Raw genomic sequence first — 54,837 nt, forward strand, 5'->3', positions numbered from 1 at the left:
GATGTGATGCGCTGCTGTCCGWCAATTATCTCGAGTTGATCATCATCATTTACATATAGAAAAACTTGCGGAACAGGCAGGCCCATCAAAAATGACTCAATAAGACGTGAGGCTTGTTCGATCTTCCAAACGTATTTCCGTTGATAGAATGGGACTATTATGTCGCCTTCATTCATCTTGTTTGCCAGAAGCTCGAGCGTCGGATCCGCCGGTGAAACAGATATGTCAAACTCAACGAATGGTGTTTCGTCGTTCTCTTCTTCGGTGGTGAGTTCTTCACCCTCGATCTGTTCGTTCACTGTATCGCCTCCTTGATAGGAATTTCCTCACATTCACGAGTTTCCATGCCGCCGTCAATGAGCAGACGCCAAGCAGCAGCGACAGCCTCGCGAGGCTGCTTGAGGCCATGGTGAGCGCAAGGCGGGCGTGAACAAGCTTGATGCAGCGGTCGAAAACTCGACGGGCGGGAAGCAGCGCCCCCCGCAGCCTGAGCGACAGTTTTCGGGAATGCTGCCTCACATCGGAGGTTGCGCCTGGCCGGCCGAAGAAGGACCGGCTCCGATCTCTTGCCGTGCCCGCCGCCATCATTCTCTTTCGGATACGCGACCTCGTGGCCCCCGACCGTCTGCTACGGGCCGGTCGGCAGGAAACCCGTCGACCGGGCTTCCAGACTACAGGTCTATCCCCTCTGACAGGGTTAGCGCGTCGTCAAGGTCGACACCGAGGTATCGAACAGTGCTGTCCATCTTGGTGTGACCCAGCAGAAGCTGAACTGCACGCAGGTTACCGGTCTTCTTGTAGATTTGCGCCACCTTTGTCCGACGCATCGAATGCGTGCCATAGGCGCTCGGCTCGAGCCCTATCGATGTGACCCATTCACGCAAGATGCGGGCATACTGTCGCGTCGACAGATGAGCACTGTGGTGGAGACGGCTGGGCCAGAGATGCTCCAGCCCAAGCATCTCTGGATCGGCGATCCAGCGTTCAAGCGACTGGCGTGTCGTTTCGGTGATCTCGAAGCGGACCGGCTTGCCCGTCTTGCTCTGGGTGACCGAGGCGCGCTCCTTCACCCTCCCCGCTGCGAAAACGTCCCGGACCTTCAGGCAGACCAAGTCGCAACCCCGAAGTTTGCTGTCGACCGCCATGTTGAACAACGCTAAGTCGCGTCGGTTATCCGCCATCTCTAGGCGGACGCGGATCGACCATACGTGTTTCGGCAGCAGGGGGCGCTTCTGGCCGATGATGCGCCCCTTGTTCCAGGCAGGACGTTCGGGCCGGATCGCAGGAAGATAGTCGGTGGACATAGCGTTACCTCCTGTCCTCCAGCCCCACCCTGACTTCGGATGATCCGACAGAATCGATAGTATCACGAGATGCCTGAGTCGTTCCGTGCAGTCTCGCGGGCGGGAAGCGGCCCTTCGCTGCGGCAAGGGTGAAGGGCCGGTTGATCTTTCCTCACAGGACCAGGACCTCCGTCCTGCAGCAATCGGCATTTAGGCGGCGCGACCTACTTGGACTTTGGCTTCAAATTCAAATTGATCTTGGTACACCCGCAGCGTGCAGATTCCTTCGTTTTGCCAGCCTTTACAACATATATATGTTCGCCGCAGGTAGGGCATTCAAATTCGAGCTCTAACTGTTTGAAAGCGGCAACTACCGGCTCGAAATCCTGCCGCTGGAGGTTGACCCACTCGTTGTAATGGACTGCCGGATTGATTTCCCATTGCTCACTTTGAGATTGGGTAACGGCATTGGCGAAGGTCACATGGCAGGCATTGATCTCGTCAAAGCGGGTGTTGTCGCTCCAGCTTTGCGCGGTCACTTTGGCTTTCTTGTAGACTTCGTTCATTGCACTGATCGCGGCGGGCATTAGGTCGCCCAAGTCGTATTTACCATCGCTGCGATATTCGACGCGCCCGCCCAGCCGAGCAGACCATTCCGCTGCAATATATTCGAGGTAATGCCGCAGCTGACTGGCAGCGGCGCGTATCTCATTCGCCGCGACCAGCGCATCAACCTCGGCCCATACATCGGTCTGTTTCCATTCCTTCGGGCCATGATCGACATGCCATTTGCGAAAGGTTATCGCGCTCTTGGCCGGGATGAGCTTGCTACTTTTCATGTGGTTGAGCCACACCGGGTCGTGTGTGGTGAGCACGAACTGGGTGGTGGGGAACTTGGTTCTGAGCAGTGTGCAAACTTCGCGCCGGTGCCCAGCATCGACCGACATTAATACATCGTCCAGAACGGCGAACGTGAACTGATTGCCGAGCAAATGCTTCATCAAAGCGAGGTAGAGACACAAGCCCATACCGTCCTGATGGCCTTCGCTGTGATACGCACCCGGAGGGAAGAAGCCCTTGCCATAGAAATCGACCTCGAAGCCCAGTTTGCCAAGCGAGGGCGTAAGCTGAGCCTCAAACTTGCTTTCATCGTCGCCGTTGATGTCACGATAATAGCTTCGAAATTCCGCCTCTACGTCTTTGTAAATGGCCTCGAGTGCCTTGTCGGTAGTTGTGCCATACAGCGCATGGACCTTGGCGGCGGTGTCGGCCTTGGCTTTCCCCGCCGCATATTTCGTCATCGCCTGACGCCACGCTTCCAAGCGTTCCTGCCCGACGGTCAGGTAATCGCGCGCCGCATCGCGGTCGGTCGGCTCCGGCAGTGCCTCCACGCTCGCGGTCAGCGTCGCGATATGGTCTAGCGCAAATTGGATGTCCTCCCAATCTGTATCGAGCGCCGCGATAGTGGCGTCCAGCGGCAGAAAGTTGCGCAACACTTCGGCGCGGCGGTCGGCTTCTTTGGCCACTACCGCGAACGGCTCAAATGCGAGCGGGGTGGGAAGGTCACGGGCATAGACCGCCAATTGCCGCAACATCGGCCGCAACCCTTCCAACACTGACCTGCCCCTGAACTTTCATCCAGCCGCGACCGGAGCCCGGTTAGTGTTTACGCCAATTGGCGCAGGTTGAGCAATCGCCCGACGCGCGGAGCTTTCATCTCGCGCAGCGGGGCGGGCGATTGCGGCGGTCAGGGTCCGCGCGTAGTCAGCCGGGGCCTGGTAGTCCAAGGCCGAGTGCGGGCGTTCGGTGTTGTAGTCGGCAGCCCAGGCGGCGATCACGATACGGGCATGGGCCAGGTTGCGGAACATGGTCTCGTTGAGCAGCTCGTCCCGCATCCGCCCGTTGAAACTTTCCACAAATCCGTTCTGCATCGGCTTGCCCGGGGCGATGTAATGCCACTCAATGTCGCGATCGGCGGCAAAGGTTAAGATCGCGTTACTGGTCAGTTCGGTGCCGTTGTCAGAGACGATCATCCCGGGCTTTCCGCGGCGTTCGATCAGGGCGGCCAGTTCTCGCGCCACGCGCCGCCCCGAGATTGAGGTGTCCGGGATCGCCGCCAAACATTCCCGGGTCACGTCATCGACGATGTTCAGCACCCGGAATCTTCGCCCGCAATCGAACTGGTCATGGACGAAATCCAGCGACCAGCGTGCATTGGGCCGCGCCTCGACCAGGATAGGGGCCCGTGTTCCGACCGCCTTGCGCCGCGCCTTCCGCTTGCGCACCGTCAGCCCTTCTTCGCGGTAGAGCCGATAGATCCGATTGATCCCCGAGGGCTCGCCCTCGCGGCGCAGCAATACGAACAAGCGCCGGTAACCGAACCGCCGGCGCTCGTTGGCCAAGTCCCGCAACCGACCGCGTAACGCCGTATCCGGCGCGCGTCGGGATCGATAGCGGATCATCATTCGATCCGCGCCGACGATGTGACAGGCCCGCCGTTCCGAGAGGCCATGCTCGGCCCGAAGATACGCAACGGCTTCACGCTTCACGGCGGGCCCTACCACTTTTTTGCAACCAGGTCCTTCATCGCCGCCAGATCCAGCATCTGCTCGGCCAGCAGCTTCTTCAGCTTGGCGTTCTCATCCTCGAGCCCCTTCAGCCGCTTCGCCTCCGACACCGTCATGCCGCCGAACTTGGCCTTCCAGTTGTAGAAGGTGCCTTCCGACATGCCGTGCTTGCGGCACAGGTCAGCGCACTTCGCGCCTGCCTCATGCTCTGCCAGGATGCCGATGATCTGTTCGTCCGTGAATCTCGTTCGCTTCATTGTCCGTCCTCAAGTTGGGCCGGACTCTAATCGCATCTGGAGGAAAAATCCCGGGGCAGGTCACGGCGCATAACGGGGATCGCGCAGCCACTTGAAGATCAGGTTCGCGTTCACCGCGTAGCGCCGCGCCACCTGAGCCACGGAAACGCCCGGCGCCGCCGTCTGGAAACAGATAGAACGCTTCTCCTCATCCGTCCAAAGTCGCTTCGTCCGACGCGCCACGCCATCACCATAGTGTCCACTATCAATGGTGGACACTATCCGCCTCTTTCACCACGCGGCAGGGCGGTCAGGCCGGACGCTTACGCGACTACACAGGCGCCGCGGCTCTTCTGGGCAGTCTGCCGAAGGCGGGTTGGCTGCTGGCTAACAGGGGCTACGACGCTGATTGGTTCAGAGAAGCGTTGAAAGACAGGGGGATAAAGGTCTGCATCCCCGGTCGAAAGTCCCGCAGGAAGGCCGTCAAATACGACAAGCGGCGCTACAAACGGCGCAACCGCATCGAGATCATGTTCGGCCGTCTGAAGGATTGGCGGCGCGTCGCCACCCGATACGACCGCTGCCCGGAAACCTTCTTCTCCGCGATCATGCTCGCCGCAACCGTCTTGTTCTGGCTGTGAAATTCAATGAGTCTGGACCCTAGCTGACAATCCTCATTACTCTCAAAGAAGCGGTGCCCAAAGCCGCGCAAGAGGCGAACTGATCCGGATGTGAAGCGGCTGATCGACAAGCGCGCTGATCAGTTCATCGCTCTGTACAAAATCGTCAGACAGCATGCGCTCCACGTCGGACGCAAAGGCCCCGTCTGCGACGAAGACCATGCTCTCGAAATTGAGCCGGAAGGAACGGTTGTCGAGGTTCGCGGTCCCGACCGCTGCCAGATCGTCATCCACGAGAATGACCTTCTGGTGCAAAAAGCCGTCGCAATAGCGGAAGAACCGCACGCCTGTTGCACGCAATTCGTCGAAATAGGCGTGCGAAGCGAGCCACGGCAGATAATGGTCGATCGTGGAGGGGAGCAGAATCCGCACATCCCGACCTGCAAGGGCCGCAGAGACGAGCGCGGACATGATGTCGGTGTCCGGTACGAAATAGGGCGAGGCGATCCAGATCCTGTCCCGGGCAGCCGTGATCGCGGTGAAGAACATCAGGCTACCGCTGTCGATCGGGTCTCCGGGCCCCGTTGGCACTAGGGCTGCAAGCGTCGCGTTTTCCGGGTCCGTCGCGTCACCCGCCTCCCATGGCAAATCGTCCGTCAGGGACTCGCCGCTGGCCCAATGCCAGTCCTCCGCGAAAACGGCTTGTATCTGCCCCGCGACCGGCCCCCGGATCTCGACATGTGTGTCTCTCCAGCGGCCGAACTGCGGGTCAAGGCCGAGATACTCGTCGCCCACGTTGTGCCCGCCGACAAAGGCCACGTCACCGTCGACGACAACCGTTTTGCGATGATTACGAAAGTTGATCTCCAACCGCGATGTTGGACCTCTGGAGTGATCCGGGTTCAGCACGGCGACACCGGCGTCGCGCAATCTGGCGGCCCAGGCCTCCGGCAGTTTCTGGCTGCCCACCCCGTCATACATCACGCGGACCTTCACGCCGCGCGCGGCGGCAGCAACGAGGTGATCCGCCAAGCGCCGTCCAAGCCCGTCGTCTCGTATGATGTAGAACTGCACACATACGCTTTCGCGCGCGCTGTCGACCACTGCGCAGATGGCATCGAAGGTCGCGCCGCCGTCGATCAGCAGCCGGACCTCATTTCCGCCGGTAAAGGGCAGTCCCCCGATGCGTTCGAGCGCGCGCAGCGTTTTCTCCCGTTCAAACGGGAGGGTGCCTCTGCTCGCTTCGGTATCTTGTATGCTGAACAGGTCATGGCTTTCTCGCCATGCCGCGCGATAGTCGCGGACTTTGCGGCGACCGAGCACAAGGAAGGCTGGAACGCCGAACCACGGCGATGAAACGAGAAAGACGACCCAAGCGGCTGCACCCTGTGGCGTGCGCGCCGATGCAATCGCGGCCCAGACGCAATAGGCGACTGCCAAGGCGCCAAAAACAGCCAGTATTGTCGCAAGAACTGTCGTCACCTGGCGAGCGGCTCCCGAGTCAAAGAGTAAAATAGCGCGCTTATCGTAGCAGCGATTTTAGAAACGGAAATGGTCGTGTCGCGAAGGTGGTGGAAATTGCCGAGCAGCGGGCTCCGGGCATGTAACGTTGGCTCCAGTCAGGGGCGTTGATGATGTGACCGCCCCCCGACGGCATCGCTGTGCCAAGGTGGGTCTGCGAGGATCCACAGAGAGGAGCGGTCATGTCGGAGATTATCACGGTTGGGCTCGACCTGGCGAAGAATGTGTTTCAGGCGCATGGGGCTGATGCATCCGGGCGCGCGTTGCTGCGCAAGAAGCTGAGACGGGACCAAGTGCTGGCGTTTTTCGGTCAGTTGCCGCCCTGCGTGGTGGACGACGCCATCGGTGCAGGAGCGGCAGGCATACTTCGGGCGGCGGGTGACGATGACACGGAACTGGGCGGGCACGATGTCGAGCCGTTCCGAGACATCTTCCCCGATGCAGTGCAAGCAGCCGCCGCAGGCGCAGGTCAGGCTGTCCGGTTCGATGACCTCCTCGATGCGCGGCAGGTGCTTTGGCAGCGATCCACGATTGGCGGCACGCGGTTTGGCAGGGCGCTTGGCGGCCCAATCCTCGGCATCCTCTTCGGCATGGATCACCGCCATCGCAGTTTCCAGATCTTCCAGCGCCAGTTCGAACGTAAGCGTCCGGCCTGAGCGCTACCCGGGCCATTTCCAAGGCAGCAGGTCATCGACCTTTGTGATCTTGTAATCAGGGATACGGGCCAGGGTGTCGGCGAGCCAGGCATGGGGATCGCTGACGTTGAGCTTGGCTGTTTCGATCAGGGTGTAGGCGATGGCGGCGGCCTTTCCACCTGCCTCGGAACCGACGAATAGGTAGTTTTTCCGCCCGAGGGCGATGGCGCGCATGCCGCGTTCGGCGGCGTTGTTGTCGAGTTCGAGGATGCCGTTGTCGAGGTAGGGGCGCAGGCGTTCCATCCTGGTGAGGGCGTATCGGATGGCGGCCGCTAGCGGGGATTTCCCCGAGATCGTGGTGAGTTGCATGGCCAGCCAGACTTCCAGGTCATCGAAGACCGGGGCGGCATGTGCCTTACGGAGTTCGGCGCGGCGGTCCGGTGGCGAACCTCGGGCTTCCTTCTCGACGGCATAGAGCCGGGCGATGCGGCCGATGGCCTCCTCAGCGATCGGCGAACCTTGCGATCGGTGGATGTCCACGAACTTGCGCCTGACATGGGCCATGCAGGCGACCTCGCGGATGGCGCCGGAACGGTAGAGATCCTCGAACCCGGCATAGCCGTCGGCATGCATCCAGCCGCGGAAACGGGCCAGATGATCCTTGGGGTGCTGACCCTTGCGGTCGCCCGAGAAGCGATACCATGCGGCAGGCGGAGCATCGCCATCCCATGGGCGCTCATCGCGGGCATAGGTCCAGAGCCGGGCCGTCTGGGTCTTGCCGGTGCCGGGCGCCAGCATCCGCACCGGCGTATCGTCGGCGAAGATCGCCTCGGCCGACAGGACATGGCGCCCGATGGCCTCGGCCAGTGGCTCCAGAAGGGTGGTGGTCTTGCCGACCCAGTCGGCCAGGGTCGATCGGTCGAGATCGAGCCCTTCGCGGCCGAAGATCTGGCTCTGGCGATAGAGGGGGAGATGGTCGGCATACTTGCTGACCAGCACATGGGCCAGCAGACCCGGCCCGGGGCGACCGCGCTCGATCGGGCGCGACGGCAGCGGGGCCTGGACGAAGCGTTCGCAGCAAGCGCAGGTCAGCCGGGGGCGGACAATCCGGTTCACGATGAAGCGCCCAGGAACATACTCCAGCTCTTCCGTGACGTCCTCGCCGATCCGGCGCAGGCGACCGCCGCAATCGGCACAGGCATCGGCGCCGGGCATCAGTTCCACCTCCATCCGGGGGATATGATCCGGGATCGGACGGCGCTTGGGTTTGCCCTTCTCCTCGATGTCCGGCAGACGCATCCGCGCCGTCATCGCGGCGGCCGCGATCTCGCTGGCCTCAAGAGCCAACTGAAGCTGTTCTGCCGTCTCCGAGGACGCGCCGAACCGGTGTGCCCGGTGCCCGGCCAGTTGGTGCCGCAGCCTCTCGATCAGGATCGCCTGCGCCTTCACCTCGGCCAGAAGCCGCGCGGTGAAGCTGCGCAACTCCTCGGGATCTTCCGGCAGGGTCAGGGTCTGATCGAGCATGCAAGGAGTTTATCCCACGGGATTCCTTATGGGAATCATTCTCTTGTGGCCCCCCCCTGATTATCCCGCTGCCAAGGGCCGCCACGTTCGCTCCGGGGCACGCCAGTCGATCCCTTCCAGGAGCATCGACAACTGCGCCGGTGTCAGCGCCACCTTCCCCTCCTTGGCCGAGGGCCAGACGAACCGGCCCCGCTCCAGCCGCTTCATGAACATGCAGGCCCCCTGGCCATCCCACCAGATGACCTTCACCAGATCACCGCGACGGCCGCGGAAGACGAAGAGATGCCCGCCGAAAGGATCCTGCTTCAGCACCGCCTCGGCCTGCGCCGCCAAGGAAGCAAAGCCCTTGCGCATGTCGGTGACCCCGGCAGCCAGCCAGACCCGCGTGTTGGCCGGAACCGGGATCACGCCGAAAGTCCCCGGATCAGCCGCGCCAGCGCCTCAGGATCATAGCTGCCGCTGATCCGCATCCGGTGACCGCCCGCCAGCTCGATCTCGATGTGGTTCTCGGCGGCAGGTGCCGCCGGAGTAGACCTGGTCTCCGCGACGATCTCTACGGGCAGAAACCGCGCCTCCTCTGCTGGGCGCGCAACCGAGGTGGGGTCCGGCGCATAACGGGGATCGCGCAGCCACTTGAAGATCAGGTTCGCGTTCACCGCGTAGCGCCGCGCCACCTGAGCCACGGAAACGCCCGGCGCCGCCGTCTGGAAACAGATCGAACGCTTCTCCTCATCCGTCCAAAGTCGCTTCGTCCGACGCGCCACGCCATCACCATAGTGTCCACTATCAATGGTGGACACTATCCGCCTCTTTCACCACGCGGCAGGGCGGTCAGGCCGGACGCTTACCGTCCAAAGTCGCTTCGTCCGACGCGCCACGCCATCACCATAGTGTCCACTATCAATGGTGGACACTATCCGCCTCTTTCACCACGCGGCAGGGCGGTCAGGCCGGACGCTTACGGAGGGGATGGGTCTGAAAGACAACCTTCTCCACTGATTTACTTTACAAAGCAATGACTTACGTGCGTTTCCGTCAGCCGTCCGGCTGCCTTACCAATAAAATCCGAAGGACCTGAACCGCGGTTGAGCCTGTGGCGACGTCAGTGCGGGCATCGCGTGCCCGGCCATCGGCGGGACGGAAAGCGTTCGGCTGGGGGCCAGCGCGCGGAGCCTCGCGATCCGGCTTTCTACCGGCGGATGCGTCCGCAGCAGCGAGGGTTCGGGGATGCGTCTGCCGGGCAGGAAGATGTCCTCCCAGAACCGGCCGACGCGGCGCTCGAGCTTGCCGAGCGCGCCGATCAACCCCTCGGGGTCGCCGGTCAGGTCCGCCGCCACCCGGTCTGCATCGTATTCGCGGGTGCGCGACAGCCCGAGCTGGATCAGCGCCATCAGCGTGGGCGCGAAGATCAGGAGCACCACGACCGACCAGGGCACATGGACCATGCCCGCCATCACGAGCGGCAGGTTCACCAGCACAAGCAACTGTCCCATCCAGCTTGCCAGCGACACCAGCCGCGACATCACATCTGCGAGCCCCATGATCCAGAGGTCGCGATGGGCGATGTGGCCGATCTCGTGCGCGAGGACGCTGGCAAGTTCGCGGCCGTCGAGGATCTCGAGCAGCCCGTCGGTGACGCAGATCGTGCTGTCCTCGGGGCTGCCCATGGCAAAGGCGTTCGGCAGCCGGCTCGGGACGCGATAAAGCGCCGGGGTGCGCGGCAGGCCGGCGCGGCGCGCGAGCTCGGCAAGTGCTGCGATGAGACCGGGGGCCTCGCGCCCCGTCAGACGCTGGGCGCGATAGGCCGACAGCAGCATTCGTCGGGACAGGTCGGGGGCCAGAAACAGGCCGGCGACCATGCCGAGCGCGACGAGCAGCCCCGTTCCGGGCCCCAGGATCACGGTGACCGAAACCCAGGCGAGCGCCGCCATGAGTCCGAGCAGCAGCGCCGATTGCACGAAATTGAGCAGGCGGTGGCTGGCGGAGGCCGCGGTCATCGCGTCTCGTGGCCTCCGAGTTCGCGTCGGTCCTGATCGCGCACGAGCCAATGGACAACCCCGAGCGCAAGCGCCGCGCCCGCGAGTGCGGCAATCTTGGATGATTCCGTCTCGCCGACGTCCAGGATGATGAATTTGCGCGCGATGGCGAGGAGCGCGATCAGCACGATCGTGCGGACCTGGAGGATCCCAAAGCTGCGTTCTGTCGCCACAAGAAGGGAACGCTTGAACTCGAGCGCAATTACAACGGTGAAGATCATTCCGAACACCACCTGGAAGGTGGCGTAATCGAGCGTGTTGAACGCTCCCAAGACCAACCGGTTCACGACCTCGCGCATCAGCGCCCAAACCGACGCCACGACGATAACCGCAATGATGGCGCTGAGGACGAAAATGACGACCTGTTCGAACTTCTCGTAGAGCGTCATCGCCGACCATTGTTCACGGGTCAGCCCGGATGGTTTCAGGTCTTTCATCAGTACCCCTCGAAGTTCCCCCCGAATAGACAAGCTCTCCCTGGCTTCGCCGCAGACCGGGATCATTCGGGAATTCTTTACCTGCGATGGAGCCAGGAACCAATTGTTATGTGTCGAGAACCGGGACTTTGGGCCCAGACTATCGATCGTTCCTCAGTCTTCCTGCGAAAGAGCCCCGCCGCTGGTCTCGTTTGCGGCGGGGCTCCATTAGAGGTTCTCTTTTAGTTGAAGATGCGCGTTCGAAGTTCCTCGAACCGGGTCGCAATCGTTTCGAAGATCCCTCCGGTATCCTCCTGCGCCTCAATCTGACGGTCCAACTCATCCAGCGCCTCATGCAGATCCTCGAAATCGCTTTCGCGGCCGTAGCCGAGCGCTTCGGCGATTTTGAGTTCCTGGCGTGCCGCCTCAACATAGTCGGCGGCCGTCAGATCGGCATCTTCAGTAGCGGCTTTATCTTCAGTAGCGGCTTTATCTTCAGTAGCGGCCTTGTCGTTTGCCGCCTCACCGTCGTCATTGAGCAGAGCTTTGGCCTTCTCGATCATCGCTACGGCTCTGAGCGGAGGCAGGGCGACCACTGTGTCGGTCACCACCTGGGTGCTCAGTGCGGCGTTGAGTACCGTCATCGCTTCGTCGGTCTTTCCGTCATCAAGCAGTGCCGTCGCTGCAAGGATCGCGTCGGGATAGGTCGCAAGCGGAAGGCTGGTTGTCCGGATGACAACCTCGGACGCGAACCCGCTCAGCAGCGGTCTCGCTTCCTGGAACTTCCCATCGTCGACCAAGTCCTCGATCTGTTTGCCGAGTTCTCGGACGGCTTCGACGCTGCCCAGAACGTCATAGGTGATATGATCGACCCGTACGGGCGCCAAAGCGAGATCCGGTTCACGCGCGACGACGGTCTCGAGCTTCCCCGTGGCCAACGCGAGCGCAGCAATCGCCGCATCTGTATCGCCCTTCTCGATCGCGGCGATCGCAGCGTTCGTTTCATGGAGCGCGTCGACCGCCTCCTGGATCACGGCGGTGCGTTTATCGGCGAGCTGTGAATCGGTTTCGGCGGTCACGCTCTCTTCGACCTGCTCCCGGTTGACCGCCTGCGCTTCAGCTTCCGCCTGAGCCGTATCCTGAGACCAGGAAGGGCCGGCGCTGACAATCAGCAGGGCCAAAGCTGTTCCCGCGTAAAGATTCCTGAGTTTCATCAGTCTGTTCCTTTCGGCTGCGATTGGTTCTACGGCGGTTTCGCCGCAGAGTTGGTACGATCAATGCCCGGCTCAGGCCTCCTTGACCGCGATTTTCCTGACCTTGGCCTGCGCCTCGGGAGTCTGGGGCAGCTTGATCGTCAGAACCCCGTTCTTGAAGGATGCCTGCGCCTTTTCGCCATCCACACCGGGAGGGAGCGGAATTGTCCGGTAGATCGCGCCGTAGCTGCGCTCGGACAGGTAATACCCCTTTTTCTCCTCCTGGCGCTCGATCTTCTTCTCCCCCTTCACAGTCAACATGTCATCGTTGACCGTCACCTCGATGTCCTTCATCTCCATGCCCGGCAGCTCGATCGATACTTCGATCGCCTTGTCGGTCTCGACCACGTCGGATTTCGCTTCGCCGCTGCCAAAGGGCCATTCGAAATGACCGACGCGGTTCCAGAAGTTCTCGAACACATGGTTCATTTCGCGCTGGAGTGTCGCGATCGGGTTGTCTTCGCTGCTCTTGGCATCTGGCGCGCCGTCCTTGCGCGCCCAGGGAATGAGGTCTTTGATCTGCATGATATGGTCTCCTTCGGTTTTCAGGCGCCCTTGACGGCGATCTTTTTCGGCTGCGCTTCAGGGGCTCGGGGGAGCGTCAGGGTGAGGACACCTCCACGCATCTCGGCTTCGATCCTGTTGGGGTCGAAGTCCTCGGAAAGCGTGAAGGCACGCTCGAAATCGCCCTCGCCATATTCGGCATAGGCAAGTTCGAGGTTTTCCGGCCGCACCGGGTCAACTTTGCCGCGGATCGTCAACACACGATTTTCGAGCGTGATCTCGACCGCATCGGCGGCGACCCCAGGCATTTCAAGCATCATGGAGACACCCTGATCGGTCTCGACGATATCGGTCAACGGGCGGTAGATGCGTCCGCCGCCGGTGGTCTCGGGCGAGTCGGTCGGCGTCTTTTCGGCGGCTTGCGTGATGTCGGTGCTCATCGTTCCAGCTCCTCTCAGGCTGCCTTGATCTCGATTTTCTTCGGCTTTTCTTCCTCGGGCCGGGAGATGACGATCCGCAATACGCCGTTCGTCATCCTCGCCTCGACCTTGTCATCCGAGGCCGCGAACGGCAGGCGGATAGTGCGGGAAAACCTGCCGAAACTGCGTTCGTTGCGGTGCCAGCGCGCACCGTCGGGAACCTCGGGCGCCTTGCGTTCGCCCGAAAGCGTCAGGACGTTGTCCTTAACCGAAATCTCAATGTCGCCCGGTTCGATGCCGGGAAGTTCAGCGGTGACGGCAACGGCCTCGGAGCCTTGCCACACATTCACCGCCGGGAACGCCGCGCGGGACGGGGGCAAGAAGCCGCGGTCGAGATCGCGCATCATGGAGCGCATCAGCGCGAAGGGATCGCTGCGGCGCAGATATGTCGGATAGAGCATTGCTGGCCTCCTGTAGCTGATCGATGCCCCCGAACCGGCGGCATGGTCCGACCGGGCAACGGTGCCGGCTGGATGTCGGTTCGGAGACCGCCCATCAAGATAGGCAGATCCATTTATTATGCAAGCATGTATGATGCTTGCATTGCACTTTGGATGGAGTGCGGTCTATCCTGTGTCTCATGCCACCGGAGGAAGGATACCTATGATCTCTTCGGACATCGCGCTGATCGGGACGACGATCCACCGGGTCGCGCAGCTCATCCAGCAGCGGATCGACCAAGACATCCGCGACAGCGGCCTGACCCGCCTGTCCTGGATGGCGGCGGCGCATGTCGAGGATGCGCCCGGGCTGACCATCGGCGATCTGGCCGACCGACTTGAGGTCGGCCCGGCCACTGCGGGCCAGCTCGTCGATCGCATGGTCCGGGGCGGCTGGGTCGAGCGGTCGCCCTCGCTCGACGACAGGCGGTCGCAGATCGTCACCGCAACGTCGAAGGCCCGGGCGATGCTGGAGGAACTCGCGCCGCGGCAATCGGCGCTCGAACATGAAATCCTGCAGGATCTGTCGGCAGACGAAAGGCGCATCCTGCTGGCGCTGCTCGAGCGGATCAAGGCGCGGCTCGGGCGCCAGTGAAAGGGACAAGCGGCATGGAAAGGAAGACCGAATATAACATCTGGTACTGGGTGGTGGCTTTCATAGCCGTGCTTTTCATCCAGAACCTGATCGCCGGCTGGCAATCCGTCGCACCGATCAGCTACAGCCAGTTCGAGAGCTATCTCGAGGATGGCAGGGTCGCGTCCGTCGCGGTCGGCGCGGACACCATCACCGGCACCTTCACCGACCCCGTCGACGGCAAGAGCCAGTTCGTCACCACGGTCGTGGATCCCGCGATCCTGCAGCGGATCGACCGCTCCGGCGTCGAGATCACGGGCGTTCCTCAGAACACCTTTCTCGGCACGCTGATTTCCTGGGTGGCGCCAGCGCTTGTCTTCTTCGGAATCTGGATGCTGCTGTTCCGTAAGTTCGCCGACAAACAGGGTTTTGGCGGCTTCATGCAGGTCGGCCGCAGCAAGGCCAAGGTTTACATGGAAAAAGAAACCGGCGTCAGCTTCGCCGACGTGGCCGGTGTGGACGAGGCCAAGGCCGAGCTCGAGGAGGTCGTAGAGTTCCTCAGGAACCCCGCCGAATACGGAAAGCTGGGCGCACATGTCCCCAAAGGCATATTGCTTGTCGGGCCGCCGGGCACCGGCAAGACGCTTCTAGCGCGCGCAGTGGCAGGCGAGGCCGGCGTGACCTTCTTTTCGATCTCGGGCTCCGAGTTCGTCGAGATGTTCGTGGGCGTCGGTGCCGCGCGGGTGCGCGACCTCTTCGAGCAGGCTCGGAAATCCGCGCCGGCGATCATCTTCATCGACGAACTCGACGCTCTCGGGCGGGCGCGCTCCTCCGGCCAGATCGCTGGCGGCCACGATGAGCGTGAGCAGACGCTGAACCAGCTTCTGACCGAGCTCGACGGCTTCGACCCTTCGGTGGGCATCGTGCTCCTGGCCGCCACCAACCGACCCGAGATCCTCGACCCCGCGCTGCTGCGTGCGGGACGCTTCGACCGGCAGGTGCTGGTGGATCGGCCGGATAAGAAGGGACGTGTGCAGATTCTCGGCGTTCACATGAAAAAGGTGAAGCTCGCCCCGGACGTCGATGCCGAGAAGGTCGCAGCGCTTACTCCCGGCTTTTCCGGGGCGGACCTCGCCAATCTCGTCAACGAGGCTGCGCTGCTTGCCACGCGCCGCAAGGCCGATGCGGTGACGATGGACGACTTCAACAATGCCGTCGAGCGCATCATCGCAGGGTTGGAAAAGAAGAACCGCGTTCTGAACCCGCGCGAACGCGAGATCGTGGCGCACCACGAGATGGGGCACGCGCTGGTGGCGATGGCTCTGCCGGGGGTGGACCCGGTGCACAAGGTCTCGATCATACCGCGCGGAATTGGCGCGCTCGGCTACACGATCCAGCGCCCGACCGAGGACCGCTTCCTGATGACGCGGGAGGAACTCGAGAACAAGATCGCCGTGCTGCTGGGCGGGCGCGCGGCCGAGAAGATTGTCTACGACCACCTCTCGACCGGGGCGGCGGACGATCTGGTCAAGGCCACCGATATCGCCCGCGCCATGGTCGCGCGGTACGGGATGGACGAAGACCTCGGGCATGTCAGCTACGACACCGATCGGCCCGGCTTTCTCGGCACCGGCGACCAGTCGTCGTGGCTGAACCGCCGCTACAGCGAGGCCACTGCCGAGCGGATGGACGCGAAGGTGCGCGACATCGTGGATGGCGTGTTCAAGCGCACCGTCTCGCTTCTCGAAGCCAACCGGGCGCTGCTCGAGCAATCGGCGCAGGATCTCCTGCAACGGGAGACACTGGACGAGCCCGAACTGGTGGCAATTGGGTCCAAGGTGAAAAGAACGGAAGCAGTCGCTGCGTGACACCGTCACTGACGCAGATGATCGGCGGACAACCCTGACTGGATAAAGAAACGGAGAAGACGAATGGCAAACGGAGCTTGCGATATTTGCGGTCGCCCGGCGACGGCGCGCGTGCGCGCCTCGGTGAACGGCAAAGTTCAGAACATGGAGCTGTGCGATCAGCACTACCGCGAAATGGTGCGCCGGTCGGGCCGCAGCGCATCGCCGCTGGAGTCCCTGTTCGGACGACATTCCCTTTTTGACGAATTCTTCGGCGATAGCGGGTTCGGCAGCCTGTTCAGCGACAGCCCGCTGCGGGGTGGTGCACTGGGCGCCACGGGCGCGGGTGAGGACGACGTCGTGGATGCCACCTTCGGGGAGGGCGCGCCGCGGCGTGGATCGCGGCGCGGCGGCGGACGCACCATCGCCGACCGGCTGAGCGAACAGGGCAACAAGCTGCTGCAGGATGCAGCACAGAAGGCCGGGGAATTCGGGCGCAGCGAGGTCGATACCGAACATCTGCTTCTGGCATTGACCTCGTCTGACGTCGTCAAGACGATCCTGGAACAGTTCAAGGTCGATGTGGACGATCTGCGGCGCCAGATCGAGAAGGAAGCGAAGCGTGGAGACGCCAAGACGGAAGGCGAAATCGGCGTAAGTCCTCGCCTGAAGGACGCGCTGAACCGGGCCTTCATCGCCTCGAACGAACTCGGCCATTCCTATGTCGGCCCCGAGCACCTGCTGATCGGCCTTGCCGAAGAGGGCGAAGGCCTCGCGGCGGCGATGCTGCGCAAGCTGGGGTTGACGCCGCAGGCGCTGCGTCAGCAGGTGACGAAGGTGGTCGGCAAGGGTGCCGAGGAAGGCCGCGTCGAGACTCCGTCGAACACCCCCGATCTCGACCAGTTCAGCCGCGATCTCACCAAGGCCGCGCGCGAGGGCAAGCTCGATCCCGTCATCGGCCGCGCCCGCGAGATCGAGACGACGATCGAAGTGCTGGCCCGCCGGAAAAAGAACAACCCGGTGCTGATCGGCGAGCCCGGCGTGGGCAAGACCGCCATCGTCGAGGGACTTGCACAACGGATCGTCGCGGGCGAAGTGCCCGAGGCGCTGCGCGACAAGCGGCTGGTCGAGCTCAACATCAACTCGATGGTGGCCGGGTCGAAGTATCGCGGCGAGTTCGAGGAGCGCGTGCAAAAGATCCTCAAGGAGATCACCGAGGAGAAGGACAGCCTCATTCTCTTCATCGACGAGATCCACACCATCGTCGGCGCCGGCCAGGGCGGTGGCGAAGGAGGTCTCGACATCGCCAACACCTTCAAGCCGGCGCTGGCGCGGGGCGAGCTGAACCTGATCGGCGCGACGACGCTCAACGAGTACCAGAAATACATCGAGAAGGACGCGGCGCTCGAGCGACGGTTCCAGCCGGTTTATGTGGACGAGCCCACGGTCGCACAGACGATCATGATTCTGCGCGGGCTGCGCGACACGCTCGAAAGCCACCACAAGGTGACGATCACCGACGAGGCGATCATCGCCGCCGCGGAGCTTTCGGATCGCTATATCACCGGTCGCTTCATGCCCGACAAGGCGATCGACCTGATCGACCAGGCCGCGGCGCGGGTGAAGATCTCGGCCACTGCTCGGCCCGTGGACGTGCAGGAGCTCGAAGCCGAGGTCGCGCAGATCAAGCGCGAACAGGACTATGCCGCAGCCCGCAAGCAATTCGACCGTGCAGCGGAACTGAAGAAGGAACTCGAGCAGAAGCAGAAGGAGCTGGACGAGCTTCTGGAAATCTGGAAGCGCGACCAGGCTTCGGCGACCGCCGAGGTGCGCGCCGATCACGTCGCGCAGATCGTCTCCAAGATCACCGGCGTTCCGGTCACGGACCTGACCACCGAGGAGAAGGACAAGCTCCTCAAGCTCGAGGAGAAGCTGCACGAGCGCGTCATCGGCCAGGAAGAAGCGATCCGCGCCGTGGCCGATGCGGTGCGCCTGGCGCGAGCGGGTCTGCGCGAAGGTTCCGGTCCGACCGCGACCTTCCTGTTCCTCGGGCCGACCGGGGTTGGCAAGACGGAACTGGCCAAGACGCTCGCGGAGGTGATCTTCGGCGACCAGGATGCGCTGATCCGTATCGACATGTCGGAGTATGGCGAGCGCCACTCGGTTGCCCGGTTGGTTGGCGCACCTCCGGGCTACGTCGGATACGACGAAGGCGGGCAGCTGACGGAGAAGGTGCGCCGTCGGCCCTACTCGGTCGTGCTCCTCGACGAGATCGAAAAGGCGCATCCCGATGTCTACAACATCCTGCTTCAGGTGTTCGACGATGGCCGCCTGACAGATGGCAAGGGCCGCGTGGTGGACTTCACTAACACCATCATCATCGCCACCTCGAACCTCGGTTCGGACATCATCCAGCGCAACCTCACGAAACGCGGTAGCAGTGAGTTCGACGAGGCCAAGCAGAAATCCGAACTGATGGAGGTGTTGCGCGGTCATTTCCGGCCAGAGTTCATCAACCGGATCGACGAGATCATCGTCTTTCATTCGCTGAATCAGTCGGAGATCCGCCAGATCGTCGAGTTGCAGCTCAACCGGGTGAAGCGGACCGCTCTTACCCAGGGCGTCGAACTCGAATTCGACGTGAGCGTCGTGGATCACTTCGGCGCGGTCGGCTTCCGCCCCGAATTCGGCGCCCGCGAGCTGCGCCGGCTGATCCGGTCGGAGTTGGAGACCGAGTTGGCCCGCGAGATGCTCTCCGGGCGGATCGAGGATGGTGACAAGGTCCGCGTCGCCTGGTCGGAAGACGAACAGAGGGTCGTGTTCGAAAAGATCGTAAAGGACACCGGTGACGACAGCCCGGACGATCAGGCCAAGGCCGGGATCGAGGAGCCCAGCGAAGTTGCCGAAAACAAGACGGATGTTCCGAAGCCCAGCGTTGGGGATGAGGTGCAGTCCAAGGACGACAAGTCCGCCGAGTGACAGCGCAAAAGACTGGCCCGGCGCGATATCGGTCGCGCCGGACCATCTCTTCGGAGAGTTATAGGAAGGTCCACGGCATGAACGTCATTAGATCATTCCGCAATCTCGACCGGCACGGCCAACAGCGCGCGCCTGAGGTCATCGAGGAGGAGGTGCGGCAACTTGAACCGCACCTTGCGCGCTTTCGCGAGGATCTGGTCCGGCTCGAAGTCGTTGCCTCGCAGACGAGGGGCAAGAAGCGCATCAAAGTCAGCCTGCGCCTGCAACTGCCGTCGGGCGTGATCGCGGCGCGGGAAGAGGGATTCGAGATCGAGCCTGTCCTGCGCAAGGCCTTTGCCGACCTGCGCCACCAGGTCGATCGGCATGTGGCGCGCCTCAAGCACGAGCCGGAGTACAAGCGTCCCGCCCGCCGGCGCCGGATCGGCGCCCCGCTGCCGCCCGCGCGGGATGCGGCGGAGGCGGAGCGGCGCCAACTCTTCTTCGACCTGATCGAGGATCATCTCGATACGGTCTACGACACCGTCAGGCGCGAGTTGACCTATCTCGAATGCAGCGGATCTGTGCCGGAGGGTTACCTCAGCGTTCGCGATCTTGTCGATGCGACGATCCTCAAGGGGCTGGCCCGCTTCGAGGATCGGCCCTCGGAGTTTTCCGTCGGCGACTGGCTGAAACGGCTGGCTTTTGAGACCATCGAGGAAGAATCCCGCGCCGCCCGCCGCGCCGTGCCTGAGGATGCCGCCTCCATCGAGGCGGAACCCGAGGCCCCGGCGGAGGATCCGACCGAGGCGGATCAGGCGATGTTCGAGTTCTACCAGCCCGACGAAGTGCTGATGCTGGAGGACCTCCTCGCCGACGACGGCGGCACAGACCCCGAGAGCCAAGCGGATCGGCATAAGATCGCCATGGTGCTGCACCGGGCAATCGCCGATCTTCCGTCGGTCGAACGCCGCGTTCTCTATCGGCTCCACCTCGACAACGCTACGATCGCGGAGACGGCAGACCTTTTCGGCCTGACCGAGACAGTGGTCGCCGAGATCGCAGAAAATGCGGGCGCGACACTACGCGCGAGGCTTGCCGAAGCCGGGTTGGTCAGAGATCCATCAGGCCGCGCGCCCATCGAACGGGAAATCGCTCACACGCAGCGTCTGCCTCAGCCGATCGAGGATCGCCGCCGCGTGGCCGCCGCCCTAACCGGCGAGGAGGCCGGCTCCGACACCTGACATGGAACTGAATAGGAGATCGACCAATGACCACAGCCTCTGAAAACCCGACCGACAAGATGCAGGACATGCTGTGCAGCCTGTCCCGGAATTGGTGGGCATTCGTGTTACGCGGCGTGCTCGCATTGATCATCGCAGTGCTAGCCTTCGTCATGCCTGCGGAATCGCTTCTGGCGCTCACGCTGGTCTTCGGCGCGTTCGCCTTTGCCGACGGCGTGTTCGGCCTCGTCGCCGCGATACGTAACATCCGCAAGGGCGAACGCTGGGGCTGGCTGATGTTCAGCGGCATTCTGGGCATCGCCACGGGCGTCGTCGTGGTTGTCTCGCCTTTTGTCGCGACTCTTGTGCTTGCGACATTCCTCTGGGCCAGCATCGCCTTCTGGTCCGTGTTCTCGGGTGCCCTCGAGATCGCGGCAGCGATCCGCCTGCGCAAGGAAATCGAGGGCGAGATCTGGCTGATCCTGAGCGGCCTCGTCTCGGTCGTTCTCGGTGTCGTCGTGACCTGGATGCTGCTGACGCGCCCGCTCGAAAGCTTCCTCGCGCTCGGCTGGCTGATCGGCTTCTACGCCGCGATCTTCGGGGTGATGATGATCCTCCTCGGGCTGCGGCTGCGCAAGGCGGATCGCCCGAATGACGGCACCATCGCCGGCCAGCCCCGGTCGGCGCAGATGTGATGTGCGCTGTGGCAGATGACCGGCGCCTTGCCGGCGGCGAGAACGATTTCACCCGATGGGATGAAACGATTTTCGACCGTTGCCTTAGCGCCGGCTTCAATCCGTTCGGCAGCGGTCCGACGCCGATCTTCCTGCGGCACCCGGGCGCAGAGGCGCGCGCCGATGCAACGCCGTGCATGACCCCTGACACCGAAAATGCGAGGTGCTGATGTCTAACCGCCTGCCCGACTTGGCACTTGCTGCTGCGGCCGCTTCCCTGGGCATCGGCATCGTTTTCCTTTTTCGCTCGATGTATCTTGCCGAAGACACGCTGCCTTTCGCGCAGGAGATGACGCTCATCTTCCTCGGCGCTGTCGTGACGATCATTCTGACCGCGGCGCTTCTCAATCGCCAGACCGATCTCGAGCTTCGCAAGGAAGGAAGGGTCATCATCCTCCAGCAGCAATGCGACATTTACATGGCCTGTATCGAGAAGGTCGCAGAGATCGTGGAAACCGCAAGGCACGATGCGAAGCTGATCGATGAACTGCGTGTTCTCAGCCACAAGCTGGCTGTGGTCGCGAGTGCAGGGGTCGTGTCCAGCTTCGAGCAGGTACTGGAGAGCTTGCAGTCCGGTTTTGCTGACGGCACGCTCTCGGACGGGGACGGAGAGGGCGTGATGAATGCCGTCGCCGATCTCACGATAGCGATGCGGTCGGACGTCCTGCACGCTGCTGCCTTTCCTTCGCAGAACACCGAACGCGCCGTTCGCCTGAATTCGAGGCGAATGGAAAAACTCGACGATCTCGAACGTCACCTTCTCGCATCAACCGACACCCGGGAGATCTAACATGCGCGGCCATAACCGCCCACCGTTTCCGCCGAGAATCCCCGGAACCGACCTGCGGTCGTGGGACGTGCCGACCGCGATCATCTATCGCCCGGCGCGTTCCGCAATGACATCGGCGCCCCGGCCCAGCTACTGGGTTCTCGAGTTCGAGCCGTCCCGGCCGCCGCAGGTCGAGCCGCTGATGGGATGGACGGCAAGCGGCGACGCCTATCGCCCGATCCGGCTGAAGTTCCCCGACCGGGACAGCGCCGTGGACTTCGCCGAGCGGCAGGACTGGCATTATGTCGTGCGCGAGGACGCTGGGGGAGCCCGGATGGCGAACCCTTGGGCGGGTGAGACGCGCCACCGGCTGCACAGGGGCGTCGATGCCCCGGGAGCCTTCCGGGTCGCGTTCCGCCCCGATCGCCGCCTCTCAAGAGGCGTTCAGCATGAGAGCACGGCCGACCCGTCTACCAGCGACAGGGAGAGTTTCGATCCGGTCCTCGAAGCCTCGCTCGAATCCTTCCCGGCCTCCGATCCGCCGGCCTGGACGGGCGTGACGATAGCCGGGAAAGAACAATGAACGGAATGGCCAGCGCGAGCGAGGATCTGCGGCTTGTTTCCCTATCTTGACAGCGTCGCGCGCCGCTACTCCCCCGTCATCGTATGGGCGGTCATCGGCATGAACGTCGTCGCGTTTCTCTATCAGACCAGCCTGCCGCCGCGCGTGCTGGACTGGTTCCTGTTCGAGTTCGCGCTGGTGCCCTCGCGCTTCTTCGGACAGCTGAGCCTCGTCGCCCCGTCCGACTGGACCCCATTCCTGACCAATATCTTCCTGCACGGGGGCTGGCTGCACCTCATCTTGAACATGTGGACGCTCTGGATCTTCGGCCCCGCCGTCGAAGATCGGCTCGGACCGGGTAGATTCACACTGTTCTATCTGTTCTGTGGTGTAGCGGCCGGACTGGCTCACGCGCTGGCGAACCCCCACTCAGTCGTTCCCGCGCTTGGCGCATCGGGGGCCATCGCGGGCGTGATCGGTTGCTACGCACGCATGTTTCCGGCGGCTCGGCTGGTGGTGATCGTGCCGATTCTGTTCATTCCGCTGTTCTTCGAAGTGCGCGCGTTCATTTTCGCAATGATCTGGTTCTTCATGCAGGTCATTCCCGGCTTTCTGTCGCTCGGCGGCGATCAGGCCACGGGCGGGATCGCCTGGTGGGCGCATATCGGCGGGTTTGTCGCCGGTTGGATTGTCACGCCACTCCTGCGAAGGCGGGCAGCCACCTATCGCCATTATTATCGCGACGAGGGCATCTATGGCTTTCTGCCGGATGGCCGACGGGAAGGGGGACAAGGTCCATGGATATAATGCAGCTTTTCTGGCTGTTCTTCATCATTTCGGCGCTGCAGCCGGTTCTGCAGCGCAGATATCTTGAGGCGATGCGCGTACGCAAGATCGCCAGTATCGAGAAGAAGCGTGCCAGTCGCGTCATCCTGCTGATCCATCGGCAGGAGACGATGAACCTGCTGGGATTCCCCTTGATGCGCTACATCGACGTCAATGATTCGGAGGAAGTCCTGCGCGCGATCCAGATGACCGACGACGAAGTGCCGCTCGACATCGTGCTGCATACACCGGGCGGCCTTGTGCTGGCAGCAACCCAGATCGCTCGGGCCATTCAGGGCCACAAGGGCAAGGTCACCGTGTTCGTACCGCATTACGCGATGTCGGGCGGCACGTTGATCGCGCTTGCCGCCGACGAGATCGTGATGTGCGAGCATTCCGTGCTGGGACCCGTCGATCCGCAACTTGGCCAGTTGCCGGCCGCCTCGCTCCTCAAAGTCGTCGAGGAGAAACCCATCGCCGAGATCGACGACCAGACTCTCATCATGGCCGACGTCGGTCGCAAGGCCATTGCGCAGATCGAGGCGTTCGCGAAGCGTCTTTTGTCCGACAAGATGGACGAGGACCGTGCGGTGGCGCTGGCGGCAAAGCTGGCGACAGGCACCTGGACCCACGATTATCCCATCTCTGCCGAAGAGGCCCGGGACATGGGCCTGCCCGTCAGAACGGACATGCCCAAGGAAATACTGGAGCTGATGACGCTCTATCCGCAGCCGGTTCGGCGCCAGGGCGGTGGCGTGGAATACCTGCCCGAGCCGCGGCAACGAGAGGCGCGCCGCGCCATGTCCACGCGCTGAATGCTTGCATCAGCCGGCCGCCAGGACCGGCTCGTCAACGAAAGGATACAGGATGCCCACGGTCGCTTGCCCGCACTGCAATTCCACCAACAGAGTGCCGCAAGAGCGCCTGACCGATAATCCCAATTGCGGACGCTGCGGCGCGCCCCTCTTTCAAGGCAGGCCCGTCACGCTTACAGCGAGTAATTTTGACCGTCATGCGAATGCCGAACTGCCATTGCTGGTCGATTTCTGGGCTGAGTGGTGCGGGCCATGCAAGATGATGGCGCCCCAATTCGAGGCGGCGGCGCAGTCGCTCGAGCCAAATTTCCGCCTTGGTAAGCTCGATACGGAAGCCGAACAGAAAATCGCCAGCCGCCACGGGATCCGCAGCATCCCCACTATGATCCTGTTCAGGAGCGGGAAGGAAATTGCGAGGACGAGCGGTGCGATGCCTACCGCGCAGATAGCGCTGTGGGCGCGCTCGCACGTCTAGAGTTTACAGGTATTGGCCTTCCCTGCGCCATGCCATCAGGAGAAGAACATGCATGGCGTGACCGGATTTGTCGAGAGTGCGGCCTTGTTGGTCTTTGCCGCGTTCGTGCTCGTGACGATATGTTCACGGATCGGCGTGCCCAGCATTGTCGGTTACATTCTTTCCGGCATAGTCATCGGACCTGCCGGCCTCGGCCTGCTTGCCGAGAACGCTGCCCTGAGCAGCATTGGCGAGATCGGAGTTGTACTCCTGCTGTTCGCGCTTGGCCTGGAATTCTCGTTCGAGAAGCTCGTAAGGCTCAGGAAGCATGTTCGGTCTTGGAGCCGTGCAGGTTGCAGTCACGACGATAACGGTGTCTTTGATAACAATTCTGATCTTCGATCTCGCGCCCGTCCCCGCAATCCTCATCGGCGGGGCCGTTGCCATGTCATCCACGGCCATGTGCCTCAAGGTGCTCGCAAGCGCGAACGCTCTGGGATCCAGAAGCAGATGGCTGCCTACAAGCTGCTGATCATCGACGAGCTGGGCTTCGTGCCGCTCTCAAAGACCGGTGCGGAGTTGCTGTTCGAGCTGATCTCGCAACGCTATGAGCGCGGTGCCACCCTGATCACCAGAAATCTACCCTTCGACGAATGGACGGAAACGCTGGGATCCGAGCGACTGACCGGTGCTCTGCTCAACCGCATCACCCACCACGTCAACATTCTCGAGATGAACGGCGACAGCTACCGTCTCGCTCAAAGCCGCGCCCGAAAGGCCGGCAGAAACCCTCCTCGAAAATCGCCGCCCGCGCCTGCGACCCCCGCTCGGGCCACGTCCTCCCGGCGGTCGCAGGCGCGGGCAAGCTGTGGCCGACTCTTGCTCCGCCCAGTGGCCGGCCTTTACTCCGCCGTTGACAAATACCTATCAATCGGAAAATTCTCCGTCCCATCTCGGGATGCTCCATCAATTTTCTCATCTTGCCGGGACCCCCGGTCTTGAGCGGGAACATAGAGATCGAATTGGCCGCGTGGGCGCTGCGGGTTCGGGCTCCCGTCCATGCGAGTAGATACATGGGTGTGCGATGAAGCTGATGGTGGCAAAGCGGCTCGTTCTTTTCGCTCTGATCTGGCTCGTGCTGACCCGCGCCGACGTTTCGGGCTTCGCCTTCGGTATCGTGGTTGCGGCAGGCTCGACATGGGTTAGCCTCATCCTGCTACCGCCCGGCTCGCATCGCGTGAGTATCGCGGGGATGATCCGGCTCGCTCCCGGATTTTTGCGCAGCTCGCTTCTTGGCGGGATCGACGTCGCCCGCCGCGCGCTTCACCCGCGTATGCCACTCGACGCAGGCTGGATCGCCTATCGCACGAAGCTGCCTAGGGGCCTGCCTAGGGTCTCGTTCGGCAGCGAGACGAGTCTTCTACCAGGCTCGCTGGTGGCTGGCGGACGCGGCGACGTGCTCTACGTCCACTGCCTCGACAGGGGCCAGGACGTGGAAGGGAGCCTGCGCGACGAAGAGGAAAGGATCGCCTCCACGCTTACCGAGGGGGACAGACGAGAGGAGCGGGGGCCATGACCAGTTTTCTCTACCTTGCCGGCCTCATTCTTCTGCTGACCGTGGCGGCGAGCCTTATACGCATCCATATCGGCCCGACGCGCGCCGAGCGCATGATGAGCGCGCAATTGATCGGCACGAGCGGCGTCGGCACGGTGCTGCTTTTAGCCGGCGCCGAAGGAAACGGCGCGATGATCGACGTGGCGCTGGTGCTGGCACTGCTGGCTGCCTTCGCGGCAGTCGCCTTCGTCAAGGCATCGAGCCCGGACGGGGCCGGTGATCCGGAGGAGGACGACAGATGAACCTCGCAGAGGCCTTCACGATTCTGTTCGTCGTCGCCGGCATCTTCTTCTTCGTGGCCGGCACTGTCGGCCTGCTGCGTTTTCCCGACACGCACACGCGGCTTCACGCGCTGACCAAGGCCGACAATCTCGGCCTCGGGCTGATCGCCTTCGGTCTCGCCTTCCGGATGCCCGATGTCTGGGGCGTCGCCAAGCTCGGCCTCGTCTGGCTGCTCGCCGTCTTAGCGGCCGCGACAGTCGCGCAACTGGTTGCCCGCGCCGCGCTCGACCGCCTGCCAGACCTTGACGAGAAGGGAGGCGCCCGGTGACTGCTGCCTTTGTCTTCGACGCCATGCTGTGCCTCCTGTTAGTAGGAACTGCCGTCTCGGCGGTGGCCGGGCGCGATCTCTTCGCCTCGATTGCCTTCTTCGTCACTTACGGCATTCTGATCGGGCTCGCCTGGCTGCGGCTCGGGGCCGTCGACGTGGCGCTGGCGGAGGCCGCGATCGGAGCCGGCCTTACCGGCGTGCTGCTGATCGGAGCGTGGTCGATGCTCCAGCGGCGCTGCGGCGACGGCGGCAATGATCCCGCCATGCCGGTGTTGCCGAAGCTCGCCGCCGCCGCTGTGTCCGTAACGGTGACGGGAATGCTCGCGCTCGCCGTGCTCGCGCTCCCGGTAGGGGCGCCGGGCCTCGTTCCTCTCGTCACTGAGAACCTCTCTGAATCCGGCGTCGGAAATCCCGTTACGGCGGTGCTCCTCAACTTCCGCGCGTATGACACACTGATGGAAAGCATCGTGCTGCTGATCGCGCTGGTCGCGGTCTGGGCGCTCACGCCGAAGGAGCTTTGGGGCGGCGTGCCAGGCCTGCGCCAGCATGCGCGCCCGGACGGCGTGCTCGCGACCTTCGGCCGCTTGCTGCCGCCACTCGGCCTCGTGGTCGCCGTCTATGTAGTCTGGGCGGGCAGCGAAATGCCCGGCGGCGCGTTCCAGGCCGGCACCATCCTCGCCGCCGTCTGGCTGCTGGTCGTCATGGCCGGCATTGCCGAAGAGCCGCGCATGTCGAGTCGGCTCCTGCGCCTCGCCCTCGTCGTCGGGCCGGCCGTGTTCCTCGGCGTCGGCCTCGTCGGCGCGGCTTTCGGCAGCTTCCTGGGCCTGCCCGTCGATTTCGCCAAGGCGCTGATCCTGGCAATCGAGTTCGCGCTGACCTTTTCCATTGCCGTCACGCTCGCCCTTCTCGTCGCCGGCACGCCGAGGGAGGGAACGTGAGATGATGCTGTCGACCGCTACCCTCTACGCCCTTTGCGGCGCCGCGATGATTGGCATCGGCGTCTACGGCTTCATCGTGCGTGCCCATCTCCTGCGGCGGGTGCTGGCCTTCAACGTCATCGGCAGCGGCGTCTTCCTCTTTCTCGGCGCGCTCGGCTACCGCGCTCCGCAAGCCGGGGCTGATCCCGTGCCCCACGCTCTCATCATCACGGGGATCGTTGTGGCTCTGTCGCTGACCGCGCTCGCGGTAGCGCTGGTGCTGAAGCACGCGGAGGAGGCCGGCCGCGCTGTGCTGCCGGAAGAGGACCGGGAGGAGACGTGATGGGTGCTCTCCTTACGCTGCCGCTTCTGGAACTCACCGTCGGCCTGCCGCTGGCCGCGACCCTGCTTGCCATTGTGTCGGGCAGGTTCTCGTCCGGTCTCGTCCTCGGGATTGGTCCAGCAATGCTTGCGCTCGCGGTGCTGCTTTGCCTTGCGGTTGGCAGTCACGGACCGCTGGAGGTGGCTGTCGGCGGCTGGGCCGTGCCGCTCGGCATCGCGCTCGGCGCGGACGGGCTTTCGGCCGTCTTCGTGATGACTGGCGCGATCATCATGCCCGCCGTAGCGCTCTTTGCGCGCCGCGCCTTCGGCTCCGATCCAGCCGAGACGACGCAGAGCTTCACCTTCTGGCCGCTGTTTTTCGCCATGTGGGCAGCGCTCAACGCGATCTTCGTCGGGCGCGACCTGTTCAACTTCTATGTCGCTTTGGAGCTTTTGACCCTCACCGCAGTGGCTATGGTCGCCTATGGCGGCACCGCGGCCGCACTGCGCTACATGATCTTCGCCCTGATGGGCTCGCTCGCCTATATGACTGGTGTCGCTCTGCTCTACGCCTCGGCCGCCACGCTTGACATCGGCCTGCTTAGCGAAGCTATCGAGCCCGACCGCGCCGTCGTCCTCGCCGGCGGGCTGATGACGGCCGGGCTTCTGGCGAAGACTGCGCTGTTCCCGCTTCATGCCTGGCTGCCGCCCGCGCACGGCAATGCGCCAGCGCCGGCGAGCGCGCTGCTCTCGGCGCTGGTGGTGAAGGCGTCGTTCTTCATCATCGTGCGCATCTGGTTCCACGTGATGCCGGACGCGCAAAGCCCGTGGCTCGTGCAGACGCTGGGCCTCCTAGGCGCGTGTGCGGTCATCTATGGCTCGCTGCTCGCCATCCGCCAGGGCCGGCTCAAGCTCGTGATCGCCTATTCGACCGTGGCTCAGATCGGCTATCTGTTCTTCATCTTTCCGCTCGCGGACGGCTCGGCCTTCGCGCTGCCCTGGGCGGCCGGCGCGTGGACCGGCGGCATCTTCCATGCGCTCTCGCACGCTTTCGCCAAGGCCGCCCTGTTCCTCGCGGCCGGCCTGATCATCGAGGCGCTCGGGCATGACCGGATCGCCGACATGAAGGGCATCGCCCGCGCCCTGCCGATGACGATGGCCGCCTTCGGTCTCGCGGCGCTCTCGATCATGGGCCTGCCGCCGTCCGGCGGCTTCATGGCCAAGTATCTGATGCTGACCTCCGCGCTCGCCGGCGGCCAGATCTTCTACGCGCTGGTGATGATCGCCGGCGGACTCCTGGCGGTGATCTACCTGTTCCGGCCGCTCAATGCGGCCTTTGCAGGCAGTCATGTGCCCGAAATCGCGCCGGTCCCCAAGGCGCGGCAAACGATCCCGCTGGCGCTGGCGCTGATCGCGACAATTATCGGCCTGGCATCGAGTATTCCCTATCAGTTCCTTCAGATCGGCCTGCCCGAAGTGTTGGAGGGAGGGACGGAATGACACAGGCACTTCCCATCGCCCTGATGGCCTGCGCCTTCGCGCCGTCCTTCATCTGCTTCTTCCTCGCGGAGGAGCGCACGCGGCTGCGCAACTCAATCAACATCGCCGGCGCGCTCCTGAAGCTGGTGCTGATCGCCTTCCTGCTCGAGGGCGTGGCGCGCGGCATGGTCTACGAGACGCGGCTGCAATTCGTTCCCGGTCTCTATCTGCTGTTGCGGGTCGACGCTCTCGCGCTGCTGTTTGTGACGCTGTCCGCCTTCCTGTGGCTCGTCACCACTGTCTATGCGATCGCCTATTTCGGTGGGAAGCCGAACCTGTCGCGCTTCTTCGCCTTCTTCAACCTTTGCGTGACGGCCACCACCGGCATCGCCCTGTCCGGCTCGCTCATCACCTTCTTCCTGTTCTACGAACTGCTGACGCTCTCGACATGGCCTCTCGTCGTCCATAAGGGCGACGAGAAATCCATGGCCGCCGGCCGCTCCTATCTCGCCTACACCATGGCCGGAAGTGCTGCGCTGCTGTTCGGCATCGTGTGGCTGGAAGGCATGACCGGCCCGGTCGAGTTCGCGCGTCCCGGTGCGCTCGCGAACATCGACGACTGGACCTTGCGCGCGATCTTCTTCCTTTGCGTCGGCGGGCTGGGGGTGAAGGCGGCGCTGGTGCCGTTCCACGGATGGCTACCGCAGGCCATGGCCGCGCCGGCGCCGGTGAGCGCGCTGCTCCATGCCGTGGCTGTCGTGAAGGCCGGCGCGTTCGGCATCGTGCGCTTCATCTACGACATCTACGGCATCGAGCGCGTGGCCGAGCTTTCGCTGGGGCTGACGCTGGCGGTGCTCGCCTCGCTGACCATTGTTTACGGCTCGGTCCGCGCACTCCAGCAGACGGACATCAAGCGCCGGCTCGCCTTCTCTACCGTCAGCCAGGTCTCCTACATCGTGCTCGGCGCGAGCCTGGCCGGTCCTTTCGCCACTATCGGCGGGCTCGTCCACCTCGTCCACCAGGGCCTGATGAAGATCACGCTGTTCTTTACAGCAGGTGCGCTCGCTGAGCGGCTCGGCATCACCTCCATTGACCAGCTCGACGGTGCAGGACGGCGCATGCCGGTGACGATGCTCGCCTTTACCGTCGGCGCGCTCGGCATGATCGGCGTGCCGCCGGTCGCCGGCTTTGTGTCCAAATGGTATCTCGGCATCGGCGGCCTCCAGGCGGGCCAGCCCTGGGTGATCCTCGTGCTGGCCACCTCCAGCCTGCTCAACGCCGCCTATTTCCTGCCGCTGGTCTATCGCGCGTGGTTCCGTCCGCCGGCGGGCGACCCGCCGCGCGAAGGCATTATCGAAGCACCGGCAGCGCTCATCCTGCCCGGTGCGGTGACGGCGCTCGCGTCGCTCGGCGCGGGTCTGCTCGCCGCCTTCGCGCTCAGCCCGCTCGGCTGGTCGACGCTGATTGTGGAAAGGGTCTATCTGCCATGATTCTTTCGTATGGTGCGCTCTGGCTAATTCCTGTCCTCGCCTTGCCACTGACGCTGGCGGTGGCCGCCCACCTGCCGGCGATGCGGCCACATAGCCTGTCGCTGCTGCCGCTGGCGCCGCTGCCGGCCCTCGCTACGGCGCTGTTCGCGCCCGAGGGGAGCGCATTCGAAGCCCCCGACCTGCTGCTCGGCGCGCAGCTTGCGCTCGAAGGCAATGCCCGGCTGTTCCTCGGCTTCGCGGCATTCCTGTGGACCGCCGCCGGCATCTTCGCGCGCACTTACATGCGCGGCGACGAGCGGGCCGGCGGCTTCGCAGCACTGTGGTGCCTTACGCTTGCTGGCAATTTCGGCGTGTTCCTCGCAGCCGACGTCGCAACCTTCTATGTGAGCTTCGCCTGCGTTTCGCTCGCCGCCTATCCGCTAGTCGTCCATACGCGCTCAGCAAAGGCGATGCGTGCGGGCCTCGTCTACATTGTGCTGGCGCTGGCCGGCGAGACCGCTCTGCTACTCGGCTTCATGCTGGCCGCGTCCAGCGCGGAGACGCTGCTGATCGCGGACATGCGCGAATCGATGGTCGACTCGCCGTGGCAGGGGGCGGTCCTTACGCTTCTTGTCGCCGGCTTCGGCATCAAGGCGGGCCTTGTGCCGCTACATGTTTGGCTGCCTCTCGCTCATCCTGCGGCCCCGACACCTGCGTCGGCCGTTCTGTCGGGCGCGATCGTCAAGGCCGGGATATTCGGGCTTATCCAGTTCCTGCCGTTCGGGGTCGACCTACGCTTCTGGCACGAGGCGCTGTTGTGGGCCGGACTCGCCACCGCCTTCTACGGCGTAGCGATCGGGCTGACGCAACAGAACCCAAAGACCGTGCTCGCCTATTCGACCGTCAGCCAGATGGGTCTCGTGGTTGCCGTGCTGGCGACGGCACTCCAACAGGGCTCGCCAGAAATCGCGCTCGCCTCGGCGAGCTTCTACGCCCTTCATCACGGTCTCGCCAAGGGCGCGCTGTTCATGGGCGTCGGCGTCGTGGGCGCGAGCGGGAAGCGGTCGCTCGTGCCGGTGCTGGCGACGCTCACCCTACCCGCGCTGTCGCTCGCCGGTCTGCCGCTCACCGGCGGGGCGCTGGCCAAGCTCGGCGCAAAGCCACCTCTCGGCGGCGGCGCGGCGGAACTCCTGTTCACGCTCTCTGCCGTCGGCACCGCAATGCTGATGCTTCGCTTCATGCTCAAGGTCGCCGCGACCGGCAGCCACGAGCCTGACGCGCGACCGGCAGCCGGCCTGCTCGTTCCATGGCTGGCGACCGTGGCGGCGGGCCTGATCGTGCCATGGTTGCTGTTCACAGGCGTCACCGGCCTGCCGGCCGCCTATCCGCTCGCGCCGGACAGCCTTCTGTCCGCCTTCTGGCCGGCGGCGGCGGCCGGTGTCGTTGGCGCCTTGGTGGCGGTCGCACGGCTGGGTGCTCCAGGTATTCCCGAAGGCGACCTGCTCATTCCGACCACTGACACCGGTGCACGCCTTCTGTCGATGATTCCGGCACGGCCGCATTGGATCGCCGCGCTCAGGCTTCCCGAAAAGCGTCTCATGCTCGACCGCGTGGCGGGTGAATGGGCGTCGCGGGCGGAGCGCCTGTTGTCGCGATGGTCGATAAGCGGAGCACTTCTCCTGATGCTGGTGATCCTGGCCACGCTATGAAGCAGTGGAGAGGCGAAACGCGAGACGCGGACATCGGCAGACATACAGTCGCGAACGCCGCGCAGGTCTTGAATCGGCGAGAAGCCATACTAAATCGAAATCGCCGGCCGCCCCGCATGGGGGCAGGCACAAGTCCGGGAGGCGTGCCGCCAAGACATCCCCGGTACTGCTTGTATCCATGTTTGTTGGATGTCACTGAGAACTGACCCAGCCACGATAGAAAATGTCACTGAGAATTGACCCATGTGGAACCCTCCCCCTGACGGGATTTGTCGCCAGCCGCCAGGGGCCACCCTCGCGCGCGATCTCGGTCATCGCGTTGTAGGCCTGGTAGGCATCGCATTGCAGGAACCGGCCCCGATACCCGGCGAGGAAGTTCAGCGGATGCTCCTTGCCCCGACCGGGGGCGTAATGAAACAGCACGATGGGCGGGCCGACACCGCCATGGCCGCGATCGTCGGACACCACGGCCCAGAAATAGCCGCTCTTCGTGGTTTTGCGCCCCGGATCCAGCACCGGCGCGCGGGTCTCGTCGACGAAGATGCGATCGGCCCGGCGCAGATGGGCCTGCATGTGCCGGATGATCGGCAGCAGGTGGAAGCAGGCGCGGCCGACCCAGTTGCCGAGCGTCCCGCGGTCGAGATCGATGCCCTGCCGCTTGAAGATCCCGGCCTGGCGATAGAACGGCAGATGGTCGCCGAACTTCGAGACCATGATCCAGGCGATGAGCTGCTCCGTGGGCAGCCCGCCGGGCACGACATGCTCGGGGGCATGGGCTTGCCCCATGCCCTGCGAGCAGCGCCGGCAGGCGTATTTCGGGCGCCGCGTCACCAGCACCCGGAACCGGGCCGGGATGACGTCCAGTCGCTCGGACACGTCCTCGCCGATCCGGGCCATCTCGCCACAGCCGCAGGGGCACAGGATGCTGGCAGGCTCGATCACCCGCTCGATCCGCGGCAGATGCGGCGGAAGGTTCCCCCGGTTGCGCCGGGGCTTGCGGGGCGCACCCGTGCCCTTGGCAGCCCTCAGGGCGGCCTCGGCCTTTTCCTGTGCCGCCTCGAGCACGCCCTGGGCCAGTTCGGCATCCTCGAGTGGCAGATTGAACTGGTCGGGCGACAGCTTCTCGGAGCTTTTGCCGAACTTCTCGCGTTGCGCCGTGCGCACGATGTCTTCCAGCCGGCGATTGGCCTCCTGCACCTCGGTCAGCACCGCCTCGACCTCGGCCAGGCGAGCCTTCAGCAGAGCGTTTTCGCGGGCGAGAGCGGCAGCATCCATGGGGTGAAGTGAATCATGGAGCGAGGTATATGACCAGTAAAAACAGGGCTTTCCCGCACCATCACGCTCACCCTGCTGCCAGCGGACGACGCGCCCGCTCCGGCCGGACCAGTCGCCAGTCCAGCCCCTCGAACAAGGCGGCGAGTTGCGCGGAGGACATCCGCATCACCCCGTCCCGCACCTGCGGCCAGACGAATTTCCCGCCCTCCAGCCGCTTGTGAACCAGCACCATCCCGGTCTGATCCCAGGCCAGCAACTTGATCCTGTCCGCGCGTTTCGATCGGAACACAAAGACCGCCCCGCAGAACGGGTCGAGCCCGAACATCTCCTGCACCGCCAGCGCCAGGCCATCGATGCCCTTGCGAAAGTCCACCGGCCGTGTCGCCACGAAGACCTTTACCGGCCCGCTCTGGCCGAACATCACGATGCCGCAGCCCGGGCCGCGCGGATCGCCCGAGCCAACTGGCCCTCATTGGCGTCAGCACCGGCGCGGATCACGACATCGCCCACAACGATCTCCAGATCGAACCCGGCATGGGCCTGAACCGCAGGCGGCGAGGGATCCTCGACGACCAGTTCGGCAAAAGCAGGCAGCGCCGCCATGCTCTCGGGAACCAGCAATTCCCCCGCCCGCAGCTTCTTGCGCCAGTCATAGATCTGCCAGCGGGTCGCGCCATGCCGGCGCGCGACATCGGCCACCGTCACCCCGGGCATCAGGCTTTCCACTGCGATTCGCGCCCGCTCGCCCTTCGTGCGTCGGCGCCGACCGCTGGGTCCCTCAATCACCTCAAGCCGGGAAACCCCACCGTCGATCGAGCCGTCCAAATGGACGCCCATTTTGCCGTCTATCTCCAAAACCACCCCTCCGCGCCATGCCCACCCGCGGAGAATGGACCGATCAGATCAGCAGCGGCAGGAGGAGAGCGCCGTGGCGCTTACAAGCGACACAAATCGGACGCGTGGAACTGGCGGTTCGCAGTAGGTGCGGCTTGCATCTGTCTCAGCAATTCGCGCTCTTCGGGGTCCGCTATTGGTCTCGCGGGCGGCTTGACCCAGTCGCATGACCTTCGGCACCGGGAGCCACTGAAGTACCGCTCGCAGCGTTAGCGAAGGCGAGAAGCGCGGAGACCCCAGCTATCGCAGCGGTTCTCGCCTTCGCGGTTACGGAAAGCATCGAGGAAGAATGGGCGGAAAGCGGACGGTCGGGTGAGCGGTGAGAACATCTTTCAGATGTGCCTACCGCCCCCGAGTGTTAGGCCGCCGTCCACATTCCACCCGCCCCATTCGAGCGGACACACGCGCGGATGAAACGCATTCCTGCAAGTCCGTCCTCGGCGGTAGCCAGCGCTCGCGTCGACGCCAAGCCCTTACCTTCGATCAGATCCGCCGCATCGGCGTATAGAGTTGCGAACGCCTCCAGATAACCCTCGGGATGGCCGGACGGTATGCGGCTTGGCGTTTGGGTCAAGCCGTCACCGCGGCGCAGCAGGCGGGTCGTGTCGCCAAGCGGGGTGAATTCGAGCAGATCAGGGTCTTCCTGATCCCATGCCAGCCCCCCCCTTTCGCCGGCGATGCGGAACCGCAGCGCGTTTTTGGTGCCGGGGGCGATCTGGCTTGCCCAGATCATCCCCTTCGCGCCGCCGTCGAAACGCAAGAGGACTGCCGCGTTGTCATCCAGCCGCCGTCCCGGCTCGAAGGCGGTGAGGTCGGCAAGAACGGCCTGAACTCCAAGCCCCGAAACAAATGTGGCGAGATTTACGGCATGCGTTCCGATATCCGCGATGCAGCCGCCCTCGCCCGACAAGCCGGGATCGGTGCGCCAGACGGCCTGTTTCTGCCCGCTCTGTTCCACGGGTCCGGCCAGCCAGTCCTGCAAGTATTCCACCTGCACGTGACGCACCGCCCCGATTGCCCCTTCGGCGATCATCCGGCGCGCCTCGCGCACCATCGGATAGCCTGTATAGGTCTGGGTCAGCACGAAGGGCACGGATGTTTCGGCTGCCAGCGCAGCCAGTTCCTCGGCCTCGGGAAGCGTCGCGGTCATCGGCTTGTCGCAGATCACTGCAATGCCTGCCCGCAGGAAGGCCGTCGCCACCTTGGCATGAAGGTGGTTCGGCGTGACGATCGCCACCGCAGCGATCCCGTCAGGACGGGCTGCCTCGGCCAAAGCCATCTGCGCGAAATCGGAATAGCTGCGGTCGGGCGCAATGCCGAGATCCGCCGCCGAAGCCGCGGCCCGTGCCGGGTCGGAGGACAGCGCCCCCGCAACCAACTCCCACCGCCCATCCAGCCTTGCGGCCATGCGGTGGACCCCGCCGATGAAGGCCCCTTGTCCTCCGCCGACCATGCCCAGTTTCAGTGTCATGACCGGATCCCCAGCATTGCGTCCAGCACCGCCTGATCGGCCCTCCCGCCTGCGAAATCGTCGAAGGCCTGCCCCGTCACCTCGATCAGATGACGGGCGATAAAGGGCGCACCCTCGGCGGCACCCTGCGCCGGGGATTTCAGGAAGCACTCCCATTCCATCACCGCCCAGCCGCGATAGCCGTGCTGGGTCAGCCGCGTGAAGACGGCCGGAAAATCCACCTGCCCGTCGCCAAGGCTGCGGAAACGCCCCGCCCGTTCCACCCAGGGCGAATAGCCGGAATAGACGCCCTGCCGACCATCGGGGCGGAACTCGGCGTCCTTGACGTGGAACGCCGAGATACGGTCGTGATAGATGTCGATGAAGGCCAGATAATCCATCGCCTGTAACAGGAAGTGCGACGGGTCGTAGTTGATCCTCGCGCGGGGGTGTTCGGCCACGGCAGAGAGGAACCTCTCCCAGCTTGCGCCGTCAAACACATCCTCTCCGGGGTGCAGTTCGAAGCCGATATCGACACCCGCATCGTCATAGGCATCAAGGATGGGGGTCCAGCGGCGGGCAAGTTCGGCGAATGCCGTCTCGACCAGTCCGGCGGGGCGCTGCGGCCAAGGATAGAGATAGGGGAAGGCCAGCGATCCGGTGAAGCTGACCGTTCCCGAAAGCCCCAGACGCCGCGCCGCCGTTGCGGCCTTGGTCACCTGATCGACCGCCCATGCCTGCCGTGCGCCGGGATTGCCCCGCACCGTTTCCGGCGCGAAGGCATCGAAAGCCGCGTCATAGGCGGGATTCACCGCGACCAACTGTCCTTGCAAGTGCGTGGACAGTTCCGTGATGGCGATGCCCGCTTCGGCGCAAATGCCCACCACCTCGTCAGCATAGGTCTGACTTTCGGCGCAGAGGTTCAGATCGAACAACCGCCGATCCCAGGACGGGATCTGCACGCCTTTGTAGCCCAGCCCTGCCGCCCAGGCCGTGATCGCGGGCAGGCTGTCGAAGGGTGCATCATTCCCCGCGAATTGCGCCAGAAAGATGCCCGGACCCTTGATCGCACTGCCCGTCATGCCGCCCTCTCCGACAGCATGGTCAGGGGCCGGATCTCCACCGGACAGGCCAGCAGACGGTCAAGCTGCGAAACCAGCGGTTGCAGATGCGGCATCGCCAGATGCGCGTCCAGCGCCGCGCGGTCGGTCCAGTTCTCGTAGAAGACAAAGACGCAAGGATCGGCAGCATCGACGTGGAAGTCGTAGTTGATGCAACCCGCCTCGGCCCGCGTCGGCGCCACTAGCGCCATCAGCAGCGATGCCAGTTCCTCGCGCGTTTCCTGGCGGGCGGTGAGGGTTCCGATGATCGTATACATGGTCAGCCCCGCTTCTGGCTCAAGGCAACGGCAAGGATGATGATCGCGCCCTTGGCGATCAGCTGCTGGCTGAACTCCAGCCCCATCAGGATCAGCCCGTTGTTGATCATCCCGATCATCAACGCGCCGACGATGGTGCCGATGACCGTCCCCTTGCCGCCGAACAGGCTCGTCCCGCCAAGGACGGCCGCGGCGATGACCGACAACTCATCCCCTTCGCCAAGCTGGAAGCGGCCCGATTGCAGACGGCCAGCGTAAAGCATCCCGGCCAGCGCGGCAGCGCAAGAGGACAGGACCAGCACCTTGAACTTGATGCTGCGCGTGTCGATGCCGGAGTAGCGCGCGGCCATTTCGCCCCCGCCCGTCGCCAGAACCTTGCGGCCAAAGCCGGACCGGCGCAGCGCGACATGACCGACGCCCGCGATTACCGCCATCCAGAACATCAGGACCGGGATAGGGCCGACCGAGCCGCCCCCGAAGATCCAGGAATAACCGGGGGACAGGATCGGCACCGCCGCCGTGTCGGAAATCCACATGGCCACGCCCTTGGCGATGCCCATCATGGCAAGGGTCGTCAGGAAGGACGGAATGCCGATCCGCGTCGTGAGCCAGCCGTTGAACACGCCCACGGCCAGCCCTGTCGCCAACCCGGCAAGGACACCGCCAACAGGCCCGGCGACGGCAATCGCCATGGCAACCGTCACCGTGGTCAGCCCCGCCACCGCGCCCACCGACAGATCGATCTCGCCCGCCGACAGCACGAAGGTCATGGCCACCGCCATCACCGCGATCATCGCGGTCTGCCGCACGATGTTCAGCAGGTTGTTCGGGTTCAAAAACCCCTTGTCGTTCAGCGTCAGCGCGAAGACCACGAAGATCACCACGAAGCCGATATAGATGATGTTCTGCCGCCAATTGGCGAAGAATGCCCCGGCCGGGGCGGTTGCTGCCTTAGCCATGGCTGGCCTCCTTGATGGTCAGGGCTTTCTGGATTTCGATCTGAAGGCGGCGTTCGGCCGCTTGCAGGGCGTGTTCGGGGTTCGTCTCGGTCGGGTCGTCCAGATCGGCACGATCCAGAATCTGATGCGCACGGCCATCCGCCATAACGAGGATGCGGTCGCAGGCCGTCAGCAGTTCCGACAGTTCCGAAGAGATCACGATGACGCCCTTCCCTGCCTGCGCGAGGTCGCGGACCAGACGGATGATCTCGGCCTTCGATCCGATGTCGATGCCTGCGGTGGGTTCGTCGAGGATCAGGATATCCGGCTCTGTCGCCAGCCATTTGCCGATCACCACCTTTTGCTGGTTGCCGCCCGACAGGGTGGACACGGCATGGTCGCGGCTGGCGGTCTTGATCGACAGGCGGGCGATCATGCGGTCCGCGATGTCTCGGACGCGATCACGGTCCACGATCCCGCGCGGCGCGATGCGGCCCAGAACCGCCATGACCATGTTTTCGGCCACACTATGTGCCGGTATGATGCCTTGTGTCGCCCGCGCCTCCGGCACCAGAGCGATGCCTTGGGCGATGGCGTCTGCGGGGCGGCGGATCGCCACCGTCGTGCCCTTGATCCGGATTTCGCCGGAAACGGCAGGTTCGATGCCTGCGATAACGCGGGCCAAGGCCGACCGGCCAGAGCCGAGCAACCCGGCCAGACCCAGAACCTCGCCCCGGTGGAGGGTGAGGCTGACGTTTTCGGGCTTGTGCGGGCCGGTCACGTTTGCAAGGTCCAGAAGAACCTCGCCCCGTGTGGCATCGCCCCGGGTGACATCGGAAAGACCCTTGGATTTCTTGCCGACAATATGTTCGATCATCACGTCGATGGGCAGATCGGCCAGCGGCGCGGTGATCACATGTTTTCCATCCCGCAGGATCGTGGCGCGGTCCGCGATGCGGGCGATTTCGTCCATGCGGTGGCTGACATAGATGATCGCCACGCCCTTGGCCTTGAGTTGCCGCAGGAAGACGAAGAGTCGTTCAACATCCGACACCGAAAGTGCGGTTGAGGGTTCGTCGAGGATCAGGACGCGGGCATTCTGACTGATCGCCTTCGCAATCTCGGTCAGCTGCTTTTGACCCGCCCCCAGATCGCCCACCAGCGCAGCGGGATCGACCTCGACCTGCAACATGTCGAAAATCGCCTGCGCCCGCCGGACGGAATCGGCATCGTCGATCATCCCGCGCGCATCGCGGGCTTCGCGGGTCAGGAAGATGTTCTGCGCCACAGTCAGCGTGGGGATCAGCGACATTTCCTGAAAGTTCATGGCGATCCCCGCCGCCCGCGCCGCTTCGGGCGAGTGGGCGGCCAGTTTCTGGCCACCAACCTCGATCTCGCCCTCCTCCGGCACGTGAACGCCGTTCAGGACCTTCAGGATAGTGGACTTCCCCGCCCCGTTACCGCCAAGCAGGGCGTGGACCTCACCGGCAAACACCTCGAAATCCACACCATCCAGCGCGCGAATGCCGCCGAAGGATTTGGAAATCCCCGTCATCCGCACGGCAACCGGGGCGGGGGCGGTCATTCCACCCGCTCCCACTTGCCGGTTTCACCCGACCGAAGCAGGGCATCGGCCACCAGTTCCGTCAGCAGACCATCCTCGAAATTCGGGCTGGGCTGCTTGCCGCTGGCAATCGCGCTGAACAGGTCGAAGCATTCGACGATCTTCGTTTCCGAATAGCCGATGCCCAGACCGGGGATCGGCCACAGACCGCCGCCATAGGGATGGGCTGGACCAGTGTAGACCGTGCGGAAGCCGCGTGCATCGGCGGGGTCGTCGGCGAACATCACCTGCAACTCGTCACGGCGTTCGTAGTTGAAGTGGATCGACCCCTTCGTCCCGTGGATTTCCAGCGTGATGAAGTTGTTCCGACCCCATGCGTTGCGCGTGGCCTCCAGGCTGCCGATGGCCCCGTTGCCGAAGCGCAGCATCGACACCACCTCGTCATCCACATCCACCGGAGCACGTTCGGCATCAGCGGATTTCTCCGACGCACCCAGCTTGTCCACCCCGCCCTGCTGGATGGGGCGCGTCGTGACATAGGTCTTGGTCATGGCGATCACCTCGGCAATGGGACCGACGAGGTAATGCGCAAGGTCCACCACATGGGTCCCGATATCCCCCACCGTGCCCGACCCCGCGATCTTCTTCTGAAAGCGCCAGGACAGCGGCCCGTTCTCATCCGCCGACCAGTCCTGAAGGTAGGTGCCGCGGAAGTTCAGGATGCGGCCGATGCGGCCTTCCTCGATATATTTCTTGGCCAGCGCCACGGCGGGCGTGCGGCGGTAGTTGAAGGCCACCATGTGGATGATGCCTGCGGCCTTCGCGGCTTCGGTCATCGCGCGGGCCTCTTCCACGGTGCGGGCGAGGGGCTTTTCGCAGATGATGTGCTTGCCCGCCTTGGCGGCGGCGATGGCAATCTCGGCATGGACATTGTTCGGCGTGCAGATGTCGACCACGTCGATATCGGGCCGCTCCACCACGCTGCGCCAGTCGCTGGAGGCTTCGTCAAAGCCGAAGCGGCGGCGGGCTTCCTCGGCGGCGCCATCGGTCATGTCCACGACCACCTTGCGGTGCGGGATTGCCGGGGCGGGCCAGAAGAACATCGGCATCGAGGCATAGGCCATGGCATGCGCCTTGCCCATGAACCCGCCACCGATCATGGCGACGTTCATCACTTTGGTCATTGTCGGTCTCCGATCTTGTGCGGGTCGCGGAAGTTGGGAAGGGCCGGGCCTTCACGGGCGGGGAGCAACGCCCCCAGTAAAGGCCCGGCAGGCGCGCGGGGTGATAGGGACACCCCGCGCGTGTTCGGTCACTGCATCGAGGCCTTGATGTTGTCGGTCGCTTCGGTCGAGTAGACCTGCTTCCACGCGTCGAGCAGGTTGTCCTTGCTGACGGGCAGCGCAGGCAGGGCCACGAAGTCGGGCGCATCCTTGTCGAGCAGGGCGTAGCCTGCCAGCTTCGCCTCGACCACGCCGGCGTCATAGGGACGCTGTGCGCCAAGGCCCTTCATGAAGCCGCCCTGCGCCATGCTGATGGCGACGTTTTCGCCAAGGTCGACGGTGGTGATGATCAGATGATCGCGGCCATTGGCGCGGGCGGCGGCCATCACGCCTTCGGCCGGAACGTCCCAGACCGCCCAGATGCCCTTGATGTTCGGGTTCGCGGTCAGCATCGCGCCCGCCGCCTTCTCCGCATCGCCCGAGAAGTCCGGCCCGCCGATCCCCTGTTCTTCCACGATCTTGATGTTCGGGTAGTCGCTGGCGATCGTCGCCTTGAACGCGTCATAGCGCTGCTTCGTTACGAAGAAGTCCGCGGCGTGGAACACGAGCCCGATTTCGCCCCCGTCAGGGCCAAGCGCCTTGGCCATCAGATGGGCTGCGGCGACGCCATTGCCGTAGTTGTCGGCCGAGACGACCGAGACATAGTCGGTGCCCGGAACGAAGCCCGTCGGGACGTTGTCCATGAACACGAGCTTGGCCCCGGCCTCATGCGCGGCGCGGTAGGCGGCGGCGGTGGCGGTGGGGTCGGTCGGGATCGACACGATGATGTCGGGCGACTGCGCCATGATGGTTTCAAGGTCGCTGACCTGCTTTTCGGGCTTGAAGCCCGCATCGGTCACGGAGATCACTTTGATCCCCATCGCGGCGAACTGGGTCTGCAGGCCGTTGATCTGCGCCTGGCTCCAGTCGTTGCCGGCGTAATGCATCACGATGGCAGCGGTGGCGCCCATCTCCTTGATCTTGGCCAGCTCTTCATCGCTGAGCACGACATCCGAGGCGGGCGAGGGGTCTTCACCGCTCGGTCCCTTGGACAGGACGGTTTCCTGCAACTTGGCAAGCGCCGCGTCCGGATCCGCAAAGGCCGGGGCGGCGATCCCCATCAAAAGCGCAAGCGCGGTCGCCGAGCCCATGAGGCTGCGTCTGGTCATCATAACTTCTTCCTCCCAGAGAAGTGTCGGGGTTGCCCCCGTGTGGTGGGCAGGGCGTTCAGCCGGCGATTGCCCGGTTCAGGTAGTCCATGCTCAGCCGCGCCCCTTCGGCGGGGTCACGCCAAGAGTCGAGTTCGGTGCAGACCCAGCCAGCAAAGCCCACATCCCGCATCGCCTTCAGGATCGGCCCCGTCGGCACATCGCCGCGGTCAAGCGGGGTGAAGGCAAAGGGTTCACGCCGGAAGCCCTTGAGGTGGATGTAGGAAATCCGCTTCGCGTGGTCGCGGATCAGTTGCGCCGGATCACCACCGGCTGCGGCCAGATGCGCCGTGTCGGGGCAGAAATCGATGGCGGTCAGGTCGAAGATCTTGGCCACTTCGCCCGGCCCTTCGACGATGGTCGACAAGTGCGGGTGGTAATGCGCCCGCAACCCCCGCGCCTCGGCCAGCGCCTTCACGCGGTCGAGGGCTGCGCCCAGCTTGTGATAATCCGGCTCGCGCGTGCCGTCGAAACGCTTGGCCCCGCCGCCCACCACCAGATGCGGCGCGCCCAGTTCGGCGGCACGGTCGGCGGCGCGCGTCACGCGGGCCAGTTCCTCCGGCAGAATGTCGTCGAAGATGAAGTTCCCGCCCGCATAGGTGGCGACCAGTTCCAGCCCGTTGTCGGCCAGAAGCTTGCGCATCTCGGCGGCGCTGAAGTCCAGCAGGTTGCCGTCGAACAGCTCCACCCCGGCATAACCAGCGGCAGCGATGTCGGCGCAGGCGCGGTCCATATCGCCGAAGGTGCGGTAGGCCAGTTGCGTGATCGAGGTGACGCCCACGGCATCGCCCCCGAGCCCCCCCCAGCAATTGGCGTGATAGGCCAGCTTCCACGCTGTCATCGGTATCCCCTCCCCGTGCCGCAGGCGCTGCGGGATGGCCCGCCTTGCCTGCTTTCCTGCCGGCCTCCTCTGACCGTGCTACATTCGTTAGGCCTCGATTCCGCTTTGGTCAATAATAAATCTGCTTATGTCAGACTACTTCTGCATTTTTACAGCATAAGTTTTTTCTTGAACGGCAGAAGGACGCCCTTTATCCCTTCTGAAACCCTGCAAGGACGCGATTTTGCCCCTGACCGCCCAGGACCTGACCGAATCGCCCCGCCCCCGCGGCAAGGGGCGGCCGCGCACGGTGGAAACCGCTGCGCCATCGCTGGTCGAACTCCTGAACCTCGTCCGCACGGGGGCGGCGAACACGCGGCAGGAACTGGAACGCCAAAGCGAATTCGGCCGCGCCGTGGTGGCGGATCGCCTGACGATGCTGGGCGATCTGGGACTGGTGGACGAAAGCGAACTCGGCACCGCCACGGGCGGCCGAGCGCCGCGACTGGTGCGCTTTGCCGCGCGACGCGCCGCGATCCTTGTCGCCACGCTGGACCAAACCGCGATCGGGGTGGGTGTGGCCGACCTTTCCGGCACAGTCCTGACCGAACATCACGAAGCCGCTGACCTGACCGCCCCGCCCGCCGAACTGGCCGAGCGTCTGACAGCACTCTTCCGCTGGTCGATGGAGCGTCATGCACCGCAGGGCGGCATATGGGGCATCTCCCTCTCCGTCCCCGGGGCCGTTCAGGGCGCGACGGAGGGTGACTTCCTGACGACCACCCCTCCGGTCCTGCCCGCATGGGAAGGGTTTCCGCTCGTCGAAACGCTGACCCGCGATTTCGGCGTGCCGGTCTGGATGCGGTCCAGCGTCGAGACGATGACGATGGGCGAGCTGCACGCAGGCGCGGCGATCGGCACGCGCAGTATGCTTTTCCTGAAGGTCGGCCGCCGCATCGGCGCGGGCATCGTCTGCGACGGCCAGCTGTATCGTGGCGCGCATGGCGCGGCAGGCCTGATCGGATCGCTTCCAGTCACCTCAGGCGGGCAAAGCGGCCCTCTCGATGCCCTCGCAGGATCGGGCATGATCCAGCGCGAAGGTCTATCGGCGGCACAGGACGGGCGAAGCCCCATGCTGGCCGACATCCAGCGCCGCGGTGGCGAGATCACGGCCATCGAAGTCTCGCAAGCCGCACAGATCGGCGATCCCGCCTCGGTCGCGATCCTGACCGAGGCGGGCCACCTGATCGGTCAGGTCGTGGCGACGCTGGCCAATGCGTTGAACCCGGAACTGATCGTGCTGTCGGGGTCCATCGTGCAGACGAACGACATCCTCCTCGCCGCGCTGCGCGAGGCGGTCTATGGCGCATCGCATCCCTTCGTCACGCGCGACCTGCGGATCATCCGGTCGCAGATGGGCAGTTCGGCCGGACTTGTCGGCGCGGCCCGCGTGGCCTCGGAACAGCTGTTCGCGCCGAGTTTCCTGAAGGAATGGGTGATGCAGGGTAGCCCGCTTGCCCATCCGGCCTTCGCCGCCCTGCAGGATCGGCTTTCGCAAACCGCACCGCCCCCTCCGCCGCCAAGGGCGCGGACCGGACAGGAGCTTCCGAGATGACGATATCCGGCCTCGGCCCGCATGGCGAACGCGCCGCCCCGCCCGAACGGGTCAGCCTGCTGCCCGACGACCGCACCGCCGCCAAGGCGGCCGGATGGCGCGTTGCCGTGGTCCTGCACACCTTGGAAAGCGACTGGGCCAAGCAGCAACTTGCCGGCATGATGGGTATCTTCGGCGATTGCGGCGCGGCGGTGATCGATGTCGTGGATTGCGCCTTTTCCCCCGACATGCAGGTGGCCGAACTTGACCGGCTGATCTCGCAACGCCCCGATGCGATCATCTCCCTTCCCGTGGCGAATGAACAGGTCGCCGCCGCGCACCGCCGGGTGTCCGAGGCGGGAGTAAAGCTGGTCCTGCTGGACAACGCGCCCACCGGCCTGTTGCCGGGCAAGGACTACACGGCGCTGGTGTCTTCGGACAACTTCGGTCTGGGCAAGATCGCGGCCGCCGGACTTTCTCCCCGCATCCCCGACCGGGCGAAAGTCGGCGTCCTCGGCTTCGCCGCCGATTTCTTCGCCACGAACGAACGCGAGATCGCCTTCACCAAATGGCTTCAGGTGAACCGCCCCGACATCACACCGCGCATCCACCGCTTCGCGCGGATCGAGGACTCAGCCGCAGCCGCGGATGACCTTCTGTCGGCAAACCCCGATCTGGCCGGGCTATTCGTCGTTTGGGACACGCCTGCCCTTGCCGCAGCCACCCGCCTTGCAGAACGCGGCGCAACGATGTCCATGGCAACCGTGGACCTCGGAGAGGCCGCAGCCATCGCCCTCGCAACGGGCAATTCCTTCTGCTGCATCGCAGCCCAGCAGCCTTTCCTCCAAGGGATCACAGCCGCACAGACCGTGATCCTGTGCCTTCTCGGTCGCCCCGTTCCCGCCTGGATCGCCCTACCCGGCATTGGCGTCACACGGGACAACGTGGTCGAAAGTTTCCAGACGATCTGGCGGCAACCGGCCCCGCGCGAAGTGCTCCGCGTGCTGGGCCTGTCACGCGGCAAATGAAGGCCGGCATGGAAGCGATGCGACAGGCTCACCGGCGGATTTGAATCCGCCAAAGTTCCATTACGACTGTCCATCGACATATCGCCGCGACCGTCCGCTTTGGGCCGACCAGCGCGGAATGCGCCGGTCGGATTAGTTTTCTAAAGGTCGATCCCCTCAGAGAGCGTCAAAGCATCCTCGATGTCGACACCGAGATAGCGCACCGTGCTGTCCATCTTCGTATGGCCAAGCAGCAGCTGGACCGCCCGTAGGTTTCCGGTCTTCTTGTAGATCTGCGCCACCTTGGTTCGCCGCATCGAATGTGTACCGTAGGCGCTAGGCTCCAGTCCGACCGATACAACCCATCCCCGGACGATCCGGGCATACTGTCGCGTCGACAGATGCGGACTGCCATGGATTCGGCTGGGCCAAAGGAACTCCAGGCCGATCATTTCGGGGTCGTGGATCCAGCGCTCGAGAGACAGCCGCGTCGTCTCGGTGATTTCGAACCGGACCGGCTTCGCGGTCTTGCTCTGGATCATCGACGCTCGTTCCTTGACACGCCCAGCAGCGAATACATCCCGGACCCTGAGACTGACGAGATCGCAACCACGCAACTTGCTGTCCACGGCCATGTTGAACAGCGCTAGGTCACGTAAATTGCCTGCCATCTCGAGGCGAACGCGTATGGACCAGACATGCCGGGGTAGAAGCGGGCGTTTCTGGCCAACAATACGTCCCTTGTTCCAAGGCGCACGGACGGGACGAAGGATAGGAAGAAAATCAACGGGCATGGGACTACCTCCAGTCCACCGGCCCCACCCTTCTTCGGTCATGCCGACCACGAGACTGTATCACGTTTCGTGCCAAGACGGGCATCGTCGGCCTGAGTGCGCATGGATGCAGGTGCGAACGCCTGCTCGCGACAAATGGCCGACGAGGTCCGTCATGCCAATGCGGATCGCACCTACTGTAGCGTGCGTTGGCGCAAAGAGTCCTTTGCGGTCATTTGTATCCGATGCTGGAAGCTGATCAGCCAGGCACAACACATATCGGTCAGGCTGGCCTTCAGCGCCGTAATTTGTTCCATGCCCAGCTGGCGCTCAAAGGCGTTGCGCACGGCTCCGTAGACCACGGTGGTCAGGGTCAGGTTGATCTCTGCGGCATGCTCCGGCGGCAGATCCGAAGCCTGACGAAACATCTTCGTCGTTGCTGCATCGACCCGCGTTGCGAAAGCCTGCATCAACTCACTGTTGTCGAGCGCCGCAACTGAACGATAAAGGGCTTGCGTCAGATCGGCCCGCTCGGTCTTGGTGGTCCAATAGGTCTCAATCAGCGCAGAGACCATTTTTGATGCGGGTTGGCCCGCCATGAGGGAGCAGGTTCCTTCAACACGTTCTGCCAAGGTGTTGAGGTAACGCTCGTTCAACGCGATGATCAGCGCCTGCTTGTTCGGGAAATACTGATACATCGTCCCGACCGATACGCCCGCGCGCTCGGACACGCGCGTTGTCGTGAGGCGCGCCAGACCCTCGGCCAGCAAAACCTGAATGGTCGCCTCGAAAATCGCGTCCACGGTCACGCGCGAGCGGCGTTGCACGGGTGTTTTACGGGGCTTGGACCATTGCGATACTTGGGGTGGCATATGCGAATCCAAAACCTGAAAACTCCTTCATATATTGTTCGCAGAGCTATGAAGGGAACACAAAAATGGCAGAGAACCGCATTGCGCTCGTGACCGGCGCCAACAAGGGCATCGGGTTGGAGATATCCCGCAAGCTGGCGCAAGCCGGTGTTCATGTGCTGATTGGCAGCCGTGACAAAGCACGTGGAGACGAGGCCGCCGCCGTTCTGGCGCGGGATGGGCTGACCGCAAAGGCGGTTTTGCTGGACCTCGACAGGCCAGAGACCATTGCCGACACGGCCGAAGCCATCGCTGCCGATTACGGCCGTCTGGATATTCTGGTCAACAACGCGGGCATCTTCGATTTTGCTGACGCGACACCCAGCAAAGCCTCAATAGACGCCGTGCGGCGCGTGATGGAGGTCAACTTCATCGGCGCACTGGCTGTCACGCAAGCGATGCTCCCGTTGCTGCGCGCCGCGCCTGAAGCGCGGATCGTGAACCTATCGAGCGCGCTTGGGTCGCTGACGATGAACGCCGATCCCACCTCGCCCTACTATTCACAGCAGTTCATCGGTTACAACGCCTCGAAGGCGGCACTGAACATGTTGACGATCCAGCTGCATGAAGAGTTGCGGGGCACGAAGATCAAAGTGAACTCGATCAGCCCCGGTTTCGTGAAAACCGACCTGACCGGCTATGGCACGATGACCCCCGAAGAAGGCGCGAGGCTTCCGGCGGAATATGCGCTGAACGCTAAAAGCAGCGGTGGCTTTGTAGAGCCGGACGGAAGATCGCCGTGGTAATGGGAGTGGGACGGGGCGGAGTTACTGCTTCGTCCCGCATAGCCGACGGTGGCGGCGTGCTCAGGCCGCATCAAGCCTAAGCGTCAGCTTTCGGGAATGCTGCATTGCAGTAGCCGCAGGCGCCGACTGGCAGGTAAGGGCCGGAGGCGGAGATATTCAAGCGTGCAGCATCTTCCTTGCCTTGAACAAATTCGCACCGGGTTTCATACGGATTTTGGCAGTCCGTTCGCACCCTGAACGGGTCAGGTCAGGTGACTCTAAGCGCAGACTGATCAGGCCACGATGTCCGCGTCACCCGGCCTCAGCCGGACCCAAGCGAAAGCAGCGCGCGACGAAATTCCGGCTCGCTTAGCACCACCTCGCCCGCACCAAGCGCCTCGGCGTGGCTGAGGGCGCGGGCGGTTAGGGTCTGGGCGGTCTCGATGGCGCGGGGCAGGGCAAGGCCCCGCCCGATGCCCGCGACCACAAGCCCAGCGAAGAGATCGCCGGTGCCGGGCAGGGAGATCGGCAGGCGCTTGGTCGGGTGGCGGCTGAGGTCTTCGGGACCCAAGAGCACCGTCTCTAGTTGCCCGGGGCCGGTGTCGTCGAGCACGCAGCCGGTGGCGATCAGATGCGCTTCGGGCGCGATGTGCAGCGCCTCGCGCGCGGCCTGAAGATCCGCCAGAGTGCGGATCTGCTGCCCGGTGAGCCAGGCGAGTTCGAAGGGGTTCGGCGTGGCGATGTCGGCCATCGGCAGCAACCGGTCGCGCATTACGCCAGCGATGGCTTCGGGGACATAGAGGCCGGGACCGGTGTCGCCCATCACCGGGTCGCAGATGTAGCGCAGGCTCGGGTTCGCGGCCTTCGCCTCGGCCACGAAATCCGCCACCATCTCGGCCACGTCGAGCGAGCCGATATATCCGGTGAGGATATAATCCGCCCGCTCGGGCAAGCCGCGTTCGCGCGCGCCTTGCAGCAGGTCGGAGAAGAATTCGGGCGGCAGGGCGCGGCCGCGCAGGGTCGGGTAATTGGGTGTATTCGAGAAGACCACGGTGGGGATCGCCGCCACCTCGAGGCCTGCCGCCTGCATCGGGAAGAGCGCCGCGGAATTGCCGACATGGCCGAAGACCACCTGGCTCTGGATCGAGATCACGAAGGGGGGAGGGGTCATGCCTTGCCGTCCAGTCTTGCACTCCAGTCCTCGACCCGGCGGCTTTCCAGCCTGCGGACCGCGTATTTGCGCCAGCCCTCGGCCAGGACATCGAGCTCAGCGATGCCTTCTAGTTCGACCAGGTTCATCCGGTCCACATAGAGAGCGTGCCAGAGCCGTCGCAAAGTCCAGTCCGGTGCCAGGCGGTCGATCAGCTCCAGCCGGTCGCCGGGCGCGACTGTGCCGGTCTGGAGCACCCGGTAATACCATCCCGTGCGCCCGGTCTGCTGCACGCGCCGCGCCATGTCGGGCACGCCGAAGCGGTGGTTGAGCTTCCAGCAGGGCTGGCGCCCCTGCGAGACCTGGATCAGCGCGCCGCCCAGCCGGAATGTATCGCCGACGGCGACCTCCGCTTCGGTGAGCCCGGCGGTCGAGATATTCTCGCCGAACCCGCCGGGAGCGGTCAGCGCCTGAAGGTCGCCGAGTTCCGCGCGCCAGTCGCTGTAATGATCGAGCGGATAATGATGCACGGCCTTCTCGACGCCGCCATGTACGCGCCGGTCGACCTGTTCGTCGCCTTCGAACCCCTCGGGGCCAAGCCTCAGCGGGTGGGTAACCGCCGTCTTGCCGATCCCGCTCAGCGTGTCGCATCCGGGCAGGGGAGCGGCGCGACCTGTCAGGAGCGTGGCGGGCCTCATTCATCCAACCCCCGCAGCCATTGTTTCAGCATGGCCTGACCGGCGGTCCGCAGGGCCGGGCCATGTGCCCTGGCGTCCTGCCGGAGCGCCTCCGGGGCAATCCCCGCTTGCGCCAGTTCGGCGCTATGGCCGATCAGCCAGCGTTCGAAATCCGGCAGCATCCCGGCCTCGGGGTGGAATTGCAGGCCGAGAATATTGCGGCCCCGGGCGAAGCCCTGTGTTTCGCAGCCGGGGGTCGCGGCTAGGCGCTCGGTTCCGGCGGGCAGGTCGAAGCCCTCGCCATGCCAGTGCAGTACCGGGATGTCCGAGAGGTGGGCAAGCGGGCCGGCCCAGCCAGGCGCGGTTAGGGTCAGGGGCGCGAAGCCGATCTCCTTCTCGGCAATGGGCGCGACACGGGCTCCGAGGGCCGCGGCCATGAGCTGTGCGCCGAGGCAAATGCCGAGGGTCGGGCGATCCGCCGCCAGCCTCATGGCCAGCCAGTTCCGCTCCTCTGTCATGCAAGGATAGGCGGCGCCGTCATTCACGCCGATCGGGCCACCCAGCACCACGACCAGGTCCGGTTCCAGCGGATCGGGCAGTGGGTCCACAGCCGCCTCAATGTCTTGGAGCTGATAGCCGGCGTCCCTCAGAACCGGGGCAAAGGACCCGAGGTATTCAAAGGCCAGGTGGCGCAGGATCAGGGCGGATTTCATCGTCGGAGCCTCTTGCATTTTTCGCCTCTGTGGCAAAACACTGGCCTATGCAAAAGTGCCAGTATGAATGATTTAGATAGGCCGGTTTCCCACATGCGCGAGCCTCTTACCCTCGAGATCGAGCCGGGCCATGGCGGCCCGCTCTTCCTCGCGATTGCCGAGGCGATCACCCGCGATATCACCCGCGGGCGCCTGCGGCCCGGAGCGCGGCTGCCCGGCACGCGGGCGCTGGCGCGCGAGCTGGGGGTGCATCGCAACACGGTGGATGCCGCCTATCAGGAGCTGCTGACCCAGGGCTGGCTGCAGGCCGAACCGGCGCGGGGCACCTTCGTGGCGCAGGATCTGCCTCAGGGGATGCTGGCCCGCAGACCCGCGCCCGCACCGATGGACCCGGTGGCGCCACGCGCGGGGCTCGCGTTCACCGACGGTGCGCCGGACCCCAAGCTGGTGCCCGACAAGGCGCTGGCCCGGGCCTTTCGCCGGGCGCTGCTGTCGCCCGCCTTTCGCGCCGGGGCGGATTACGGCGATGCGCGCGGCACGTCCTCGCTGCGCGAGGCACTGGCGGCCTATCTCGCCACGGACCGGGGCGTGGTGGCGGACCCGTCGCGGCTGCTGATCGCGCGGGGCAGCCAGATGGCGCTGTTCCTGGCCGTGCGGGCGGCGCTGTCTCCGGGCGAGGTCATCGCGGTGGAGGAGCCGGGCTATCCGCTGGCCTGGGAGGCGTTCCGCGCGGCGGGGGCAAAGGTGCGGGGCGTGCCGGTGGATGGCGGCGGCCTCAGGATCGACGCGCTGGAGGCGGCATTGGCTCACAATCCGCGCATCCGGGCGGTCTATGTCACGCCGCATCACCAGTACCCGACCACGGTGACCATGGGCGCGGCGCGGCGGTTGCAACTGCTGGAGCTGGCGCAACGCCATGGGGTCACGCTGATCGAGGACGATTACGACCACGAGTATCGGTTCGAGGGCCGCCCGGTGCTTCCACTGGCCGCCCGCGCGCCCGAAGACCTGCCGCTGATCTACGTGGGCTCGCTGTCCAAGCTGCTCTCACCGGGTATCCGTCTGGGCTATGCGCTGGCGCCCGAGCCGTTGTTGACCCGCATGGCCGAGGCGCGCGCCGCCATCGACCGGCAGGGCGACGCGCCGCTGGAGGCGGCGCTGGCGGAGCTGATCCGCGACGGCGATCTGGGCCGCCACGCCCGCAAGGCTCGGCGGGTCTACCGGGCGCGGCGCGATCTCTTGGCGGGGCTGCTGAGGAAGCATCTGGCCGGGCGGGCGACATTCGATCTGCCCGCCGGGGGGCTCGCGCTGTGGCTGCGTTGCGAGGGGAGGTCCGCGGAGGCCTGGGCCGAAGCCGCTGGGCAAGCGGGGCTGGCGCTGCTGCCGGGCACGCGCTTTGCGTTGGAGGGCCCGGCGCCGCAGGCCTTCCGTCTGGGCTATGCGGCGCTGGACGAGGGGCAGATCGCCCGGGCGGTGGAGATCCTCGCCCGAAGCGTTCCCGGCTGAGCCTATTCCGCCGCGACCGCGCGCCGGGCCTGCGCAGGGGCGATATGCATGCCCAGACGGGTCAGCAGATCCTGATCCTTCCAGGCCGCCGGGTTGCCGGTGGTCAGCAGCTGGTCGCCGACGAAGATCGAATTCGCCCCGGCAAGGAAGCAAAGCGCCTGCAGCTCGTCGCTCATCCCCGTGCGCCCCGCCGACAGGCGCACCACCGAGGCCGGCATCAGGATGCGGGCCAGCGCCACGATCCGCACCAGCGCGAAGGGATCGACGGCCTGCGCGCGCGCCTGCTCTGGCACGCCCTCGATCTCGTTCCACAGGTTTACTGGCACGCTGTCGGGATGCGCGGGCAGGGTCGCCAGCGTCACCAGCATGGCGATGCGATCCTCCTCGGCCTCACCCATCCCAAGGATGCCGCCGCAGCAGACCTTGATACCACCCTTGCGCACTTGTTCGACCGTGTCGAGGCGATCCGCCATCGTGCGGGTGGTGGCGATCTGCGCGTAATACTCGGGCGAGGTGTCGATGTTGTGGTTGTAGAAATCCAGGCCCGCCGCCTTCAGCCGCGCGACCTGTTCGGGCGACAGCATCCCCAGCGTCATGCAGGTTTCCAGCCCCAGCTCGGACACGCCCCGCACCATGTCGCAGAGCTTGTCCATGTCGCGGTCCTTGGGGCTGCGCCAGGCGGCCCCCATGCAGAACCTCTGCGCGCCGGAGGCCTTGGCGCGCTGTGCGGCGGCCAGAACCTCCTCGGCTCCCATGAGCTTGGTGGCCTTCACCCCGGTCTCGTGATGGGCCGATTGCGAGCAATAGCCGCAATCCTCGGGGCAGCCGCCGGTTTTGATGCTGAGCAGGCTCGCGGTTTCGATCGCGTTGGAGTCGAAATGCGTGCGGTGCAGGGTCTGGGCGCGAAGCATCAGGTCGGCGAAGGGCAGGGCATGGATCGCCCTGGCCTCCGCCATGGTCCAGTCGCTGCGGATCATGCCGCGCGGGTCCGGAGGCGGGCGATGGCCGCGATGAGGCCCGAGGCCAAAGCCAGCTTGACCAGATCGCCGAGAAGGAAGGGCGTGAGACCCGCGGCCAGCAGCCCCTGCGCCGGGACATAGAGCGCCAGCCAGGCGAGGCCGAGGGCATAGACCACGGCGAGGCTCGCCAGCATCGCCAGGAAGCGCCCGATCAACCCGCGCCCCTGCGCCAGCCAGCCGGTCAGGCCCGCGCCCAGCAGGTAGCCCGCAAGATAACCGCCGGTCGGCCCGACCATATAAGCCAGCCCGATTCCGCGTTCCGGCGTGCCCGAGAAGACCGGAATTCCCAGGGCGCCCGCCGCCAGATAGGTCGCCATTGCCGCAAAGCCGATCCTCGGCCCGAGCGTGGCGGCGAGGAAGAACACAGCCAGGGTGTGCAGCGTCATCGGCACCGGCCAGAACGGGATCTGGATCTTGGCGCCGAGCGTGATCAGCGCCGCGCCGCCGAGCGCCAGCGCGAGGCTGCGTCCGAGCGCTGCGGGACGGGTCAGAGTGGGGGTGAGAAATGCCATGGGTCTGTCCTCCGAAGATAGGCATCGATTCTATCTATAATTACGAGGGCTTTGCGTGGTATTGGCAATTAAGTTTATAGATAATTATCCAGGAATCTCGTAAGTCTCTCGCAAATCAGCATTTTTCACGGCGGTCTTACGCTTGCCGATCCAGCCGACATGGCGCGCGAGCGTGGCGCAGGCAAGGTCGGTCTGCCCCTTGCGCAGCGCGTCGAGAATGGCGCGGTGATCGTGATCGGTCCGTGCCTCCCAGTCGCGCCGCCATGCGGCGAAGAGGAAGCGGGCGCTGGCGGCCTGCAGGTCGTCGATGGTTCGCAGCAGACGCGGCATCCGGCAGGGGGACAAGATGAGCCGGTGAAAATGGCGGTTCGCTGCCTCCCAGTCACGGACGGTACTGGCACTGTCGCCGTGGCGTGTAACCTCTTCTGCTTCCTGTAGAATAGCGCGTGTCATATTGGGCGCGGCGTGGCGCAGGGCGAGCCTTTCGAGGCTGGAGCGCATCTCGGCCACCTCGCGCAGTTCGGCCACGTCGAATTCGGTGACGCGAAAGCCGCGCCTCGGTTCGCTCTCTGCCAGACCCTGGGTCTGCAACTCGCGGAAGGCCTCGCGCACTGGGACATGGCTCGCGCCGAACTCGGCAGCGACATGGTCCTGCCGGAGGCGCGCGCCGGGCGGAATCTCGCCCGAGATGATACGGTCGGCAAGGACGCGGGCGATGCGGGCGGACTGGGTCTCTTCAGGGGCGTGTTTCATGAATTATAGATAATTCATGCTGCGCCGCCCGTCGACAGTTAAGGTGGGCTTTGCGGCTCTTCTGTCATCGTCGCTGTCTTGTAGGACCTGGCAAGCCTCTGCAGGCTCAGGCAGCCTTTGGTTGAAATGTTGGGAAGTCGCAATTCGTAAAGATCAGCGGGTCCGACACGTCTTCCCTCTTTCGGAGGTCGGCCGACACATCGGAAGGTCAGGATCGTCCGCCAGCCCCCGAGAACGTGCCAACTTGCTCTGACGTCGATATCTCTCCATGGGATGATCGCCTCGGGATCTATGGCGTTCATGAGGATGCCCTGCGCCGTGAATGTCAGTATCGGGCCTCTCCGTCGTCCGTACTTCCAATGCAGGAGGACCGGCA

Annotated in this window: 56 protein-coding genes and 5 pseudogenes; 26 read left to right on the plus strand and 35 right to left on the minus strand. The window is 64.3% G+C overall.

What is annotated here, in order from left to right:
• The 5 genes from AQY21_RS19805 to AQY21_RS28040 all read right to left on the minus strand — a co-directional run.
• A partial coding sequence (locus AQY21_RS19805; protein ID WP_152988287.1) for a DUF262 domain-containing protein occupies nucleotides 1-299 on the minus strand: 299 nt, incomplete at its 3' end.
• Between the two features lie 372 nt (nucleotides 300-671).
• On the minus strand, nucleotides 672-1,304 hold the full coding sequence (locus AQY21_RS19810) for a tyrosine-type recombinase/integrase (protein ID WP_058099326.1): 633 nt from the start codon (nucleotides 1,302-1,304) through the stop codon (nucleotides 672-674).
• Nucleotides 1,305-1,507: 203 nt separating this feature from the next.
• Nucleotides 1,508-2,878, minus strand: a complete 1,371-nt coding sequence (locus AQY21_RS19815; RefSeq protein WP_058099327.1) for a hypothetical protein — start codon at nucleotides 2,876-2,878, stop codon at nucleotides 1,508-1,510.
• A gap of 39 nt (nucleotides 2,879-2,917) precedes the next feature.
• A protein-coding gene (locus AQY21_RS19820; RefSeq protein ID WP_114669626.1) for an IS3 family transposase occupies nucleotides 2,918-4,107 on the minus strand; the annotation gives its coding sequence in 2 pieces (ribosomal slippage) (nucleotides 2,918-3,855 and nucleotides 3,855-4,107; 1,191 coding nt in all).
• Nucleotides 4,108-4,167: 60 nt separating this feature from the next.
• On the minus strand, nucleotides 4,168-4,365 hold the full coding sequence (locus AQY21_RS28040) for a transposase (protein ID WP_238986841.1): 198 nt from the start codon (nucleotides 4,363-4,365) through the stop codon (nucleotides 4,168-4,170).
• 35 nt (nucleotides 4,366-4,400) lie between these two features.
• Between AQY21_RS28040 and AQY21_RS19830 the strand changes: the two are divergent.
• Nucleotides 4,401-4,727 (plus strand): annotated as a pseudogene (locus AQY21_RS19830) (transposase); the annotation flags it as partial.
• Between the two features lie 42 nt (nucleotides 4,728-4,769).
• On the opposite strand, the gene cls reads toward AQY21_RS19830, so the two are convergent.
• A complete protein-coding gene (gene cls / locus AQY21_RS19835; RefSeq protein ID WP_035747392.1) occupies nucleotides 4,770-6,188 on the minus strand; it encodes a cardiolipin synthase in 1,419 nt (472 codons plus the stop codon).
• A 221-nt stretch (nucleotides 6,189-6,409) separates the two neighbouring features.
• On the opposite strand from cls, the pseudogene AQY21_RS28775 reads away from it, so the two are divergent.
• A pseudogene (locus AQY21_RS28775) lies at nucleotides 6,410-6,559 on the plus strand (IS110 family transposase); the annotation flags it as partial.
• On the opposite strand, the pseudogene AQY21_RS28045 reads toward AQY21_RS28775, so the two are convergent.
• The 10 genes and pseudogenes from AQY21_RS28045 to AQY21_RS19885 all read right to left on the minus strand — a co-directional run.
• Nucleotides 6,560-6,865, minus strand: a pseudogene (locus AQY21_RS28045) (IS66 family transposase zinc-finger binding domain-containing protein); the annotation flags it as partial.
• Nucleotides 6,866-6,886: 21 nt separating this feature from the next.
• A complete protein-coding gene (locus tag AQY21_RS19845) occupies nucleotides 6,887-8,386 on the minus strand; it encodes an IS66 family transposase (protein ID WP_058099329.1) in 1,500 nt (499 codons plus the stop codon).
• Between the two features lie 60 nt (nucleotides 8,387-8,446).
• Complete coding sequence (tnpB, locus tag AQY21_RS19850; RefSeq protein ID WP_018000156.1) at nucleotides 8,447-8,794, minus strand: IS66 family insertion sequence element accessory protein TnpB; 348 nt, start codon at nucleotides 8,792-8,794, stop codon at nucleotides 8,447-8,449.
• A complete protein-coding gene (locus AQY21_RS19855; protein ID WP_018000155.1) occupies nucleotides 8,791-9,186 on the minus strand; it encodes a transposase in 396 nt (131 codons plus the stop codon). The genes tnpB (AQY21_RS19850) and AQY21_RS19855 overlap by 4 nt, the downstream gene beginning before the upstream one ends.
• Nucleotides 9,187-9,438: 252 nt before the next feature.
• Nucleotides 9,439-10,383: a zinc metalloprotease HtpX gene (locus AQY21_RS19860; RefSeq protein ID WP_058099330.1), complete on the minus strand. Its 945-nt coding sequence runs from the start codon at nucleotides 10,381-10,383 to the stop codon at nucleotides 9,439-9,441.
• Nucleotides 10,380-10,859, minus strand: coding sequence for a phosphate-starvation-inducible PsiE family protein (locus AQY21_RS19865; RefSeq protein ID WP_058099383.1), 480 nt, complete (start codon nucleotides 10,857-10,859; stop codon nucleotides 10,380-10,382). Before AQY21_RS19865 ends, AQY21_RS19860 begins: the two co-directional genes overlap by 4 nt.
• 221 nt (nucleotides 10,860-11,080) lie before the next feature.
• Nucleotides 11,081-12,052 (minus strand): YfdX family protein, encoded by a 972-nt coding sequence (locus AQY21_RS19870; RefSeq protein ID WP_058099331.1) that lies wholly within the window; start codon nucleotides 12,050-12,052, stop codon nucleotides 11,081-11,083.
• 72 nt (nucleotides 12,053-12,124) lie between these two features.
• Nucleotides 12,125-12,616 carry an Hsp20/alpha crystallin family protein gene (locus AQY21_RS19875; RefSeq protein WP_045983517.1) on the minus strand — a complete coding sequence of 164 codons (492 nt, stop codon included), beginning with the start codon at nucleotides 12,614-12,616 and terminating at the stop codon, nucleotides 12,125-12,127.
• A gap of 20 nt (nucleotides 12,617-12,636) precedes the next feature.
• Nucleotides 12,637-13,035, minus strand: a complete 399-nt coding sequence (locus tag AQY21_RS19880; RefSeq protein WP_028713488.1) for an Hsp20/alpha crystallin family protein — start codon at nucleotides 13,033-13,035, stop codon at nucleotides 12,637-12,639.
• 14 nt (nucleotides 13,036-13,049) lie between these two features.
• Nucleotides 13,050-13,475, minus strand: coding sequence for an Hsp20/alpha crystallin family protein (locus tag AQY21_RS19885; RefSeq protein ID WP_058099332.1), 426 nt, complete (start codon nucleotides 13,473-13,475; stop codon nucleotides 13,050-13,052).
• A gap of 202 nt (nucleotides 13,476-13,677) precedes the next feature.
• Between AQY21_RS19885 and AQY21_RS19890 the strand changes: the two genes are divergently transcribed.
• From AQY21_RS19890 to AQY21_RS19980, 20 genes and pseudogenes are all read left to right on the plus strand, one after another.
• Nucleotides 13,678-14,109: a MarR family winged helix-turn-helix transcriptional regulator gene (locus AQY21_RS19890; protein WP_058099333.1), complete on the plus strand. Its 432-nt coding sequence runs from the start codon at nucleotides 13,678-13,680 to the stop codon at nucleotides 14,107-14,109.
• Between the two features lie 14 nt (nucleotides 14,110-14,123).
• Nucleotides 14,124-15,956 (plus strand): ATP-dependent zinc metalloprotease FtsH, encoded by a 1,833-nt coding sequence (ftsH, locus tag AQY21_RS19895; protein WP_058099334.1) that lies wholly within the window; start codon nucleotides 14,124-14,126, stop codon nucleotides 15,954-15,956.
• A gap of 63 nt (nucleotides 15,957-16,019) precedes the next feature.
• Nucleotides 16,020-18,914, plus strand: a complete 2,895-nt coding sequence (locus AQY21_RS19900) for an ATP-dependent Clp protease ATP-binding subunit (RefSeq protein ID WP_058099335.1) — start codon at nucleotides 16,020-16,022, stop codon at nucleotides 18,912-18,914.
• 77 nt (nucleotides 18,915-18,991) lie between these two features.
• Nucleotides 18,992-20,134, plus strand: coding sequence for a sigma-70 family RNA polymerase sigma factor (locus AQY21_RS19905; RefSeq protein WP_058099336.1), 1,143 nt, complete (start codon nucleotides 18,992-18,994; stop codon nucleotides 20,132-20,134).
• Nucleotides 20,135-20,160: 26 nt separating this feature from the next.
• Entirely contained in the window at nucleotides 20,161-20,808 is a 648-nt protein-coding gene (locus AQY21_RS19910; protein ID WP_058099337.1) for an HdeD family acid-resistance protein, read from the plus strand.
• A 208-nt stretch (nucleotides 20,809-21,016) separates the two neighbouring features.
• The gene (locus AQY21_RS19915) at nucleotides 21,017-21,637 is read left to right on the plus strand and encodes a hypothetical protein (protein ID WP_058099338.1); all 621 of its coding nucleotides are present in this window, start codon (nucleotides 21,017-21,019) and stop codon (nucleotides 21,635-21,637) included.
• A gap of 1 nt (nucleotide 21,638) precedes the next feature.
• Nucleotides 21,639-22,199: an NADH dehydrogenase ubiquinone Fe-S protein 4 gene (locus AQY21_RS19920; protein ID WP_058099339.1), complete on the plus strand. Its 561-nt coding sequence runs from the start codon at nucleotides 21,639-21,641 to the stop codon at nucleotides 22,197-22,199.
• Between the two features lie 33 nt (nucleotides 22,200-22,232).
• A complete protein-coding gene (locus tag AQY21_RS19925) occupies nucleotides 22,233-22,985 on the plus strand; it encodes a rhomboid family intramembrane serine protease (RefSeq protein WP_058099340.1) in 753 nt (250 codons plus the stop codon).
• Nucleotides 22,976-23,818: an ATP-dependent Clp protease proteolytic subunit gene (locus AQY21_RS19930; protein WP_058099341.1), complete on the plus strand. Its 843-nt coding sequence runs from the start codon at nucleotides 22,976-22,978 to the stop codon at nucleotides 23,816-23,818. The genes AQY21_RS19925 and AQY21_RS19930 overlap by 10 nt, the downstream gene beginning before the upstream one ends.
• A 52-nt stretch (nucleotides 23,819-23,870) precedes the next feature.
• Nucleotides 23,871-24,293: a thioredoxin TrxC gene (trxC, locus tag AQY21_RS19935; RefSeq protein ID WP_058099342.1), complete on the plus strand. Its 423-nt coding sequence runs from the start codon at nucleotides 23,871-23,873 to the stop codon at nucleotides 24,291-24,293.
• A 48-nt stretch (nucleotides 24,294-24,341) separates the two neighbouring features.
• A pseudogene (locus tag AQY21_RS29885) lies at nucleotides 24,342-24,542 on the plus strand (cation:proton antiporter); the annotation flags it as partial.
• A 231-nt stretch (nucleotides 24,543-24,773) separates the two neighbouring features.
• Nucleotides 24,774-25,055, plus strand: a pseudogene (locus AQY21_RS29890) (ATP-binding protein); the annotation flags it as partial.
• 301 nt (nucleotides 25,056-25,356) lie between these two features.
• Nucleotides 25,357-25,848 (plus strand): Na+/H+ antiporter subunit E, encoded by a 492-nt coding sequence (locus AQY21_RS19945; protein WP_058099343.1) that lies wholly within the window; start codon nucleotides 25,357-25,359, stop codon nucleotides 25,846-25,848.
• A complete protein-coding gene (locus AQY21_RS19950) occupies nucleotides 25,845-26,129 on the plus strand; it encodes a monovalent cation/H+ antiporter complex subunit F (RefSeq protein ID WP_036698449.1) in 285 nt (94 codons plus the stop codon). The genes AQY21_RS19945 and AQY21_RS19950 overlap by 4 nt, the downstream gene beginning before the upstream one ends.
• Entirely contained in the window at nucleotides 26,126-26,437 is a 312-nt protein-coding gene (locus AQY21_RS19955; RefSeq protein ID WP_058099344.1) for a monovalent cation/H(+) antiporter subunit G, read from the plus strand. The genes AQY21_RS19950 and AQY21_RS19955 overlap by 4 nt, the downstream gene beginning before the upstream one ends.
• Complete coding sequence (locus AQY21_RS19960) at nucleotides 26,434-27,375, plus strand: hydrogenase subunit MbhD domain-containing protein (RefSeq protein WP_058099345.1); 942 nt, start codon at nucleotides 26,434-26,436, stop codon at nucleotides 27,373-27,375. Before AQY21_RS19955 ends, AQY21_RS19960 begins: the two co-directional genes overlap by 4 nt.
• A gap of 1 nt (nucleotide 27,376) precedes the next feature.
• Nucleotides 27,377-27,697 (plus strand): cation:proton antiporter subunit C, encoded by a 321-nt coding sequence (locus AQY21_RS19965; protein ID WP_198019360.1) that lies wholly within the window; start codon nucleotides 27,377-27,379, stop codon nucleotides 27,695-27,697.
• Nucleotides 27,697-29,175 carry a complex I subunit 5 family protein gene (locus AQY21_RS19970; RefSeq protein ID WP_058099346.1) on the plus strand — a complete coding sequence of 493 codons (1,479 nt, stop codon included), beginning with the start codon at nucleotides 27,697-27,699 and terminating at the stop codon, nucleotides 29,173-29,175. The genes AQY21_RS19965 and AQY21_RS19970 overlap by 1 nt, the downstream gene beginning before the upstream one ends.
• Nucleotides 29,172-30,644: a proton-conducting transporter membrane subunit gene (locus AQY21_RS19975; protein WP_058099347.1), complete on the plus strand. Its 1,473-nt coding sequence runs from the start codon at nucleotides 29,172-29,174 to the stop codon at nucleotides 30,642-30,644. Before AQY21_RS19970 ends, AQY21_RS19975 begins: the two co-directional genes overlap by 4 nt.
• Complete coding sequence (locus tag AQY21_RS19980; RefSeq protein ID WP_058099348.1) at nucleotides 30,641-32,332, plus strand: complex I subunit 5 family protein; 1,692 nt, start codon at nucleotides 30,641-30,643, stop codon at nucleotides 32,330-32,332. The genes AQY21_RS19975 and AQY21_RS19980 overlap by 4 nt, the downstream gene beginning before the upstream one ends.
• A 192-nt stretch (nucleotides 32,333-32,524) precedes the next feature.
• On the opposite strand, the gene AQY21_RS19985 is transcribed toward AQY21_RS19980, so the two are convergent.
• The 11 genes from AQY21_RS19985 to AQY21_RS20035 form a co-directional block, all read right to left on the minus strand.
• A complete protein-coding gene (locus AQY21_RS19985) occupies nucleotides 32,525-33,607 on the minus strand; it encodes an IS66 family transposase (protein ID WP_203416583.1) in 1,083 nt (360 codons plus the stop codon).
• 67 nt (nucleotides 33,608-33,674) lie between these two features.
• A complete protein-coding gene (gene tnpB, locus AQY21_RS19990) occupies nucleotides 33,675-34,028 on the minus strand; it encodes an IS66 family insertion sequence element accessory protein TnpB (protein WP_058099349.1) in 354 nt (117 codons plus the stop codon).
• Nucleotides 34,028-34,444 (minus strand): transposase, encoded by a 417-nt coding sequence (locus AQY21_RS19995; RefSeq protein WP_065169967.1) that lies wholly within the window; start codon nucleotides 34,442-34,444, stop codon nucleotides 34,028-34,030. The genes tnpB (AQY21_RS19990) and AQY21_RS19995 overlap by 1 nt, the downstream gene beginning before the upstream one ends.
• A gap of 415 nt (nucleotides 34,445-34,859) precedes the next feature.
• The gene (locus tag AQY21_RS20000) at nucleotides 34,860-35,972 is read right to left on the minus strand and encodes a Gfo/Idh/MocA family protein (protein ID WP_058099351.1); all 1,113 of its coding nucleotides are present in this window, start codon (nucleotides 35,970-35,972) and stop codon (nucleotides 34,860-34,862) included.
• Complete coding sequence (locus AQY21_RS20005) at nucleotides 35,969-37,033, minus strand: sugar phosphate isomerase/epimerase (RefSeq protein WP_058099352.1); 1,065 nt, start codon at nucleotides 37,031-37,033, stop codon at nucleotides 35,969-35,971. Before AQY21_RS20005 ends, AQY21_RS20000 begins: the two co-directional genes overlap by 4 nt.
• A complete protein-coding gene (locus AQY21_RS20010) occupies nucleotides 37,030-37,329 on the minus strand; it encodes a putative quinol monooxygenase (protein ID WP_058099353.1) in 300 nt (99 codons plus the stop codon). Before AQY21_RS20010 ends, AQY21_RS20005 begins: the two co-directional genes overlap by 4 nt.
• 2 nt (nucleotides 37,330-37,331) lie before the next feature.
• Nucleotides 37,332-38,288, minus strand: a complete 957-nt coding sequence (locus AQY21_RS20015; RefSeq protein WP_058099354.1) for an ABC transporter permease — start codon at nucleotides 38,286-38,288, stop codon at nucleotides 37,332-37,334.
• A complete protein-coding gene (locus AQY21_RS20020; protein ID WP_058099355.1) occupies nucleotides 38,281-39,852 on the minus strand; it encodes a sugar ABC transporter ATP-binding protein in 1,572 nt (523 codons plus the stop codon). Before AQY21_RS20020 ends, AQY21_RS20015 begins: the two co-directional genes overlap by 8 nt.
• On the minus strand, nucleotides 39,849-41,015 hold the full coding sequence (locus AQY21_RS20025; protein ID WP_058099356.1) for a Gfo/Idh/MocA family protein: 1,167 nt from the start codon (nucleotides 41,013-41,015) through the stop codon (nucleotides 39,849-39,851). Before AQY21_RS20025 ends, AQY21_RS20020 begins: the two co-directional genes overlap by 4 nt.
• A 128-nt stretch (nucleotides 41,016-41,143) precedes the next feature.
• Complete coding sequence (locus tag AQY21_RS20030; RefSeq protein WP_203416585.1) at nucleotides 41,144-42,214, minus strand: substrate-binding domain-containing protein; 1,071 nt, start codon at nucleotides 42,212-42,214, stop codon at nucleotides 41,144-41,146.
• 106 nt (nucleotides 42,215-42,320) lie between these two features.
• On the minus strand, nucleotides 42,321-43,142 hold the full coding sequence (locus tag AQY21_RS20035; RefSeq protein WP_058099357.1) for a sugar phosphate isomerase/epimerase: 822 nt from the start codon (nucleotides 43,140-43,142) through the stop codon (nucleotides 42,321-42,323).
• A 223-nt stretch (nucleotides 43,143-43,365) separates the two neighbouring features.
• Here AQY21_RS20035 and AQY21_RS20040 point away from each other — a divergent pair, with 223 nt between their 5' ends.
• Both AQY21_RS20040 and AQY21_RS20045 read left to right on the plus strand, forming a co-directional pair.
• Nucleotides 43,366-44,736, plus strand: a complete 1,371-nt coding sequence (locus AQY21_RS20040; RefSeq protein WP_082658189.1) for an ROK family protein — start codon at nucleotides 43,366-43,368, stop codon at nucleotides 44,734-44,736.
• 107 nt (nucleotides 44,737-44,843) lie between these two features.
• Nucleotides 44,844-45,743 carry a substrate-binding domain-containing protein gene (locus AQY21_RS20045; RefSeq protein WP_203416587.1) on the plus strand — a complete coding sequence of 300 codons (900 nt, stop codon included), beginning with the start codon at nucleotides 44,844-44,846 and terminating at the stop codon, nucleotides 45,741-45,743.
• A gap of 140 nt (nucleotides 45,744-45,883) precedes the next feature.
• Here the strand turns inward: AQY21_RS20045 and AQY21_RS20050 are convergent, their stop codons facing one another.
• Together AQY21_RS20050 and AQY21_RS20055 are read right to left on the minus strand one after the other, a co-directional pair.
• Nucleotides 45,884-46,516: a tyrosine-type recombinase/integrase gene (locus AQY21_RS20050; RefSeq protein WP_058099359.1), complete on the minus strand. Its 633-nt coding sequence runs from the start codon at nucleotides 46,514-46,516 to the stop codon at nucleotides 45,884-45,886.
• A 173-nt stretch (nucleotides 46,517-46,689) separates the two neighbouring features.
• Complete coding sequence (locus AQY21_RS20055) at nucleotides 46,690-47,367, minus strand: TetR/AcrR family transcriptional regulator (protein WP_058099360.1); 678 nt, start codon at nucleotides 47,365-47,367, stop codon at nucleotides 46,690-46,692.
• 65 nt (nucleotides 47,368-47,432) lie between these two features.
• On the opposite strand from AQY21_RS20055, the gene AQY21_RS20060 reads away from it, so the two are divergent.
• Nucleotides 47,433-48,152: an SDR family oxidoreductase gene (locus AQY21_RS20060; RefSeq protein WP_058099361.1), complete on the plus strand. Its 720-nt coding sequence runs from the start codon at nucleotides 47,433-47,435 to the stop codon at nucleotides 48,150-48,152.
• 301 nt (nucleotides 48,153-48,453) lie between these two features.
• Here the strand turns inward: AQY21_RS20060 and pdxY are convergent, their stop codons facing one another.
• Genes pdxY through AQY21_RS20075 form a run of 3 tightly spaced genes read right to left on the minus strand, consistent with a single transcriptional unit; the run spans nucleotide 48,454 to nucleotide 50,671 of the window.
• The gene (pdxY, locus tag AQY21_RS20065) at nucleotides 48,454-49,302 is read right to left on the minus strand and encodes a pyridoxal kinase (protein ID WP_058099362.1); all 849 of its coding nucleotides are present in this window, start codon (nucleotides 49,300-49,302) and stop codon (nucleotides 48,454-48,456) included.
• Nucleotides 49,299-49,979: an MOSC domain-containing protein gene (locus AQY21_RS20070; protein WP_058099363.1), complete on the minus strand. Its 681-nt coding sequence runs from the start codon at nucleotides 49,977-49,979 to the stop codon at nucleotides 49,299-49,301. Before AQY21_RS20070 ends, pdxY begins: the two co-directional genes overlap by 4 nt.
• Entirely contained in the window at nucleotides 49,976-50,671 is a 696-nt protein-coding gene (locus tag AQY21_RS20075; RefSeq protein ID WP_058099364.1) for a glutamine amidotransferase, read from the minus strand. The genes AQY21_RS20070 and AQY21_RS20075 overlap by 4 nt, the downstream gene beginning before the upstream one ends.
• Before the next feature lie 93 nt (nucleotides 50,672-50,764).
• On the opposite strand from AQY21_RS20075, the gene AQY21_RS20080 reads away from it, so the two are divergent.
• Nucleotides 50,765-52,177, plus strand: a complete 1,413-nt coding sequence (locus tag AQY21_RS20080; protein WP_058099365.1) for a PLP-dependent aminotransferase family protein — start codon at nucleotides 50,765-50,767, stop codon at nucleotides 52,175-52,177.
• A 2-nt stretch (nucleotides 52,178-52,179) separates the two neighbouring features.
• Here the strand turns inward: AQY21_RS20080 and bioB are convergent, their stop codons facing one another.
• From bioB to AQY21_RS20095, 3 genes are all read right to left on the minus strand, one after another.
• Entirely contained in the window at nucleotides 52,180-53,154 is a 975-nt protein-coding gene (gene bioB, locus AQY21_RS20085) for a biotin synthase BioB (protein ID WP_058099366.1), read from the minus strand.
• Entirely contained in the window at nucleotides 53,151-53,708 is a 558-nt protein-coding gene (locus AQY21_RS20090) for a biotin transporter BioY (RefSeq protein ID WP_058099367.1), read from the minus strand. Before AQY21_RS20090 ends, bioB begins: the two co-directional genes overlap by 4 nt.
• Before the next feature lie 84 nt (nucleotides 53,709-53,792).
• Nucleotides 53,793-54,461 (minus strand): GntR family transcriptional regulator, encoded by a 669-nt coding sequence (locus tag AQY21_RS20095; protein WP_058099368.1) that lies wholly within the window; start codon nucleotides 54,459-54,461, stop codon nucleotides 53,793-53,795.
• Nucleotides 54,462-54,837 lie beyond the last annotated feature (376 nt).

It is taken from the genome of Paracoccus sp. MKU1 (genome assembly GCF_001447385.1).
Taxonomy (GTDB): domain Bacteria; phylum Pseudomonadota; class Alphaproteobacteria; order Rhodobacterales; family Rhodobacteraceae; genus Paracoccus.

Coding starts and splice junctions, on each gene's coding strand:
- AQY21_RS19810 (WP_058099326.1), bottom strand. CDS start 1,304: ATGTCCACCGACTATCTTCCTGCGATCCGGCCCGAACGTCCTGCCTGG.
- AQY21_RS19815 (WP_058099327.1), bottom strand. CDS start 2,878: ATGTTGCGGCAATTGGCGGTCTATGCCCGTGACCTTCCCACCCCGCTC.
- AQY21_RS19845 (WP_058099329.1), bottom strand. CDS start 8,386: ATGCTCGATCAGACCCTGACCCTGCCGGAAGATCCCGAGGAGTTGCGC.
- AQY21_RS19860 (WP_058099330.1), bottom strand. CDS start 10,383: ATGACCGCGGCCTCCGCCAGCCACCGCCTGCTCAATTTCGTGCAATCG.
- AQY21_RS19865 (WP_058099383.1), bottom strand. CDS start 10,859: ATGAAAGACCTGAAACCATCCGGGCTGACCCGTGAACAATGGTCGGCG.
- AQY21_RS19870 (WP_058099331.1), bottom strand. CDS start 12,052: ATGAAACTCAGGAATCTTTACGCGGGAACAGCTTTGGCCCTGCTGATT.
- AQY21_RS19875 (WP_045983517.1), bottom strand. CDS start 12,616: ATGCAGATCAAAGACCTCATTCCCTGGGCGCGCAAGGACGGCGCGCCA.
- AQY21_RS19880 (WP_028713488.1), bottom strand. CDS start 13,035: ATGAGCACCGACATCACGCAAGCCGCCGAAAAGACGCCGACCGACTCG.
- AQY21_RS19885 (WP_058099332.1), bottom strand. CDS start 13,475: ATGCTCTATCCGACATATCTGCGCCGCAGCGATCCCTTCGCGCTGATG.
- AQY21_RS19890 (WP_058099333.1), top strand. CDS start 13,678: ATGATCTCTTCGGACATCGCGCTGATCGGGACGACGATCCACCGGGTC.
- ftsH (WP_058099334.1), top strand. CDS start 14,124: ATGGAAAGGAAGACCGAATATAACATCTGGTACTGGGTGGTGGCTTTC.
- AQY21_RS19900 (WP_058099335.1), top strand. CDS start 16,020: ATGGCAAACGGAGCTTGCGATATTTGCGGTCGCCCGGCGACGGCGCGC.
- AQY21_RS19905 (WP_058099336.1), top strand. CDS start 18,992: ATGAACGTCATTAGATCATTCCGCAATCTCGACCGGCACGGCCAACAG.
- AQY21_RS19910 (WP_058099337.1), top strand. CDS start 20,161: ATGACCACAGCCTCTGAAAACCCGACCGACAAGATGCAGGACATGCTG.
- AQY21_RS19915 (WP_058099338.1), top strand. CDS start 21,017: ATGTCTAACCGCCTGCCCGACTTGGCACTTGCTGCTGCGGCCGCTTCC.
- AQY21_RS19920 (WP_058099339.1), top strand. CDS start 21,639: ATGCGCGGCCATAACCGCCCACCGTTTCCGCCGAGAATCCCCGGAACC.
- AQY21_RS19930 (WP_058099341.1), top strand. CDS start 22,976: ATGGATATAATGCAGCTTTTCTGGCTGTTCTTCATCATTTCGGCGCTG.
- trxC (WP_058099342.1), top strand. CDS start 23,871: ATGCCCACGGTCGCTTGCCCGCACTGCAATTCCACCAACAGAGTGCCG.
- AQY21_RS19945 (WP_058099343.1), top strand. CDS start 25,357: ATGAAGCTGATGGTGGCAAAGCGGCTCGTTCTTTTCGCTCTGATCTGG.
- AQY21_RS19950 (WP_036698449.1), top strand. CDS start 25,845: ATGACCAGTTTTCTCTACCTTGCCGGCCTCATTCTTCTGCTGACCGTG.
- AQY21_RS19955 (WP_058099344.1), top strand. CDS start 26,126: ATGAACCTCGCAGAGGCCTTCACGATTCTGTTCGTCGTCGCCGGCATC.
- AQY21_RS19965 (WP_198019360.1), top strand. CDS start 27,377: ATGATGCTGTCGACCGCTACCCTCTACGCCCTTTGCGGCGCCGCGATG.
- AQY21_RS19970 (WP_058099346.1), top strand. CDS start 27,697: ATGGGTGCTCTCCTTACGCTGCCGCTTCTGGAACTCACCGTCGGCCTG.
- AQY21_RS19975 (WP_058099347.1), top strand. CDS start 29,172: ATGACACAGGCACTTCCCATCGCCCTGATGGCCTGCGCCTTCGCGCCG.
- AQY21_RS19980 (WP_058099348.1), top strand. CDS start 30,641: ATGATTCTTTCGTATGGTGCGCTCTGGCTAATTCCTGTCCTCGCCTTG.
- AQY21_RS19985 (WP_203416583.1), bottom strand. CDS start 33,607: ATGGATGCTGCCGCTCTCGCCCGCGAAAACGCTCTGCTGAAGGCTCGC.
- tnpB (WP_058099349.1), bottom strand. CDS start 34,028: ATGTTCGGCCAGAGCGGGCCGGTAAAGGTCTTCGTGGCGACACGGCCG.
- AQY21_RS19995 (WP_065169967.1), bottom strand. CDS start 34,444: ATGGGCGTCCATTTGGACGGCTCGATCGACGGTGGGGTTTCCCGGCTT.
- AQY21_RS20000 (WP_058099351.1), bottom strand. CDS start 35,972: ATGACACTGAAACTGGGCATGGTCGGCGGAGGACAAGGGGCCTTCATC.
- AQY21_RS20005 (WP_058099352.1), bottom strand. CDS start 37,033: ATGACGGGCAGTGCGATCAAGGGTCCGGGCATCTTTCTGGCGCAATTC.
- AQY21_RS20010 (WP_058099353.1), bottom strand. CDS start 37,329: ATGTATACGATCATCGGAACCCTCACCGCCCGCCAGGAAACGCGCGAG.
- AQY21_RS20015 (WP_058099354.1), bottom strand. CDS start 38,288: ATGGCTAAGGCAGCAACCGCCCCGGCCGGGGCATTCTTCGCCAATTGG.
- AQY21_RS20020 (WP_058099355.1), bottom strand. CDS start 39,852: ATGACCGCCCCCGCCCCGGTTGCCGTGCGGATGACGGGGATTTCCAAA.
- AQY21_RS20025 (WP_058099356.1), bottom strand. CDS start 41,015: ATGACCAAAGTGATGAACGTCGCCATGATCGGTGGCGGGTTCATGGGC.
- AQY21_RS20030 (WP_203416585.1), bottom strand. CDS start 42,214: ATGGGGATCGCCGCCCCGGCCTTTGCGGATCCGGACGCGGCGCTTGCC.
- AQY21_RS20035 (WP_058099357.1), bottom strand. CDS start 43,142: ATGACAGCGTGGAAGCTGGCCTATCACGCCAATTGCTGGGGGGGGCTC.
- AQY21_RS20050 (WP_058099359.1), bottom strand. CDS start 46,516: ATGCCCGTTGATTTTCTTCCTATCCTTCGTCCCGTCCGTGCGCCTTGG.
- AQY21_RS20055 (WP_058099360.1), bottom strand. CDS start 47,367: ATGCCACCCCAAGTATCGCAATGGTCCAAGCCCCGTAAAACACCCGTG.
- AQY21_RS20060 (WP_058099361.1), top strand. CDS start 47,433: ATGGCAGAGAACCGCATTGCGCTCGTGACCGGCGCCAACAAGGGCATC.
- pdxY (WP_058099362.1), bottom strand. CDS start 49,302: ATGACCCCTCCCCCCTTCGTGATCTCGATCCAGAGCCAGGTGGTCTTC.
- AQY21_RS20070 (WP_058099363.1), bottom strand. CDS start 49,979: ATGAGGCCCGCCACGCTCCTGACAGGTCGCGCCGCTCCCCTGCCCGGA.
- AQY21_RS20075 (WP_058099364.1), bottom strand. CDS start 50,671: ATGAAATCCGCCCTGATCCTGCGCCACCTGGCCTTTGAATACCTCGGG.
- AQY21_RS20080 (WP_058099365.1), top strand. CDS start 50,765: ATGCGCGAGCCTCTTACCCTCGAGATCGAGCCGGGCCATGGCGGCCCG.
- bioB (WP_058099366.1), bottom strand. CDS start 53,154: ATGATCCGCAGCGACTGGACCATGGCGGAGGCCAGGGCGATCCATGCC.
- AQY21_RS20090 (WP_058099367.1), bottom strand. CDS start 53,708: ATGGCATTTCTCACCCCCACTCTGACCCGTCCCGCAGCGCTCGGACGC.
- AQY21_RS20095 (WP_058099368.1), bottom strand. CDS start 54,461: ATGAAACACGCCCCTGAAGAGACCCAGTCCGCCCGCATCGCCCGCGTC.